Source organism: Streptomyces sp. NPDC046900, from assembly GCF_040644975.1.
GTDB lineage: Bacteria > Actinomycetota > Actinomycetes > Streptomycetales > Streptomycetaceae > Streptomyces.
The window spans coordinates 1-53,716 of record NZ_JBEYXD010000038.1 but is presented as its reverse complement, the minus strand read 5'-3'; the positions used below and the strand labels follow the sequence as shown (position 1 = coordinate 53,716).

The 53,716-nt window shown below is 70.9% G+C and carries 61 protein-coding genes and 1 pseudogene (1 of these 62 cut by a window edge); 33 read left to right on the top strand and 29 right to left on the bottom strand.

Features of this window, described 5'->3' with window-relative positions:
* Positions 1-621 carry the 5' portion of an FMN-binding negative transcriptional regulator gene (locus tag ABZ904_RS29965; protein WP_361826711.1) on the bottom strand. Its footprint begins 12 nt before the window's first position, so 621 of the gene's 633 nt are visible here — the first part of the coding sequence; the start codon lies at positions 619-621; its stop codon lies off the left edge, out of view.
* Positions 621-1,307: a pyridoxamine 5'-phosphate oxidase family protein gene (locus ABZ904_RS29960; RefSeq protein WP_359398292.1), complete on the bottom strand. Its 687-nt coding sequence runs from the start codon at positions 1,305-1,307 to the stop codon at positions 621-623. Before ABZ904_RS29960 ends, ABZ904_RS29965 begins: the two co-directional genes overlap by 1 nt.
* 36 nt (positions 1,308-1,343) lie before the next feature.
* On the opposite strand from ABZ904_RS29960, the gene ABZ904_RS29955 reads away from it, so the two are divergent.
* Entirely contained in the window at positions 1,344-2,675 is a 1,332-nt protein-coding gene (locus ABZ904_RS29955) for an aminotransferase class I/II-fold pyridoxal phosphate-dependent enzyme (protein WP_361826708.1), read from the top strand.
* Here ABZ904_RS29955 and ABZ904_RS29950 read toward each other — a convergent pair.
* Positions 2,672-3,763, bottom strand: coding sequence for a DMT family transporter (locus ABZ904_RS29950; protein ID WP_361826705.1), 1,092 nt, complete (start codon positions 3,761-3,763; stop codon positions 2,672-2,674). The genes ABZ904_RS29955 and ABZ904_RS29950 overlap by 4 nt on opposite strands.
* A gap of 74 nt (positions 3,764-3,837) precedes the next feature.
* On the opposite strand from ABZ904_RS29950, the gene ABZ904_RS29945 reads away from it, so the two are divergent.
* Positions 3,838-4,746, top strand: a complete 909-nt coding sequence (locus ABZ904_RS29945) for a LysR family transcriptional regulator (RefSeq protein ID WP_361826702.1) — start codon at positions 3,838-3,840, stop codon at positions 4,744-4,746.
* Between the two features lie 24 nt (positions 4,747-4,770).
* Here the strand turns inward: ABZ904_RS29945 and ABZ904_RS29940 are convergent, their stop codons facing one another.
* Positions 4,771-5,238, bottom strand: coding sequence for a pyridoxamine 5'-phosphate oxidase family protein (locus ABZ904_RS29940; protein ID WP_361826699.1), 468 nt, complete (start codon positions 5,236-5,238; stop codon positions 4,771-4,773).
* A gap of 135 nt (positions 5,239-5,373) precedes the next feature.
* Between ABZ904_RS29940 and ABZ904_RS29935 the strand changes: the two genes are divergently transcribed.
* Positions 5,374-6,024 (top strand): cysteine hydrolase, encoded by a 651-nt coding sequence (locus tag ABZ904_RS29935; protein ID WP_361000383.1) that lies wholly within the window; start codon positions 5,374-5,376, stop codon positions 6,022-6,024.
* Positions 6,025-6,037: 13 nt separating this feature from the next.
* Here the strand turns inward: ABZ904_RS29935 and ABZ904_RS29930 are convergent, their stop codons facing one another.
* Entirely contained in the window at positions 6,038-6,520 is a 483-nt protein-coding gene (locus tag ABZ904_RS29930) for a Rieske (2Fe-2S) protein (RefSeq protein ID WP_359398302.1), read from the bottom strand.
* A gap of 202 nt (positions 6,521-6,722) precedes the next feature.
* On the opposite strand from ABZ904_RS29930, the gene ABZ904_RS29925 reads away from it, so the two are divergent.
* The 7 genes from ABZ904_RS29925 to ABZ904_RS29895 all read left to right on the top strand — a co-directional run bounded on the left by ABZ904_RS29925 (position 6,723) and on the right by ABZ904_RS29895 (position 12,907).
* Positions 6,723-7,496, top strand: coding sequence for a HipA family kinase (locus ABZ904_RS29925; RefSeq protein ID WP_361000389.1), 774 nt, complete (start codon positions 6,723-6,725; stop codon positions 7,494-7,496).
* On the top strand, positions 7,493-7,876 hold the full coding sequence (locus ABZ904_RS29920) for a DUF3037 domain-containing protein (protein ID WP_359398306.1): 384 nt from the start codon (positions 7,493-7,495) through the stop codon (positions 7,874-7,876). Before ABZ904_RS29925 ends, ABZ904_RS29920 begins: the two co-directional genes overlap by 4 nt.
* 161 nt (positions 7,877-8,037) lie before the next feature.
* Complete coding sequence (fabG, locus tag ABZ904_RS29915; RefSeq protein WP_361000392.1) at positions 8,038-8,799, top strand: 3-oxoacyl-ACP reductase FabG; 762 nt, start codon at positions 8,038-8,040, stop codon at positions 8,797-8,799.
* An 18-nt stretch (positions 8,800-8,817) separates the two neighbouring features.
* Entirely contained in the window at positions 8,818-9,576 is a 759-nt protein-coding gene (locus ABZ904_RS29910) for an SDR family oxidoreductase (RefSeq protein ID WP_359398310.1), read from the top strand.
* A gap of 193 nt (positions 9,577-9,769) precedes the next feature.
* On the top strand, positions 9,770-11,347 hold the full coding sequence (locus ABZ904_RS29905) for an ABC transporter substrate-binding protein (protein ID WP_361000395.1): 1,578 nt from the start codon (positions 9,770-9,772) through the stop codon (positions 11,345-11,347).
* A 91-nt stretch (positions 11,348-11,438) separates the two neighbouring features.
* Positions 11,439-12,122 (top strand): uracil-DNA glycosylase, encoded by a 684-nt coding sequence (ung, locus tag ABZ904_RS29900; protein ID WP_359398314.1) that lies wholly within the window; start codon positions 11,439-11,441, stop codon positions 12,120-12,122.
* Between the two features lie 227 nt (positions 12,123-12,349).
* Complete coding sequence (locus ABZ904_RS29895) at positions 12,350-12,907, top strand: hypothetical protein (protein WP_361826692.1); 558 nt, start codon at positions 12,350-12,352, stop codon at positions 12,905-12,907.
* A gap of 285 nt (positions 12,908-13,192) precedes the next feature.
* Here ABZ904_RS29895 and ABZ904_RS29890 read toward each other — a convergent pair whose 3' ends face one another.
* The 3 genes from ABZ904_RS29890 to ABZ904_RS29880 all read right to left on the bottom strand — a co-directional run bounded on the left by ABZ904_RS29890 (position 13,193) and on the right by ABZ904_RS29880 (position 14,931).
* A complete protein-coding gene (locus ABZ904_RS29890; protein WP_359398317.1) occupies positions 13,193-13,657 on the bottom strand; it encodes a hypothetical protein in 465 nt (154 codons plus the stop codon).
* A 112-nt stretch (positions 13,658-13,769) separates the two neighbouring features.
* Positions 13,770-14,282 (bottom strand): DinB family protein, encoded by a 513-nt coding sequence (locus ABZ904_RS29885; RefSeq protein WP_359398319.1) that lies wholly within the window; start codon positions 14,280-14,282, stop codon positions 13,770-13,772.
* A gap of 58 nt (positions 14,283-14,340) precedes the next feature.
* Positions 14,341-14,931 (bottom strand): TetR family transcriptional regulator C-terminal domain-containing protein, encoded by a 591-nt coding sequence (locus ABZ904_RS29880; RefSeq protein WP_361000400.1) that lies wholly within the window; start codon positions 14,929-14,931, stop codon positions 14,341-14,343.
* A gap of 108 nt (positions 14,932-15,039) precedes the next feature.
* Between ABZ904_RS29880 and ABZ904_RS29875 the strand changes: the two genes are divergently transcribed.
* The gene (locus ABZ904_RS29875; RefSeq protein ID WP_361000403.1) at positions 15,040-16,224 is read left to right on the top strand and encodes an FAD-dependent monooxygenase; all 1,185 of its coding nucleotides are present in this window, start codon (positions 15,040-15,042) and stop codon (positions 16,222-16,224) included.
* A 41-nt stretch (positions 16,225-16,265) separates the two neighbouring features.
* Entirely contained in the window at positions 16,266-17,177 is a 912-nt protein-coding gene (locus tag ABZ904_RS29870) for a Gfo/Idh/MocA family oxidoreductase (RefSeq protein WP_361826687.1), read from the top strand.
* Here the strand turns inward: ABZ904_RS29870 and lnt are convergent.
* The 5 genes from lnt to ABZ904_RS29845 all read right to left on the bottom strand — a co-directional run bounded on the left by lnt (position 17,095) and on the right by ABZ904_RS29845 (position 22,176).
* Positions 17,095-18,669 carry an apolipoprotein N-acyltransferase gene (gene lnt, locus ABZ904_RS29865; RefSeq protein WP_361826684.1) on the bottom strand — a complete coding sequence of 525 codons (1,575 nt, stop codon included), beginning with the start codon at positions 18,667-18,669 and terminating at the stop codon, positions 17,095-17,097. The two genes, ABZ904_RS29870 and lnt, sit on opposite strands and share 83 nt — an antisense overlap.
* A 91-nt stretch (positions 18,670-18,760) precedes the next feature.
* The gene (locus ABZ904_RS29860; protein WP_359398329.1) at positions 18,761-19,258 is read right to left on the bottom strand and encodes a nuclear transport factor 2 family protein; all 498 of its coding nucleotides are present in this window, start codon (positions 19,256-19,258) and stop codon (positions 18,761-18,763) included.
* 145 nt (positions 19,259-19,403) lie between these two features.
* Complete coding sequence (locus ABZ904_RS29855; protein WP_361826681.1) at positions 19,404-20,147, bottom strand: hypothetical protein; 744 nt, start codon at positions 20,145-20,147, stop codon at positions 19,404-19,406.
* A 379-nt stretch (positions 20,148-20,526) separates the two neighbouring features.
* Positions 20,527-20,706, bottom strand: a complete 180-nt coding sequence (locus tag ABZ904_RS29850; RefSeq protein ID WP_361826678.1) for a hypothetical protein — start codon at positions 20,704-20,706, stop codon at positions 20,527-20,529.
* Between the two features lie 594 nt (positions 20,707-21,300).
* On the bottom strand, positions 21,301-22,176 hold the full coding sequence (locus ABZ904_RS29845; protein ID WP_361000416.1) for an undecaprenyl-diphosphate phosphatase: 876 nt from the start codon (positions 22,174-22,176) through the stop codon (positions 21,301-21,303).
* Positions 22,177-22,515: 339 nt separating this feature from the next.
* Here ABZ904_RS29845 and ABZ904_RS29840 point away from each other — a divergent pair, with 339 nt between their 5' ends.
* From ABZ904_RS29840 to ABZ904_RS29830, 3 genes are read left to right on the top strand one after another with little or no spacing between them, the layout of a single operon-like run.
* Positions 22,516-23,814 carry a Gfo/Idh/MocA family oxidoreductase gene (locus tag ABZ904_RS29840; protein ID WP_361826675.1) on the top strand — a complete coding sequence of 433 codons (1,299 nt, stop codon included), beginning with the start codon at positions 22,516-22,518 and terminating at the stop codon, positions 23,812-23,814.
* Positions 23,811-24,740, top strand: a complete 930-nt coding sequence (locus tag ABZ904_RS29835; protein ID WP_361826672.1) for a PmoA family protein — start codon at positions 23,811-23,813, stop codon at positions 24,738-24,740. The genes ABZ904_RS29840 and ABZ904_RS29835 overlap by 4 nt, the downstream gene beginning before the upstream one ends.
* A complete protein-coding gene (locus ABZ904_RS29830; protein WP_359398338.1) occupies positions 24,734-25,456 on the top strand; it encodes a cupin in 723 nt (240 codons plus the stop codon). The genes ABZ904_RS29835 and ABZ904_RS29830 overlap by 7 nt, the downstream gene beginning before the upstream one ends.
* Before the next feature lie 10 nt (positions 25,457-25,466).
* On the opposite strand, the gene ABZ904_RS29825 is transcribed toward ABZ904_RS29830, so the two are convergent.
* A complete protein-coding gene (locus ABZ904_RS29825) occupies positions 25,467-25,937 on the bottom strand; it encodes a helix-turn-helix domain-containing protein (RefSeq protein ID WP_359398340.1) in 471 nt (156 codons plus the stop codon).
* A 115-nt stretch (positions 25,938-26,052) separates the two neighbouring features.
* Between ABZ904_RS29825 and ABZ904_RS29820 the strand changes: the two genes are divergently transcribed.
* Positions 26,053-27,222 (top strand): thiolase family protein, encoded by a 1,170-nt coding sequence (locus ABZ904_RS29820; protein ID WP_361826667.1) that lies wholly within the window; start codon positions 26,053-26,055, stop codon positions 27,220-27,222.
* Positions 27,223-27,225: 3 nt separating this feature from the next.
* On the opposite strand, the gene ABZ904_RS29815 is transcribed toward ABZ904_RS29820, so the two are convergent.
* Positions 27,226-28,056, bottom strand: coding sequence for a TVP38/TMEM64 family protein (locus ABZ904_RS29815; RefSeq protein ID WP_361826664.1), 831 nt, complete (start codon positions 28,054-28,056; stop codon positions 27,226-27,228).
* 49 nt (positions 28,057-28,105) lie between these two features.
* Between ABZ904_RS29815 and ABZ904_RS29810 the strand changes: the two genes are divergently transcribed.
* The 3 genes from ABZ904_RS29810 (at position 28,106) to ABZ904_RS29800 (ending at position 31,298) form a co-directional block, all read left to right on the top strand.
* Positions 28,106-28,834: a DNA alkylation repair protein gene (locus ABZ904_RS29810; RefSeq protein WP_359398346.1), complete on the top strand. Its 729-nt coding sequence runs from the start codon at positions 28,106-28,108 to the stop codon at positions 28,832-28,834.
* Positions 28,835-29,150: 316 nt separating this feature from the next.
* The gene (gene tuf, locus ABZ904_RS29805) at positions 29,151-30,338 is read left to right on the top strand and encodes an elongation factor Tu (protein ID WP_361826661.1); all 1,188 of its coding nucleotides are present in this window, start codon (positions 29,151-29,153) and stop codon (positions 30,336-30,338) included.
* Between the two features lie 114 nt (positions 30,339-30,452).
* A complete protein-coding gene (locus tag ABZ904_RS29800; protein WP_359398351.1) occupies positions 30,453-31,298 on the top strand; it encodes a fused MFS/spermidine synthase in 846 nt (281 codons plus the stop codon).
* 58 nt (positions 31,299-31,356) lie between these two features.
* Here the strand turns inward: ABZ904_RS29800 and ABZ904_RS29795 are convergent, their stop codons facing one another.
* Positions 31,357-32,364, bottom strand: coding sequence for a hypothetical protein (locus ABZ904_RS29795; protein ID WP_359398353.1), 1,008 nt, complete (start codon positions 32,362-32,364; stop codon positions 31,357-31,359).
* Positions 32,365-32,665: 301 nt separating this feature from the next.
* Between ABZ904_RS29795 and ABZ904_RS29790 the strand changes: the two genes are divergently transcribed.
* Entirely contained in the window at positions 32,666-33,118 is a 453-nt protein-coding gene (locus tag ABZ904_RS29790) for a DUF4442 domain-containing protein (RefSeq protein ID WP_361826657.1), read from the top strand.
* Positions 33,119-33,185: 67 nt separating this feature from the next.
* On the opposite strand, the gene ABZ904_RS29785 is transcribed toward ABZ904_RS29790, so the two are convergent.
* Positions 33,186-33,485, bottom strand: coding sequence for a hypothetical protein (locus tag ABZ904_RS29785; RefSeq protein ID WP_359398357.1), 300 nt, complete (start codon positions 33,483-33,485; stop codon positions 33,186-33,188).
* A gap of 33 nt (positions 33,486-33,518) precedes the next feature.
* Here ABZ904_RS29785 and ABZ904_RS29780 point away from each other — a divergent pair, with 33 nt between their 5' ends.
* The 3 genes from ABZ904_RS29780 (at position 33,519) to ABZ904_RS29770 (ending at position 35,397) form a co-directional block, all read left to right on the top strand.
* Complete coding sequence (locus ABZ904_RS29780) at positions 33,519-33,905, top strand: hypothetical protein (RefSeq protein ID WP_359398359.1); 387 nt, start codon at positions 33,519-33,521, stop codon at positions 33,903-33,905.
* Positions 33,906-34,170: 265 nt separating this feature from the next.
* On the top strand, positions 34,171-34,548 hold the full coding sequence (locus ABZ904_RS29775; RefSeq protein ID WP_361826653.1) for a hypothetical protein: 378 nt from the start codon (positions 34,171-34,173) through the stop codon (positions 34,546-34,548).
* Positions 34,549-34,746: 198 nt separating this feature from the next.
* Positions 34,747-35,397: a DedA family protein gene (locus ABZ904_RS29770; RefSeq protein WP_359398363.1), complete on the top strand. Its 651-nt coding sequence runs from the start codon at positions 34,747-34,749 to the stop codon at positions 35,395-35,397.
* 2 nt (positions 35,398-35,399) lie between these two features.
* Here ABZ904_RS29770 and ABZ904_RS29765 read toward each other — a convergent pair whose 3' ends face one another.
* A complete protein-coding gene (locus ABZ904_RS29765; protein ID WP_361003050.1) occupies positions 35,400-35,933 on the bottom strand; it encodes a gamma carbonic anhydrase family protein in 534 nt (177 codons plus the stop codon).
* A 106-nt stretch (positions 35,934-36,039) separates the two neighbouring features.
* On the opposite strand from ABZ904_RS29765, the gene ABZ904_RS29760 reads away from it, so the two are divergent.
* A complete protein-coding gene (locus ABZ904_RS29760) occupies positions 36,040-36,804 on the top strand; it encodes an acyltransferase (protein ID WP_361003073.1) in 765 nt (254 codons plus the stop codon).
* A 1-nt stretch (position 36,805) separates the two neighbouring features.
* Here the strand turns inward: ABZ904_RS29760 and ABZ904_RS29755 are convergent, their stop codons facing one another.
* On the bottom strand, positions 36,806-37,663 hold the full coding sequence (locus ABZ904_RS29755; RefSeq protein ID WP_359398369.1) for a DMT family transporter: 858 nt from the start codon (positions 37,661-37,663) through the stop codon (positions 36,806-36,808).
* 93 nt (positions 37,664-37,756) lie between these two features.
* Between ABZ904_RS29755 and ABZ904_RS29750 the strand changes: the two genes are divergently transcribed.
* Together ABZ904_RS29750 and ABZ904_RS29745 are read left to right on the top strand one after the other, a co-directional pair.
* Complete coding sequence (locus tag ABZ904_RS29750) at positions 37,757-38,329, top strand: XRE family transcriptional regulator (protein ID WP_359398371.1); 573 nt, start codon at positions 37,757-37,759, stop codon at positions 38,327-38,329.
* Positions 38,330-38,372: 43 nt separating this feature from the next.
* Positions 38,373-38,927: a YbaK/EbsC family protein gene (locus tag ABZ904_RS29745; RefSeq protein WP_359398373.1), complete on the top strand. Its 555-nt coding sequence runs from the start codon at positions 38,373-38,375 to the stop codon at positions 38,925-38,927.
* Between the two features lie 669 nt (positions 38,928-39,596).
* On the opposite strand, the gene ABZ904_RS29740 is transcribed toward ABZ904_RS29745, so the two are convergent.
* Complete coding sequence (locus tag ABZ904_RS29740; RefSeq protein ID WP_359398405.1) at positions 39,597-40,640, bottom strand: cation diffusion facilitator family transporter; 1,044 nt, start codon at positions 40,638-40,640, stop codon at positions 39,597-39,599.
* Positions 40,641-40,793: 153 nt separating this feature from the next.
* Here ABZ904_RS29740 and ABZ904_RS29735 point away from each other — a divergent pair, with 153 nt between their 5' ends.
* Entirely contained in the window at positions 40,794-41,183 is a 390-nt protein-coding gene (locus ABZ904_RS29735; RefSeq protein ID WP_361826647.1) for a metalloregulator ArsR/SmtB family transcription factor, read from the top strand.
* A gap of 278 nt (positions 41,184-41,461) precedes the next feature.
* On the opposite strand, the gene ppk2 is transcribed toward ABZ904_RS29735, so the two are convergent.
* The 4 genes from ppk2 to ABZ904_RS29715 form a co-directional block, all read right to left on the bottom strand.
* Positions 41,462-42,349, bottom strand: a complete 888-nt coding sequence (ppk2, locus tag ABZ904_RS29730; RefSeq protein WP_359398377.1) for a polyphosphate kinase 2 — start codon at positions 42,347-42,349, stop codon at positions 41,462-41,464.
* A gap of 22 nt (positions 42,350-42,371) precedes the next feature.
* Positions 42,372-42,605 carry a hypothetical protein gene (locus tag ABZ904_RS29725; RefSeq protein WP_361003057.1) on the bottom strand — a complete coding sequence of 78 codons (234 nt, stop codon included), beginning with the start codon at positions 42,603-42,605 and terminating at the stop codon, positions 42,372-42,374.
* A 19-nt stretch (positions 42,606-42,624) separates the two neighbouring features.
* A complete protein-coding gene (locus ABZ904_RS29720) occupies positions 42,625-43,779 on the bottom strand; it encodes an inorganic phosphate transporter (protein ID WP_361826643.1) in 1,155 nt (384 codons plus the stop codon).
* A 257-nt stretch (positions 43,780-44,036) separates the two neighbouring features.
* Positions 44,037-44,594 carry an NAD(P)H-dependent oxidoreductase gene (locus tag ABZ904_RS29715; RefSeq protein ID WP_359398383.1) on the bottom strand — a complete coding sequence of 186 codons (558 nt, stop codon included), beginning with the start codon at positions 44,592-44,594 and terminating at the stop codon, positions 44,037-44,039.
* Positions 44,595-44,742: 148 nt separating this feature from the next.
* Between ABZ904_RS29715 and ABZ904_RS29710 the strand changes: the two genes are divergently transcribed.
* The 6 genes from ABZ904_RS29710 to ABZ904_RS29685 all read left to right on the top strand — a co-directional run bounded on the left by ABZ904_RS29710 (position 44,743) and on the right by ABZ904_RS29685 (position 49,382).
* Positions 44,743-45,399 carry a TetR/AcrR family transcriptional regulator gene (locus ABZ904_RS29710; RefSeq protein WP_361003064.1) on the top strand — a complete coding sequence of 219 codons (657 nt, stop codon included), beginning with the start codon at positions 44,743-44,745 and terminating at the stop codon, positions 45,397-45,399.
* Positions 45,400-45,429: 30 nt separating this feature from the next.
* On the top strand, positions 45,430-45,981 hold the full coding sequence (locus tag ABZ904_RS29705; protein ID WP_359398387.1) for a DinB family protein: 552 nt from the start codon (positions 45,430-45,432) through the stop codon (positions 45,979-45,981).
* Between the two features lie 184 nt (positions 45,982-46,165).
* A complete protein-coding gene (locus ABZ904_RS29700) occupies positions 46,166-47,179 on the top strand; it encodes a cation diffusion facilitator family transporter (RefSeq protein ID WP_359398389.1) in 1,014 nt (337 codons plus the stop codon).
* A 76-nt stretch (positions 47,180-47,255) separates the two neighbouring features.
* On the top strand, positions 47,256-47,711 hold the full coding sequence (locus ABZ904_RS29695; protein WP_359398391.1) for a MarR family transcriptional regulator: 456 nt from the start codon (positions 47,256-47,258) through the stop codon (positions 47,709-47,711).
* Complete coding sequence (locus ABZ904_RS29690; RefSeq protein ID WP_359398393.1) at positions 47,708-48,562, top strand: ATP-binding cassette domain-containing protein; 855 nt, start codon at positions 47,708-47,710, stop codon at positions 48,560-48,562. Before ABZ904_RS29695 ends, ABZ904_RS29690 begins: the two co-directional genes overlap by 4 nt.
* A complete protein-coding gene (locus tag ABZ904_RS29685; protein ID WP_359398395.1) occupies positions 48,522-49,382 on the top strand; it encodes an ABC transporter permease in 861 nt (286 codons plus the stop codon). Before ABZ904_RS29690 ends, ABZ904_RS29685 begins: the two co-directional genes overlap by 41 nt.
* An 8-nt stretch (positions 49,383-49,390) precedes the next feature.
* Here ABZ904_RS29685 and ABZ904_RS29680 read toward each other — a convergent pair whose 3' ends face one another.
* The 5 genes and pseudogenes from ABZ904_RS29680 to ABZ904_RS29660 form a co-directional block, all read right to left on the bottom strand.
* Positions 49,391-49,573, bottom strand: coding sequence for a hypothetical protein (locus ABZ904_RS29680; RefSeq protein WP_359398397.1), 183 nt, complete (start codon positions 49,571-49,573; stop codon positions 49,391-49,393).
* Positions 49,574-50,063: 490 nt separating this feature from the next.
* Positions 50,064-50,471, bottom strand: coding sequence for a CoA-binding protein (locus ABZ904_RS29675; protein WP_359398407.1), 408 nt, complete (start codon positions 50,469-50,471; stop codon positions 50,064-50,066).
* Between the two features lie 270 nt (positions 50,472-50,741).
* A pseudogene (locus ABZ904_RS29670) lies at positions 50,742-50,924 on the bottom strand (TetR family transcriptional regulator); the annotation flags it as partial.
* 607 nt (positions 50,925-51,531) lie between these two features.
* Entirely contained in the window at positions 51,532-52,419 is an 888-nt protein-coding gene (locus ABZ904_RS29665; protein ID WP_361826636.1) for an alpha/beta hydrolase, read from the bottom strand.
* 222 nt (positions 52,420-52,641) lie between these two features.
* Positions 52,642-53,631 carry a cytochrome d ubiquinol oxidase subunit II gene (locus tag ABZ904_RS29660; protein WP_361826633.1) on the bottom strand — a complete coding sequence of 330 codons (990 nt, stop codon included), beginning with the start codon at positions 53,629-53,631 and terminating at the stop codon, positions 52,642-52,644.
* Positions 53,632-53,716: the final 85 nt, after the last annotated feature.

The window sequence follows — 53,716 nt, the reverse complement described above, 5'->3', positions numbered from 1 at the left end:
CCTGCGCAGCAGATGCTCGCGCGCGACCTCGTCGCGCGGCCCGTTCCGCATCGACAGTCCGGCGGCGATGCGGTCCTGGATCTCTTCGGGTTTCCGTCCGGCGTACTTGAACTTCGCCCGGACACCCGTCACTTCGAGCCGCAGGCCGCGGATGCCGGACAGCAGGCGGCCGTAGGGCGCCTCACCCACCGCCGCCCGGGCGGACCCGCCTTCCGGCTGGAAGTGGTGCGTCTGACGGTTCAGCAGCTCCGCCTTCTCGGCGGGATCGTCCACGGCACGGGCGGTGCAGCGCAGTTGGACCGCTGCATAGAAGCTGGTGGGCACACCGTTCTCGGACGGGCCGTCCGGCGGTGCCTGCCAGGGGCCGGGCACGAACACATAGTCGTCGACCACGCTCAGCAGCACCTCCGGGTTCGCCTCCAGGGCGGGCCACAGCGGGTTCGGACGGGCCAGATGGGCCACCGCCTCGCCGCGGTCCACGTCGTAGGCGAAATGCAGTGGCTGGACGTACGGCGGTTCGCCCGCCGGACCGTTCACCGCGAGCTGTCCGAAGTCGCGGCCGACCAGCCAACGCTGCCACTCGGCGTCGTCCTGCGGTGCGTCCCAGGGGTGGATCAGCATCACAGCACCGCCAGGTAGTCGGGAAGGCCGGTGTCGGGCGCGAGGTCGGGGTCGGGAACCGGGGCGCCGTACTCGGTGCGGACCGGGACCACGCCGGCCCAGTGGGGGAGCGAGAGGTCCTCGGGTTCGTCGCTGACACCGCCGGTGCGCACCTTGGCGGAGACCGCGTCCAGGTCGAGGCGGATCACGGCGGTGGCCGCCAGCTCCTTCTTGTTGGCGGGCCGTGAGTCGCGCGAGCGGCCGGGTGTGACCTGGTCGACCACCGCGTCCAGGGCGATCCGCTTCTCCTCCGGGTCGTCGACCTGGTAGGCGACGCCGTGCACCACCACGGACCGGTAGTTGATCGAGTGGTGGAAGGCCGAGCGGGCCAGGACCAGGCCGTCGACGTGCGTCACCGTCAGGCACACGGCGAGCCCCGGGTCGGCCTCGCCCGTCATCCGCAGGGGACGCGAGCCCGTCGAGCCGTGGACGTAGAGACGTTCACCGATGCGGCCGTACAGCGTGGGCAGGACGACCGGTGCACCGTCACGCACGAAGCCGAGGTGGCACACATAGCCCCCGTCGAGTATCGCGTGCACCAGCTCCTTGTCGTACGACGCCCGGTGCGCGGAGCGCGTGGGGACGGTGCGATCGGTGGGTGCATAGGCGGTGGCGCGCGACGACGCCGGCTCGTGGGTCCCGTGCATTTGCGCTCCCTCTTGCACTAGTGCAAAATATGCTTTGTGCTAGGAGGATATCCGATCGAAGGGCGGGGCGCAGTCGAGATCGCGGCCAGCGTCGAGCGTGCGGTGGGTACGGGAAAGCTGGAGCCGGGTCAACTCCTGCCGCCCATGCGGGAGTTGGCGGTCGAGCTGGGCGTGAATCCCAATACGGTCGCGGCCGCGTACCGCATCCTGCGTGAACGGGCGGTCATCGAGACCGCCGGGCGCCGGGGGAGCCGGGTGCGGCCCGCGCCCGCCACGACGGGCCGGGACCACATCCGGGTGGACGTGCCCGCGGGTGTGCGCGACGTGTCCAGCGGCAATCCGGATCCGGCGCTGCTGCCACCGCTGGCCCCGGCGTTCGCGGCGGCCGCGGCGCAGGGCGACACGGAGCCGGTGCTCTACGGGGATGTCGCCGTGGAACCGGATCTCGCACGTGTCGCCCGGTCGGCCTTCGACGCCGACGGAGTGCCGGACGGGCCGCTCGCCGTGGTCTCCGGTTCCCTCGACGGCGTGGAGCGGGTGCTCGCGGCCCACCTCAAGCCGGGCGACAGCGTCGCCGTGGAGGATCCCGGGTGGGGCAGGACCCTCGACCTCATCCCGGCGCTCGGCCTGCGCACGGTTCCGGTCGGCGTCGACGACGAAGGGCCGCTTCCCGGCGGCGTACGCGAAGCGCTGGAGGCCGGGGCGCGTGCCCTGATCGTCACGGACCGGGCCCAGAACCCGACCGGGGCCGCGGTGAGCGCCACCCGCGCGCGTGCCCTGCGTTCCGTGCTGCGCGAGTTCCCGCAGACGCTGCTGATCGAGGACGACCACGGTCACGGGATCGTCGACGTCCCGCTTCACCCCATCGCCGGTGCCACCCGGCACTGGGCGTTCGTGCGCTCGGTCGCCAAGGCGTACGGGCCGGATCTGCGGCTCGCCGTGCTCACCGGGGACGACGTCACCCTCGACCGGGTGCGCGGGCGGCAGCGGCTCGGGCCGGGGTGGGTGAGCCTGATCCTGCAGCGGGCCGTGGTGCGGCTGTGGGCCGACGGTTCCCTCGACGCCCGCGCGGTGGCGGCGGAGTACGGCCGACGTCGCGACGCGCTGATCGGCGGGCTCGCGGAACGCGGTGTCGCTTCCCGGGGGCGCAGCGGGTTGAACGTGTGGGTGCCCGTGCCGGACGAGACGGGCGCGGTCGCGCGGCTGCTGCATGCGGGATGGGCCGTCGCCCCCGGCGCCCGCTACCGGATGAGCGCGCCGCCCGGTATGCGGATCACCGTCTCGACGCTGACACCGGACGAGACCGAGTCCCTGGCGGAAGCGGTGGCCGCCGCCCTGGGCCCCGCCCCCGCCCGGAGCTACGTCTAGCGGTCCGTCGCTCCGGGGCCGCTCTCCATCCGGCTGACGTCCGGTTCCGGCGCGATCCTGCCCGGTGCCACGTCCGGTCCCGGCCGGGCCGCTTCCGTGCGCTCGGTCTTGGGCCTGGCCTGCGTCGGTGCCGTTCCCGTGCGCTGGATCTTGGGCCTGGCCTGGGTCAGGGCCGCTCCCGCCAGGACGATCAGCGCCCCGATCGGTGTCGACCAGGTCAGCGACTCGCCGAGGATCGCGACGCCCGCCGCGGTGGCGATGACCGGGATGAAGTATGTGACCATCTGCGCCGTCGTCGGCCCCACCTCGGCGACGAGACCGTACTGGAGGAGGACGGCGAGTCCGGTGCCGAGAGCGCCGAGCGCCGCGACCGCGAGGAGCGGGACGAGCGGGAAGCGGCTCGGCATGCTGGTGAACAGCGGGGTGACCAGGGCCAGTTGGAAGGTGGCCAGGAGCAACTGCGCGCCGGTCAACGACAGATGGGACGGGCCGGCGCCCGCGAGGGTGCGGCGTACGTATATCCAGCCGACGGGGTAGCTGAGCGAGGCCAGCAGGGCCATCGCCGTGCCCGTCATGTCAAGGCCGTGGAAGCCCTGCCAAGCGCCGAGCACCGTCAGGACGCCCAGGAAGCCGATGCCGAGTCCTGCGACCCGGCGGCGCGTGGGCCGGTCCTCGGAGAGCGCGACCAGGGACAGCACCATGCCCCACAGAGGCGAGGTCGCGTTGCAGATCCCCGCGAGCGTGGACGGGATCGTCAGCTCCGAGTAGGCGAACAGCGAGAACGGCAGCGCTTTGAGCAGGAACGCGGCGACGGCGAGATGGCCCCAGGTGCGGGCGCCGCGCGGGAGGCGCTCACGCTTCACGGCCATCGCCGCCGCGAGCACCGCCGTGCCGAAAACCAGACGCCCCAGCGTGACCTGGAAGGGGGCGTAGGCCTCGGTGCCCACCTTGATGAACAGGAAGCTGAAGCCCCAGATCAGCGAGAGCACACCGAAGCGGATCCGCCAGTCCAGGGCAGCCCGGCGGTGCGGGGTGACGGTGGGAGCGGTGGGAGCGGTTTCGGACGGTCGGGCGGCGACGGTGCTCATGACCGTAACAATGGCGCAGACAACCTCTTAGAACAATCGAGAATTCGCTGCCGATACCTCGTAGCATTGCTTATGTGTTGAACCTGGAGCGCCTGCGCACCCTCGACGCCCTCGCCCGGCACGGCTCGGTCAGCGGTGCGGCGGAGGGACTGCATGTGACGACGTCGGCCGTCTCCCAGCAGATGTCCAAGCTGGAGCGGGAGGTGGGGCAACAGCTCCTTGCCAAGAACGGCCGGGGGGTGCGGCTCACGGACGCCGGCCGGCTGCTCGCCGATCACGCGTCACGCATCCTGTCGCAGGTCGAACTGGCCCAGGCCGATCTGGAGGCGCAGCGCGGGCAGGTGGCCGGCGAACTGCGGCTGGCGGCTTTCCCGACCGCCGCGCGCGGTCTCTTCCCGACCGCCTTGGCCGAGCTGCGCGCCGGGCACCCCGCGTTGCGGCTGCGCTCCTGTGAGCTCGAACCCGAGGCCGGAGTCGCCGGGGTGGTGCGCGGCGACCTCGATCTCGCGGTGGTCCTCGACTGGTACAACAAGCCGATGGCGCTTCCGGAAGGCCTGGTGAAGGCGGCCATCCTCGATGATCCGGCGGATGTGGCGATGCCCGTGGGGCACCGGCTCGCGGATCGGACGGAGGTGGATCTCGGGGAGTTCGCGGACGACGAGTGGATCACCTGGGGAGAGGGCGAGTTCTGCCATGAGTGGCTGATGTTCACCCTGCGCTCCAAGGGCGTCGAGCCATGCATCGGCCACCGTGCCGCCGAGACGCACACCCAGCTGGGACTGGTGGCCGCCGGTCTGGGCGTGTGCATCGCGCCCCTGCTCGGGCGAAATCCGATGCCTGCCGGGGTCGTGACCGTGCCGTTGCGGCAGCGGGTGCGACGGCACGTCTACGTGGTGTGGCGGGCGGACGCCGACCGCCGCCCGTCGATCCGGGCGGCGGTGGAGGCGCTGCGGGTGGCAGGACGGGCCGTGGCGGCCGGGTGAGCTGGGCCAAGCCCGCCGGCGGGCTCAACGCAAGCCGAGTTTGCGGAAGTCCCAGGTGACGATCTTCTGCGGCGTCAACCGGATCCATGCGTGTCGCCCGTCGTACGGCATCTCCTCGAGGCCGAAATTCTTCCGCGCGAACAGGGTCTCCGGTGCGTCGAGCTCGGCGCACAGCTCCCCGGTGCGGGGGATCTCGCCCACGAACTTCGCCACGCCCGCCAGCTCGGCACCCCTGAGCTGCTCGTACTCCTCACCCGTGTCGATCACGATGGCGATCCGTGGATCCCGGTGCAGATCGGCCCAGCGCTTGCTGCGCACGACGGAGTACAGCCACAGCGAGGTGCCGTCCCAGGCGAACCACAGCGCGCTCACGTGCGGGGCGCCGTCGGCCGACACGGTCGCCACCCGGCAGGTGCGCTGGGTGGCGAGGAATTCGTCCAGCTCACCGGGTGTCATCATGATCTTCCGGCCCCGGCGCTGAGTGTCGGTCATGGGTCCCCCTCTTCTTCTCCCACGTCGTGCCAGAGAGATCCTCTGACATCACGTCAGAAAAGAATGAGGTGTCTTCCTTCCACCCGCAATGGCCGCTACCCTCGCCGCTCCCGGCCGTCGACGACAAGGGGAGCCATGCCGTCGTACGAAGTGCTCAGCGAACTCCTCGATCCCCGGACCACGGTGCTGCTCACCGTCGAGTGCCAGCACGGCGTCGTGGGCCCTGACAGCGCGCTGCCCGAACTCGCCGCGGAGGCGCGTTCCTCGGGCGCTCTCGCCCATGTGGCCCGGCTGGTCGCCGCCGCGCACCAAGCCGGGGTGCAGGTGATCCACGCGATCGCCGAGCGCCGCCCGGACGGCCGGGGCGCGAACCGCAACGCCCGCCTCTTCCGCGCGGCCGAGCGGCTCCCGGTGCAGCAGCTGTCCGGCACCACTGCGGTACGTGTGGCGGCACCCATCGAGGTGACGGAAGAGGACCTCGTCGTACGCCGGCTGCACGGCCTGTCGCCGCTGGCGGGCACGGAGGTCGACGCGCTGCTGCGCAATCTGGGCTGCCGCACCCTGGTCGTCACCGGCGTCTCCGCCAACGTCGCGATCCCCAACGCGGTGTTCGACGCGGTCAACCGCGGCTACAGCGCCGTCGTGCCCGCCGACGCCATCGCGGGGGTGCCCTCGGACTACACCCCCGCGATGATCCGCAACACTCTCGCGCTGGTCGCCACGATCGTGACCACCGACGAGGTGCTGGCGTGCCTGGGGCCGCGGCGCCGGGCGGCGGGGGCCTGAGCGGGCGCCGGGATCAGGCGAGCTTGATCTCGTCTCCGGACACGGTGATGTTGGCGGCGGGCAGCGGCTGCGTCGCCGGACCCTTCTTCACGCTGCCGTCGGCCACGGAGAACTCGCTGTTGTGGCAGGGGCAGGTGATCACGCCGTTCGAGATGTCCTTCACCGCACAGCCCTGGTGGGTGCACTTGGACGAGAACGCCTGGAACTTGCCCGCCGTCGGCTGGGTCACCACCACGCCCTTGTCGTCGAAGACCTTGCCGCCGCCCTCGGGGATGTCCGACGTCTTCGCGAGGACCGTGCCGCCGGAACCAGTCGCGGCGTTCTCGCCGCCGCCCGTGCTGCCGCTGCTCGCGGTGCTGCTGTCCTGGGTGCTCGTCGACGCCTTGTCCGAGCCCCCGCACGCGGTCAGCGCGACGGCGAGCCCCGTCGCGCCGACGGCTGCCACGACCGTGCGGCGGGCCGGTGCCGGTACGGACTGGAGCGATTCGCTGGTCATGCTGACGTTTCCCTTCCATGGGTGATTCGTACTTACGGACGGTGGTACGGCCTGGGGGCAACAGCTGTTCAGATACTCTCGAGATCTTGACCGCTTCGAGATGAGCCGGGCGTCAGACACGGCTGTCGTTCCGCTGTCAGGGGGGACTCAGAACCCGAAAGGGGGTCTCCGCGGCGCTCCGACGCGCCAGTAGCCTGGGGCGATGCTCAAGGAAGTCATCGCGACCCGCTACATCACTCCGATGCGCGAGGGCGGTTCGCTGCCGGGGCTCGTCGAGGGCGACGATCTCGGGACGTACGTCATGAAGTTCACCGGCGCCGGGCAGGGCCGCAAGACGCTCGTCGCCGAGGTCGTCAGCGGCGAACTCGCCCGCCGGCTCGGGCTGCGGGTCCCCGGCCTCGTGACCATCGGCCTCGACCCGGTGCTGGGGCTCGGGGAGCCCGACCAGGAGGTGCAGGAACTGCTCAAGGCGAGCGGCGGGCGCAACCTCGGCATGGACTTCCTCAGCCGCGCGATCGGCTTCGACCCGCTGGCCTTCGCGGTCGGCCCCGAGGAGGCCGGGCGCATCGTCTGGTTCGACGCGCTCGTGAACAACGTCGACCGCTCCTGGCGCAACCCCAATCTGCTGATGTGGCAAGGCGACCTGTGGCTCATCGACCATGGCGCCACCATGATCTGGCACCACAACTGGCCGGGCGCCGAGGCATCGGCCGCGCGGTCCTACGACGCCTCCGACCACGCCCTCGCCCCCTTCGCACCGGACGTCGCGGGCGCCGCCGCCGAGCTCGCGCCGCTCGTCACCGAGGAGCTGCTCGCCGAAGTGACCGCGGAGATCCCGGAGGAATGGCTGACCGGCGAGCCCGGCTTCGACACCGCAGACGCGCTGCGCCGGGCGTATGCGCGGCCGCTGCTGGCCCGCGCGGCCGACATCCACGAACGCATCCAGGGCATCGGGACCACCAAGGGGGACAAGTGAGCGAGCGGGACGTCTTCGAGTACGCGCTGCTGCGGGTCGTGCCGCGGATCGAGCGGGGCGAGTGCATCAACGCCGGCGTGCTCGTGTACTGCCGCGCGAAGTCGTTCGTCGGCGCCCGGACGCATCTGGACGAGGGAAAGCTGCTGGCGCTCGACCCGGACGCGGACGTGGCCGGAGTACGTGCCGCGCTCGGCGCCGTCGAGGGTGTGTGCGCGGGGGGCGCGGCGGCCGGGCAAGCTGCCCTTGACGACGCGGGACGGCGTTTCCGCTGGCTGATCGCGCCCCGCTCGACAGTCGTCCAGCCCGGGCCCGTGCACACCGGGCTGACCGCGGACCCGGCGGCCGAGGCGGAGCGATTGCTCGACCTCCTGGTGCGGTAATGGATCACATGCACCGGGTCGGCCGTTGACACCGAGTGCCAGGACTTCTAGCGTCACGTCTGCTGAAGGTACTAAGCGGTCGCTCACCAGCGGGGCGTACCGTGGGAGTCGCAGACTTTCCGAAGGTGTTCCAGGCTTTCCTAGGACGAGGAGAACCAGCAATGTCCACCAGTGAGCAGCGGGTCGCTGTCGTCACCGGCGGTGCGCGCGGCATCGGCGCCGCCACCGCCGTACGACTGGCCGCCGAGGGCCGTGCCGTCGCGGTGATCGACCTCGATGAGGCCGCGTGCAAGGACACCGTGGAGAAGATCGGCGCCGCCGGTGGCAAGGCCATCGCCGTCGGCTGCGACGTCTCGGACGAGGCGCAGGTCGAGGCGGCCGTCGCGCGTATCGCCGAGGAACTGGGCGCGCCGACGATCCTCGTGAACAACGCGGGCGTGCTCCGCGACAACCTGCTGTTCAAGATGAGCGTGTCGGACTGGGACACCGTCATGAACGTGCACCTGCGCGGTGCGTTCCTGATGTCGCGTGCCGTGCAGAAGCACATGGTGGACGCGGGCTTCGGCCGTATCGTCAACCTCTCTTCGTCCTCCGCGCTCGGCAACCGGGGACAGGTGAACTACTCCGCCGCCAAGGCCGGTCTGCAGGGCTTCACCAAGACCCTGGCCAAGGAGCTCGGCAAGTTCGGCGTCACCGCCAACGCCGTCGCGCCCGGCTTCATCGCCACCGAGATGACCAAGGCCACCGCCGAGCGCGTCGGTATGGGCTTCGAGGACTTCAAGGCCGCGGCCGCCACCCAGATCCCCGTCGCGCGCGTCGGGGAGCCGGACGACATCGCCAACGCCATCGCCTTCTTCACCGGTGACGCGGCCGGATTCGTCTCCGGCCAGGTGCTGTACGTCGCCGGTGGACCGCTCGACTAGCGCCGGGAGTACCGAGACATGACTGCACTGCCCGAACTCAGCGGGAAGGTCGCCCTCGTCACGGGCGCCAGCCGCGGTATCGGCTACGGCGTCGCCGAGGCGTTCGTCGCCCGCGGCGACCGCGTCTGCATCACCGGACGCAACGAGGACGCTCTGAAGGAGGCCGTCGAGAAGCTCGGCGCCGACCGCGTCATCGGTGTCGCCGGCAAGGCGCACGACGAGAACCACCAGGCCCTCGCCGTGGAACGCACCATGGAGGTCTTCGGCCGGGTCGACTTCCTGGTCAACAACGCCGGGACGAATCCGGTGTTCGGACCGATCGCCGACCTCGACCTGAACGTGGCGCGCAAGGTGTTCGAGACGAACGTCGTCTCCGCGCTCGGTTTCGCCCAGCGGACCTGGCACGCCTGGCAGAAGGAGAACGGGGGCGCGACCGTCAACATCGCCTCGGTGGCCGGTCTCTCCGCCTCCCCGTTCATCGGCGCGTACGGCATCAGCAAGGCCGCCATGATCAACCTGACCCTTCAGCTCGCGCACGAGTTCGCACCGCTGGTCCGGGTCAACGCGATCGCGCCGGCCGTCGTCAAGACGAAGTTCGCCCAGGCGCTGTACGAGGGCCGGGAGGCGGAGGCCGCCGCGGCCTACCCGCTCGGCCGGCTCGGCGTGCCCTCCGACATCGGCGGCGCGGCCGCGTTCCTGACGTCGGACCAGTCCGACTGGATCACCGGTCAGACCCTCGTCGTCGACGGCGGCATCTTCCTGAACTCCGGGGTCTGATGAGGTGAGCCCCGACACGGGCGCCGTATGGACAGAAACGGCGCCCGTGTCGAGCCGCGTACGACACAAAGACGGATGACAACGTCGTCATATACACGCTGATCACATGCACTGCGCGAACCAGGTCCGGCCGGCCTGGTGCTGCGGTATGGTCTGCCGCCGACCACTGGTAGGCAGACCGAGGAGTGTGCGCGTGTTCAACCGGAACCGTTGTCTTCGTCGGCTGGCGGCGATCACGTCCATATCCCTGGTGGCCGGCTGCAGTGCGTTCTCCTCGGGGTCCGCCGACGACAGGGGGCCCATCGTCGTCGGTACCACCAGCTCACCGAGCACCCTGGATCCGGCCGCCTCCTGGGACAACTCCTGGGAGCTGTTCCGCAACGTGTACCAGACCCTGCTGAACTACCCCGACGGCGCGACCGAGCCGGGACCCGACGCCGCGGAGAATTGCACGTTCACGGCCGGAAACCTGGCGTACCGCTGCATTCTGCGCGAAGGCCTGACGTTCTCCAACGGGGACAAGCTCGACGCCCGGGCCGTGAAGTACTCGATCGACCGGATCAAGCGCATCAACGTGTCGGGCGGCCCGGCCGGGCTGCTGGGCAGCCTCGGGCGGGTCGAGACGAAGGGCGACCGCGAGGTCGTCTTCCACCTCAACGAGCCCGACGCCACCTTCCCGTTCGTCCTGACCACCCCGGCCATGTCGATCGTCGACCCGGCCGAGTACCCGGCCACGCGGATACGCGAGGACGGCAAGGTCACCGGGTCCGGGCCGTACACACTGCGGTCCTACCAGGAGGGCAAGGAGGCCCGGCTCGCGCGGAACCCCCACTACACCGGCTACGCCGACCGGAAGAACGACGCGGTGACCATTCGGTACTTCCAGGACTCCGCCAGCATGGTGGGCGCCCTCAGGAGCCGGAAGATCGACCTCACCTACCGCGGACTCGGAGCCTCCGACATCGTCTCGCTCCAGGGTCACGGCTCCGACAACGGCATCCAGCTCCTGGAGAACCCGGGTATCGAGATCAGCTACCTGGTCTTCAACCCCAAGGACCCGTGGGCCGGCAAGGCCGCCGTCCGCAAGGCCGTGGCCCAGGTCGTGGACCGGGGCGCGATCGCCCACAACGTCTACAAGGACACCGTCGAACCCCTCTACTCGATGATCCCGGCGGGACTGACCGGGCACACCACGGGGTTCTTCGACGACTTCGGCGATCCCAGCACGGCGAAGGCCCGCAAGCTCCTCACCGGCGCGGGCATCAAGCAGCGCGTCCCGTTGACCCTCTGGTACGCCACCGACCGCTACGGCTCAGAGACCGGTCCGGAGTTCCAGGAGCTCAAACGTCAGCTGGAGGACTCCGGTCTGTTCCGGGTCACCCTCAAGAACCGCCCCTGGAAGACGTACGTGGGGGGCTACCAGAAGGGCGAGTACCCGGTGTTCGGGCGCGGGTGGTTCCCCGACTTCCCGGACCCCGACAACTACATCACGCCCTTCGTGGGCCGGCAGAACGCGCTCGGCACCCCCTACCCGTCGCCGGAGATCACCGACGTGCTGCTGCCGCGGTCCCGGCGCGAGAGCGACCGCGGCAAGGTGGTCGAGGATTTCGAGCGGGCCCAGCGGATCCTGGTGAACGACGCCCGGCTGGTGCCCCTCTGGCAGGGCAAGCAGTTCGTGGCGGCGAGCGAGGAGATCTCCGGCGGGGAGCGCGCCCTGGACCCGTCCACGATCATGATGATGTGGGAGCTGTCCCGCAAGACCAGCTGGTAGGCCCGCCCCGGGCCGGGGTCCGGATCCCGTTGTCAGTGGTCACCTGTAGGTTCTGAGGCCTGGAAGTGACCGCACATCGGAGGAAGTTGACGTGACCGACATCGCCATGCTGCCGGAGTCCTGGCGGGGCGTTCTGGGCGACGAACTGCAGCAGCCCTACTTCAAGGAACTCGTGGAGTTCGTCGAGGGCGAGCGCGCCAAGGGTCCTGTCTACCCTCCGCGCGAGGAGGTCTTCGCCGCCCTCGACGCGACTCCGTACGACAAGGTGAAGGTCCTCGTCCTCGGCCAGGACCCCTACCACGGGGAGGGCCAGGGACACGGCCTGTGCTTCTCCGTGCGGCCCGGCGTGAAGATCCCGCCCTCCCTGCGGAACATCTACAAGGAGATGCACGAGGAGCTCGGCACGCCGGTCCCGGACAACGGCTATCTGATGCCGTGGGCCGAGCAGGGGGTGCTGCTGCTGAACGCGGTGCTGACGGTGCGCTCCGGCGAGGCGAACTCCCACAAGGGCAAGGGATGGGAGAAGTTCACGGACGCGGTGATCCGTGCGGTCGCCGGGCGGCCGGACCCGGCGGTGTTCGTGCTGTGGGGCAACTACGCGCAGAAGAAGCTGCCGTTGATCGACGAGAGCCGGCATGTCGTCGTCAAGGGCGCGCACCCCTCGCCGCTGTCCGCGAAGAAGTTCTTCGGCTCGCGTCCGTTCACGCAGATCGACGAGGCGGTGGCCCGGCAGGGGCACGAGCCGATCGACTGGACCATTCCCGACCTGGGATGAGCCCGGGGCGGGTTCGGGCCCGGCTCGGACCCGCCCATCGCCACTGTCCGCCGCCACCGCTCGTGGCGCCCGCGTCACCGCCTTGGCCCAGCGGCCGTACGGAGCCGCCTGACCGCGATTGCCGGTGCGGGCGGTTAGCGTCGTGGATGGGAGTCCCCCTGGCTCATGGGGATCCCCCCGCTCGGGCCGAGCCCCGAGCGGGGGAGGCGACGAGCGTGGAGGACGCGGTGGCGAAGCGACAGGCGGAGATGGAGCCGGATCCCGTCATGACCCGGATCGGACAGGTCGTCATGCTGCACCACGGCGGCGACCGCGAGGAGGCGCGGGACCGTTTCCTGCGCCTGTGGGCCGAGCTCGGCGAGGACGGCGACCCGCTGCACCGCTGCACGCTGGCGCACTACCTGGCGGACACGCAGGACGACCCCTCGGACGAACTCGCCTGGGACCTTCGGGCGCTGTCGGCCGCCGAGGAACTCACCGACGGGCGCCTCGCCGACCACGACGGGGCGCTCGCGGTACACGCCTTCTACCCCTCGCTCCATCTGAACCTGGCCGCCGACTATGTGAAGCTCGGGCGCTCCGAGGCCGCCCGCGTCCATCTGGGCCGGGCCCGAGGTGCGGTCGGCGCCCTCGGGGACGGCCTGTACGGCGACGGCGTCAGGGCGGCGATCGCACGACTGGAGCGACGGCTCGCGGAGGAGTGGCCGACCGGGGGCACACCGGAGCCCGGCCCCCTGGACGGCCCCGGCGGGGAGACGCTGGGGCCGCAGCGACGGCGGCCTTGAAGCCCGCGCTGTCGAAGGTTCTTGCCGGGGCGGGGTGACGTCGGCCGCCGGGGTCGCGCTTTCGGGGTGCCGGGGCAGGCCGGGGGCGTGTCTTGGGGATGGTGGGCCATGCCGGGACGGTGGTTGCAGGGTGCGCGGCCGGGCCACGAAGCCGGGGGCGACGTAGCAGCGCCAGTGCGCGTCCACCGCCGGCACGGATACCGGCTTCGGGGTGCCGGGCCAGTTCCGGACCGTGGTGCGGCTCGAGGTCGCAGGGGAGCCTCGTCGCCGGTGTGAGCCGCGGGTTCACCGCCCGTAGGTGCCGGCGCAGATCTTCGCCTCGGGGCTGTCCGCTTGCCACCCTCCGTACCTGTGGCCCAGGTCGCACACGTCTCCGTTCCCGGGGAACACCTGGGAGGCGGCGGGCGGCACCTCGATGCGCCCGGCGTGGCGGCTCCACCTGGGGCGCGGGCCCGGGTACGGGTGGTGCGGCGCGGCCGGAGGCACCGCACCGGCGTCCGGGCGCCGTCCGCGGTGCGGGGCGGGAGCGGTCGGCGAGGGGCGGCCGGAGGGCCCGACCATCTCCAGCGCCTCCCGTGCCGGCGCCTGGACGACCTGGGGCTCCGTGCTCCCGTCGGGGCGCGGTGCCGAGGGGTTCGAGGGCGCGTGCGGCGGGCCCGGAACGGGCTGACGCTGGACGGTCACACAGCCGGTGAGGGCCGAGACGGCCACGGTGACCAGGAGCGTTGCGGTCGTCGTCGTTCGATGCACCCGCGCCACTCTGCTGGGTCCGGGCCGCTTTGGGGGAGCGGACAGGCGGAGGATGCCCCTCATGGGTGATCTCCAGCCCCGTACGGAGGGCCCGGACCCGTCCAGGGTGACGTCAGTCCCCGGTGGACCCGTCGATCCGCTCACGGATCAGGTCGGCGTGGCCGTTGTGGCGCGCGTACTCCTCGATCATGTGGGTGTAGATCCAGCGCAGATTGAAGGGTTCGTCGGTGAACGTGCTCCGGCCCTTGGAGAGGTCGTCCAGGCCGAAGCCGGCGGAGTGCCGCCGGGCGATCTCGATCTCGGCCTGCCACGTGGTGAGCGCGTCCTCCCAGGTGTCGGCCTCGGTGAGATGGAACTCCCCGTCCCGGTCCTCGTCGCTGTAGTAGATCGGTCCGGGCTCCTCACCGGCGAGCACCTTGCGGAACCAGCCGCGCTCGACCTCCGCCATGTGCCGCACGAGTCCCATCAGGGAGAGTTCGGACGGTTGCACCGAGGCGGTCCTGAGCTGGGCATCGGTGAGCCCCTCGCACTTCCATGCGAGCGTCTGGCGGTGGTAGTCGAGCCAGCCCTCCAGCATGGTGCGTTCGTCGGCGTTCTGGGCGGGTTCACGGCGCTCAAGGGTCATACCCGGCATCCTCACCCAGCCCCGGTCACCGCCGCCAGACGTTTGACGCGGCGGCCCGTCAGCCGTGGAGCATCCCGTCGAGCAGTTCCCGCAGGCCGGTGCGCACCTCGTCCAGGGTGGGCACCGCCGCGGTGAAGGACCCGGCCACGCACGAGAACATCAGCCCGTCCAGCCAGGCGACCAGCGACAGCGCGTGGCGCGCCGGGTCGGCCGAACCCGCGGCCGTGACAAGGGCGGTGAGCTGATCCCGGAAGCGGGCGCCCGCCACGTCGAAGTACCGGCGCAGCTCGGGCCGTCGCGTGGCCTCAAGGGCCAGTTCGTAGCGGGCGAGAGTCAGTGCGCGATTGCGGGTCAGGGACCGGTGGGTGGCGAGAGCCAGCCCGTCCACGAGGGGGCCGAGTCCGCTCCCGGGACCGGGCATCTCGTGCGCCGCGAGAACCCGGGCCTCACGGTCGGCGAGGCGTCGCACCGCGAGTTCCAGGAGCGCCAGGCGGGTCCGCGCGAGGTTCGAGGTCGAGCCCTGGGGGAGTCCCGCCGACTCGTCGACCGCCCGGTGCGTCAGCCCGCGCATCCCGCGCTCGGCGAGCAGGGCGAGCGCGGTGTCGGCGACGTGGTCGGCGCGTGCGGCGCCCATGGCATGTGCGGACATGGAGGTCAACCTATCTGTCTGACTACACCCGTAGTACAGTCGACGCATTCGTACACTACATATGTAGTGGCGTCCGGAGAGTCGCCCCAGCACTGCTCAGGAGGAGCCATGGCACAGTCGTCGCACGCCGTCGTCATCGGCGGCGGCATCGGGGGTCTCACCGCGGCGGTGGCGCTGCATCTGCGCGGGTTGCGGGTCACGGTGCTGGAACGGGCCCGTTCCCTGGAGCCGGTCGGCGCCGGCATCTCCCTCGCCCCCAACGCCCTGCGCGCCCTGGATGTCATCGGCCTCGGCGACGAGATCCGGGACCTGGCCGCCTGGCAGGGCGACGGCGGACTGCGCACCCCGCGCGGACGCTGGCTCTCGCGCACGAACGCCTCGGCCGCGGCCGAACGCTTCGGCGGCCCGCTCGTCCTGCTGCACCGGGCCACGCTCATCAACAGCCTGGCCGCCCGCATCCCGGCCGGCGCCATCCGCACGACCGCCGCCGCGTCGGTCGCCGACCCGGGCGACAGCGGCCGGCCGGCCCGTGTCACCACCCCGGACGGCGAACTGGAGGCGGACCTGGTCGTGGCCGCCGACGGCATCCACTCCGGTGTACGCCGGACGCTCTTCCCGCACCACCCGGGGCCGGTCTACTCCGGATTCACCACCTGGCGGGTGGTGATCCCGGTGCCCGGCGTCGAGTTCGCCTCGCACGAGACGTGGAGCCGGGGCGCCCTGTGGGGCACGCATCCGCTCAAGGACGGCCAGGTCTACGCGTACGCCGCAGCCGTCGTGCCCGCCGGGCGGCGCGCGCCGGACGACGAGAAGGCCGAACTCCTGCGGCGTTTCGGCGACTGGCACGACCCGATTCCCGCCGTCCTCGCCGCGGCCCGGCCCGAGGACGTGCTGCGCCACGACGTCCACCACATCGCCGAGCCGCTGCCCGCCTACCACCGCGGCCGGGTCGCCCTGCTCGGCGACGCGGCGCACGCCATGCCACCGATGCTCGGCCAGGGCGGCAACCAGGCCGTCGAGGACGCGATCGTGCTCGCCCACTGCACCGACGACCTGGCCGCCTTCAGCGCCGCACGGCTGCCTAGAACCACCGCCATCACCCGGCAGTCCGTGCGGGTGGCCCGGCTCGACCTGATGACCAACGGCGCCGGGATCGCCCTCCGCAACGCCTCCATCGCCGTGCTCTCGAAGGCCGCTCCCGCCCTGTTGTTGCGCGGCTTCGACGGCATCGCCGGCTGGCGGCCGCCGGCGGACACCGGGCCCGAGCGGAACCGGGAGGCGGCAAGGCCGTAAGCTTCCGGACAGGACCAGGTCGGCGATCCCAGGAGAGGCCCGTGAAGGTCGGCTGCATCGGACTCGGCGACATCGCGCTGAAGGCCTATCTGCCGGTGCTGGGGCTGCAACCGGGGCTCGAACTGCACCTCCAGACCCGGACCCCCGCGACGCTCCACCGGGTTGCCGACAGTCTGCATCTTCCGCTGGAGCAGCGGCACGTGGACTTGGACGCGCTGCTCGCGCAGGACCCCGACGCGGCCTTCGTGCACGCGCCCACCGCCGCCCATGCCGAGATCGTCACGCGGCTGCTGGAGGCGGGCGTGCCGACGTACGTCGACAAGCCGATCGCCTACGAACTCGCCGACTCCGAAAGGCTGGTGCACCTCGCGGAGCAGCGGAACGTGACCCTGGCGGTCGGCTTCAACCGGCGCCACGCACCCGCGTACGCGCAGTGCGCCGACCACCCCCGCGAGCTGATCCTGATGCAGAAGAACCGCGTCGGACTGCCCGAGGAACCCCGCATGATGATCCTCGACGACTTCATCCACGTCGTGGACACCCTGCGGTTCCTGGTGCCGGGCCCGGTGGACGATGTGACGGTGCGCGGCCGGGTCGAGGACGGGCTGCTGCACCATGTGGTGCTCCAGCTCTCCGGTGACGGATTCACCGCGCTCGGTGTGATGAACCGGCTGAGCGGTTCGGCGGAGGAGATCCTGGAGGTCTCCGGGCAGGACACCAAGCGGCAGGTGCTGAACCTGGCCGAGATCGTCGACCACAAGGGCCAGCCCACCGTGCGCAGGCGCGGGGACTGGGTGCCGGTGGCCCGGCAGCGGGGCATCGAGCAGGCCGCGCTGGCCTTCCTGGACGCGGTCCGCACGGGCGAGGTGCTCAGCGCCCGTGACGCACTGGCCACTCACGAACTGTGCGAGCGGGTCGTTGCCGCGGTGCAGGAGCGCCCCGTCGCGCTCTGAGCGCCCGGAACCCCTCCGTCGCGCACAGCCCGGCCAGGACCAGCAGGGCCCCGTGCAGCGGCCAGTCGCCGAAGCGGACGTACGGGGTGACGCCATGGCTGAGCGGGACGGCGAAGACCTCTGTGGCACTCCGGTCGGTGCCGAGCCAGGAGCCGACGCGCTCGCCGCTCGGACCGTAGACCGCGGAGACGCCGGTCAGCGTGGCGTGCACCATCGGGCGGCCGGTCTCCGCGGCGCGCAGCGCGGCCAGCGAGGCGTGCTGCTCCGGCGCCCAGCTGTGCTGGAACGTGGAGGTCGAGGACTGGGCGAGCAGCACTTCGGCGCCGTCCAGCGCGAGATGGCGGCTCATGTCGGGGAACGCCGACTCGAAGCAGACCATGGGGCCGACGCGCAGTCCGTGCCCGACGTTCATCACCACCTGTTCGGAACCGCGCCTGCGGTCCTCGGCGGCTGCCCTGCCGACGGAGGTGGCCCAGCCGAGCACGGAGCGCGCGGGTATGTACTCGCCGAACGGGACGAGCCGCATCTTGTCGTAGCGGTCACCGGTCGGGCCGTCCGGGCCGACCAGCACGGAGCTCTTGTATATGCCGGGGTGGTCGGAGCGGCGCGCGTCGACGTTGACCAGGATGTCGGCCTTCACCAGCCGGGACAGGTCCGCGATCCGGGTGGCCAGATCGGGCCGCCGCGCGAGGTCGAACCCCACACTGCTCTCGCCCCAGACGACCAGGTTCACGTGGCTGCCGGCCAGCTCGCGGGTCAGCTGCTCCTCGCGGGCGAAGCGCCTCATACCGCTGTCCGCCCCGCCGACGATCCCGGGCTGCACGACCGCGATGCGCATCTGGCCGTCGAGGTCCGGGCGTGGCGACCAGACCCAGGCGGCCGATGTCGCGACGGCCGCGGCCACGAGCCCGGTCACGGCCGTGACGCGCGCCGCGCGCACCGAGACGAGCACGGCGACGGCGACGTTGACGCCCACCACCAGAAAGCTCAGCAGCCACACCCCGCCGACCGAGGCGAGCCGCAGTGCGGGTGCCACCTGCCACTGGCTCGATCCGAGCAGCCCCCAGGGGCCGCCGAGGGCCTGCCAGGAGCGTATGAGCTCGACCGTCAGCCAGCCGGAGGGCAGCACGACAAGGGCCGCGGCGACTCGCCTCGCTGTGGGCACCCCGGCAAGAAAGCGCCGTACCAGCCAGCCCCAAGGGGCCCACAGAGCGCCCAGGAGGGCGGCGATGACGAAGGTGAAGACGTTCAGATTCGGCAGCAGCCAGTGGTGCACGGCGAACATGAAGCCGAAGCCGCCGAGCCAGCCGTCGTAGAGGGCCTGTTTTCCGGTCGGGGCGGTGCGCAGCAGCAGAATCCACGGGACCAGACAGACGTACGCGAACCACCACCAGGACGGTGCCGGGAAGGCGAGCACCGGCAGAGCACCGGCGAGCGCAGCGGCGACACCCCGTCTCCAGCGGGAGGCGAGCCAGTCGCTGGGCATGGTCATTCGGCGTGTCCCTCCCCAGAGCATGTCTCCAGTGTGCGCGCCGCGGACGATCTCCGACAGGGGGCGTGGAGGTGTGCGGGGAGGGGCTCGCTCAGGCGCCGGTCTCCTCCTGGTGAGGGCCGGGGTGGGGGAGCGGTGTGCGACGCCATTTCTCCTGGACGACCACTTCGCGCAGCCGCCAGCCCTCGCCCGTGCGCAGGAAGGCGAACGTGTACCGGCCGCCGCAGACGAAGTCCGGCTCGGCGGGGCCGCCGTCCCGTCCCGCGAGCCGCATGGGGTTGACGTAGTCGGCCTGGACCCCGGCGGTGTCGCCGACGTCCTGTTCCCGCACGCCGAACCGCAGCCGCCGGTTGACGATCAGGTGCTGGCGCATCGGAAACAGCCGCATGGTCCCCGCCAGCCAGTCCGCGACCTGCCCGGCGTCTCCCTCGATGCCGCCGGCGGAGCGGTAGTCGGCGCGGCCGTCCGCGGTGAACAGTTCTCGGTAGGAGTGCCAGTCACCGTCGTCCACGGCCACCGCGTACTCGGTGACGAGTCCGTCGAGCGCCAGCCGGTCCATCAGGGTGGCGAGCTCCACACGCTGGGTCATCGGCTCAGTGTTGGGGACGGGGGGCGTGCAGCCAAGGGGTGTGCGGAGGGTTTAGGGACGACGGTGACCACGTCGCCCGGTGAACGATGCCGGGAGCGCCGGCCCGATTCCGGCGGGCCGGCGCTCCCGGTGCTGGTGGGGCCCCTCACCAATCGCCCTGGTCGATCACCCGGAAGCTGCCGACCGTGGCATTCTCGAGGAACGCGCCGCCGGCGAAGGGGAAGCCGCCGTCGGAGAGCCCTTCCCCGTACCCGCCGTCCTGGTTGTTGTTGGTCACCACGCCGAACGTCCTGCCGTAGGGGCCGACCGTGGCGACCGGGCCGCCGTTGTCGCACGTGAAGCCGCGGAAGACCTCGACAGTCTTGTCGCTGTCGTTGTCGACGCTGAAACTGGTGGAGCCCAGTCCGCTGGCCGCGACGATGCAGCCGGCCGAGAAGGCGGGGTACTCCCGCTCGTTGAAGTAGATCCGTCCGACCCTCTTGTGGTCGCCGCCACGGTCGCCACGGTCACCGCGGTCGCCACCGTTGTCGCGGTTGCCACCGTTGTCGCGGTCGCTACCGTTGTTGCGGCCGCCCCCGTTACCGCGGTCCTCGTTTCCGTAGTTCCCGCTGTTCCCGCTGTTTCCGGTGTTTCCGCTGTTTCCGCTGTTTCCGCTGTTCCCGCCCGAACTGTCGCCGTTGGGAGCGGTCGCGGGGGCAGCGACGGCCTCGAGAGGAGCAGCCATCTGGACGGACGGTCTCTTGACCGCCTTGTGGGCAGCCGGGGCCGCGCGCTTGGCGGACGGCGCGGCCTCGACGGATTCGTTGGTCGAGGCGTAAGTGATGCCGGTCGTGACCAGGACCGCCGCGCTCACGGCGGCGGCGGTCACGGCGAGAGTACGCGTGCGCATATCAGTTCTTTCTGTCGCAGAGACGCCGGCCGGGCAGCCGATCTGTGATGAAAGTACTGATAGCCTCTTTTAGTTTCATGTCGGACATGTCTGACGAGTGAAGCAGGAGGGCCGGGCGGGTACAAAGGAGGCGCTCACGGCGTGTCGTTGCGCGCTTCTCCATTTCTGTCGTGCTGTCAGAACGCGTGCCGGAACCGGATTCGACCGTGCCGCGGCACCGTTGCCGGCCGAGTGGCCGCCTCTCGCGGACGGGATGTCTGTGCCGTCCGCGATCGTGCGCGCTCGCTCGGCAGGGGGACACATCGCTTGGCGGGTACCAGTGCCGCGACGTGCGTGCGTCTTGCGGCCGACGGGCGCGAGCCGGCCGACCCTCGCGCGGTCAGGCCGCTTCGATCACCTTGCCGTGCATCGCCGCCGCCCACTCCACGACCAACAGCTCGTACTCCGCGCGCTCCTGGGCCGACAGGGAACCGCCCGCACGCAGCCACAGCGCGCGAATCCGCGCGTTCAAATCCTCGGCAGACCGTGCGGAACCAGGGCTCAGTGAGTCGGAGGGCATACCGACAACCCTAGGGGCACGGACTGACAGCGCGCTACCGACCGGCTACGCGACCGGTATGTGGTTGGTCACGGTCGTTTCCGCGGAGGCAAGTTGGGGATTTCTGTCGCCGCCTCAGATGAGCCCACGGGCGGCAGTCCGGCCGAAGGTGGGCGCCTGGGTGTGCGGACGCGGCGGACTGATCCGCAGAAGTCGTTGCACTGGCCCGGGAATCCACCAGTTGAGGTGGTCGGAGGAGGAGACGAGGGAGAGGAGGCCTGGGCGCCACCGCCGAGTCGCGCCCAGGCCGTCCCGCGCGAGCGGGGGCAGACTCACGACGAGGAGTGGGCCTGTCCCTGCACGTCGGCGCCCGCGGGCCTCCCCCCGGAGTGCGGGCGCCTCGACCCCGCCTGGGGTCACTCTCTCCAGCGGGCGGTGCGACGGGAGTGTCACGGGTGACGACGGGTGGCCACAAGATCGGCACCTTTGTAGAGGCGCCGATGCGTGGCCATCACGCGAAAGCGCAGAGACCGCACGTCAACGCGCGGCACGCCGCAGTCGCTGTACATCGCGCGGCAGGCCGTCGCGTCGCCCACGATGACGCACTGGATCCGGTCAGCCCGCGGACTCGGCCGCGTGCGGGCTCAGAATTCCCGCGCTGACCAGGGCGATGATGAGCACTCCCAGCGCGATCCGGTACCAGACGAACGGCATGAAGCTCTTGCTCGAGATGAACTTCATGAACCAGGCGATGACCACGTAGCCCGAGACGAACGCGATGACCGTCGCGAACAACGTGGGCCCCCAGCTCACATGTCCCGCCTCCGCGGCGTCCTTGAGTTCGAAGGCGCCGGACGCGAGTACGGCCGGGATGGCGAGCAGGAAGGAGTAGCGTGCCGCGGCCTCGCGCCGGTAGCCGAGGAAGAGGCCACCGCTGATCGTCGCTCCGGAGCGGGAGACGCCGGGGATCAGGGCCATCGCCTGGCAGGCGCCGTAGATCAGGCCGTCCTTGATGTTCAGGTCCTGGAGCGACTTGCGCTGCTTGGGCGCCCGGTGCCGGCCGCCGGTCTCGTCGCGTGCCGCGAGGCGGTCCGCGGTGCCGAGGATCAGGCCCATGACGATCAGCATCGTCGCCGTGACCCGCAGATCGCGGAACGGTCCCTCGATCTGTTCCTTGAGAGTCACGCCGAGCACGCCGATGGGTATCGACCCGACGATCACCAGCCAGCCCATCTTCGCGTCCTGGCTGCGCCGCATCGCGCTGTCGAACAAGGAGCGGAACCAGGCCGAGACGATGTTCGCGATGTCCTTGCGGAAGTAGATCAGCACCGCCGCCTCCGTGCCGATCTGGGTGATCGCGGTGAAGGCCGCCCCTGGGTCCTCCCAGCCCGCGAACGCCGCGGTCAGCCGCAGATGTGCGCTGGAGGAGACGGGAAGGAATTCGGTCAGCCCCTGGACGAGCCCGAGGACGAGGGATTCAAACCAAGACATGAAGTGAAGGGGTCCAAGCGCTGATCGTGGTGACGGCGACGGGTACACCCGGGGCGCGGCTGCCGTGGCGCAGCCGACGATCAAGTGTTCCCGGCAGCGTAGCGCCCCGGGATGACTCGCCCTTCACCGGGGCTTTGCCAATGCTTGGGGCAGTCGGGGTGTCACCGCACGGGCCTGGACCGTGCCCGCCTGCCGCCGACGGCCGGTTCGCGGTGTTGACCGCCTTGTTGAACGGTGCTTTCGTTGCAGCTCGGGGAAAGCGCTTGCCGCGAGTCCTCGGAAGACATCACGCGTTGGCCAACGTCTGACATCACGTCCGATGGAGCGCTGATCACGGTCATGCCCACAGCCCGCAACGCGTCCGCAGCCGACCAGCTCACCAGCCCGGGGACCACCCCGGTTCCGCATCCCGGCGACGCTGCGCGCCGGGCCACCGGTCCGGAACGGAACCCGGAGCCGAGCCCGGACCGCCCGGCGCCGGGCCCGTTCGCCGGCCGCCGTATCCGGGCCGCTCTGGTGGGAGCCGGTGTGATCGCCCGCGGCTCGCACCTGCCCGCGCTCGCCCGACTGGCCGAGGAGGGTGAGGTCGCGGTGGTCGCCGCCGTCGACATCGACGCCGTCGTGGCCGAGCGGCTATGCGCGGACGGCGGCATTCCGCACCCGTACACCGACCTGGAGCTCATGCTCGAGGAGCAGCGGCCCGATCTGGTCGGCATCTGCACTCCGCCCACCCTGCACCGGGAGCAGGCCGTCGCCGCACTGCGGGCCGGTGCCTGGGTGTGGTGCGAGAAGCCGCCGGTGGCGACGCTGGCGGACTTCGACGCCGTCGAGGCGGCGGAGGGCACCGAGGACGGCCCGTACGCGGCGATCGTGTTCCAGCACCGCTTCGGGTCCGGCGCCCGGCACGTCAGGCGGCTGCTCGCGGAGGGGGCCATGGGCCGTCCGCTGGTGGCGCACTGCCAGACCACCTGGTACCGCAACGCCGCCTACTACGCCGTCCCGTGGCGGGGGCGCTGGCAGACCGAGGGCGGCGGACCCGCGATGGGCCACGGCATCCACCAGATGGACCTCCTGCTCGACCTGCTCGGACCCTGGAGCGAGGTGCGGGCGATGGCCGGGCGTCTGGTGCACGCCGTGGAGACCGAGGACGTCTCCACGGCGCTCGTACGGTTCGAGAGCGGCGCGCTCGCCACGGTCGTGAACAGCGTGCTCAGCCCGGACGAGGTCAGCCGCATCCGCATCGACTGTGAGCGGGCCACCGTGGAACTGACGCATCTGTACAGCCACTGCAACGACGACTGGCGCATCACCCCCGCCCCCGGCGTCCCCGAGGAAGAGGTGGCCGCATGGCGGGACTTCGGTGCGGACGTGCCGAGCTCGCACCTGGCGCAACTGCGCGAGCTGGTCGCGAGCATGCGCGCCGGCGAACGGCCGCGCAGCAGCGGTGCCGACGGTCGCACCAGCCTGGAACTGATCACCGCGCTGTACAAGTCCGCCTTCACCGACGCCACCGTCCGCGCCGGGGACATCGGCCCGGGCGACCCGTACTACACGGCCCTGCACGGAGGCACGCCCGGCTGGGCGCCCGTCGTGACCGAGGCGTCGGCGACTTCGCCGAGCAAGGAAGTGCCCGCATGACCGCGACCCTGCGCATCACGCACGCGCACGGCGACCGCATCGGGGTCACCGAACCGGTCACAGGCGTCGAGCTGTTCAGCTACGTCTACCGGCCCGAGGCGGCCTGGGAGGCCCCCAAGCCGTATCTTCACCCGATCCGGACCCTGGCCGACGACGTCGTCACGGACTACCGGCCGAACGACCACCGCTGGCACAAGGGCCTGCAGCTGACCGCCTCCCATCTGTCCGGGCAGAACCTGTGGGGCGGCAACACCTACGTGCACGGCGAGGGATATCTCGCGCTGCCGGAGTGCGTCGGCTCGATGGCGCACGTCGGCTTCGACGAGGTCGGCGCGGACGGCGGCCGTGCGGTCATCGCCGAGCGGCTCACCTGGCACCCGTACAGCGGCGAGCTGTGGGCCGACGAGGAGCGCCGTATCGAGGTGCACGACGTCGACACGGCGACCCGGGCCTGGGCACTGACCTGGACCTCCGCGATCACCAACCGCCGCCCCGAGCCGCTCCTGTTCGGCAGCCCGACCACGGCGGGGCGGGAGCTGGCCGGCTACACCGGGCTGTTCTGGCGCGGACCGCGGGCCTTCCGGGACGGACGGGTCCTCGGGCCGGACTCCGAGGGGCTCAGGATGATGGGCCGGCCGGCGTCCTGGCTCGCGTACACGGGGGAGCACGACGGCACCGACGGGCACGCCACGCTCGTCTTCGCGCACGCCCCCGAGAACGACCACCTCGGAGAACGGGGCACCCACCCCGCCCACTGGTTCGTCCGCAACGAACCCTTCGCGGCCGTGGCCCCGTCCTGGGCGTTCTACGAGGAGCTGGAGCTGGCCCCGGGCGACACCCTGCGGCGCCGCTACCGCGTTGTGGTGGCGGACGGCGCGTGGGAGCGTGAAGAGGTCGTCAAGTACCTCGAGGAGCACCCGTGGTGAGCGCCGGGGAGTTCACGGGCCTGCCGGGCGCGGTGGCCGTCTCGCACCTCACCGTCTACGACTGGCCCGCCGCAGACGGCGTGTGCGGTGGCACGCCCCATCTGCATCTGACCTGTTCGGAGGCGTACGTCGTCACCGGCGGGCGAGGCGCGGTGCAGACGCTGACGACGACCGGGTACCAGGTCACCCCCCTGACGCCCGGAACGGTCGCCTGGTTCACACCCGGGACCGTCCACCGGCTGGTCAACGAGGACGACCTGCGCATCACCGTGCTGATGCAGAACAGCGGGCTCCCGGAGGCGGGCGACGCCGTGCTCACCCTGCCGCCCGAGTACCTCACCGACCCGCAGACGTACGCCGCCGCGACCGCGATCCCGGCCGGTGCGCCGGAGGAGGAGCAGGAGCGGATCTCCCGGGCACGCCGCGATCTCGCCCTGGAGGGCTACCGGGCGCTGCGCGACGCACCGGGGCCGGAGGCGCTGGCCGCGTTCCACCGGGCCGCCGCGGCGCTCGTACGGCCGCGCCTGGCCGAGTGGCGCGAACGGTGGCTGCACGGTGCCGGGGCGGCCGCCGCGGCCACGGGCGAGCAACTGGACCGCCTGGAGCGCGGTGACGTCTCCCACCTCGCCGGAGCGGTCGTCCAGGCGCAGCAGCCGTCCGCCCACGGCAAGTTCGGGATGTGTGGACGGCTGAACACGTACAAAGAGACGTTCTAGTCGCGGGCGGCTAGGCGGCGGCCGGCCCCGACACCGTCCAGCCCGGTGCCTGCGGGTGCGGCGTCTGGCTCCCGTGACGGACCTCCTCGCCGCAGGCGGAGCAGGTGACGACCGGGACGAGCTCGTTGCCGCAGGCGTGCTCGATCACCATGGGGCGATCGTCCTCCTTCCGGAGATGACGGTCGCCCCACGCCATGAGCGTCATCAGGACCGGCTCCAGCTCCAGGCCGGCCGGCGTGGGCCGGTACTCGAAGCGCTGCGGGCGCTCGCTGTACATCCGCTTCGTGAGGATCCCGGCGTCCACCAGCCGCTTCAGACGTGCGGCCAGGATGTCGCGGGGGGCGCCGATGTTGCGCACGAGCTGGTCGAAGCGCCCGTTGCCGAGGCACGCCTCACGCAGGACGAGCAGGGAGTACTTCTCGCCGACGAGCGCCAGAGCGTCGGCGATCGAGCAGGGGCGCGGGTCTTTGGGGGCGGCCATAAGCCCAGTCTAGGTGAGGGTTTGTTTTTCCAACTCTCGGCGTTATGGTGGAACCAGATTTGCTACTCACCGGTAATCACCGCACCGGCACAGGCCGGGCAAGGAGGACCGCGCCATGCGCGACGCCGTGATCGTCGAAGCCGTACGTACCCCGGTGGGCAAGGGCAAGCCGAACGGCGCCCTCGCCCATGTCCATCCCGTGGAACTCCTGGCCCACACCCTGCGCACCTTGGTCGAACGCTCCGGCATCGACCCCGCGCTCATCGACGACGTCATCGGCGGCACCGTCGACCAGGTCGGCGAGCAGGCCATGAACACCACCCGGTACGCGGTCCTGTCGGCGGGCTTCCCGGAGACGGTGCCCGCGACCACCGTCGACCGCCAGTGCGGGTCCTCGCAGCAGGCCGTGCACTTCGCGGCCCAGGGCGTGCTCTCGGGCGCGTACGACATCGTCGTGGCCTGCGGCGTGGAGTCCATGAGCCGGGTGCCGATGTGGTCGAACGTGCCCCCCGGCAAGGACCCCTTCGGCCCGGGCGTCGCCGCGCGCTACCCGGACGGCCTGGTCCCGCAGGGCATCAGCGCGGAGCTGATCGCCGCCAAGTGGTCGATCACCCGCGAGCAGATGGACGCCTTCGCCGTCTCCTCGCACCGGAAGGCGGCGGCGGCCTGGGACGCGGGCCTGTTCGACGCCGAGACGGCCCCGCTCGAGGACCTCACGCGCGACGAGTGCGTCCGGCCGTCCAGCACCCCGGAGATCCTCGCCGGGCTCAAGCCCGCGTACTACGACCCCGGATTCGCCGAGCGGTTCCCGCAGATCGAGTGGAACATCACCGCCGGCAACGCGAGCCCCATCAACGACGGTGCATCGGCCGTGCTGATCACCTCCAGCGAGACCGCGGCGCGCCTCGGACTGCGCCCGATCGCCCGGCTGCACAGCTTCGCCGTGACCGGCTCCGACCCCGTGCTGATGCTCACCGGAGTCATCCCCGCTACCGAGAAGGTGCTGCGCAAGGCCGGTCTGGCCGTGGACGACATCGACCTCTTCGAGGTGAACGAGGCCTTCTCCAGCGTCGTGCTGGCCTGGCAGCAGGAGACGGGCGCCGACCTCGCGAAGGTCAACGTCAACGGTGGGGCCATCGCCATCGGCCACCCGCTGGGCGCCAGCGGCACGCGTCTGACGACCACCCTCGTGCACGCGCTGCGCGCGCGGGGCGCGCGCTACGGCCTGCAGACGATGTGCGAGGCGGGCGGCCTCGCCAACGCGATGATCCTGGAAACTCTCTGATCCTCAGTGGCCGCGCAGGTGGTGGCGCTTGCGCCAGGCCACGAACGCGCCGATCAGCGTCGGCACCGCGATGGAAGCCACCGCGATCAGAAAGATCGGCGAAGTGGGCCTGGCGGCCCGGGCGCCGGCGACGACGTAGGCGGCGGTGTTCGGTATCGAGCCGAGCGCCGTCGCCAGCAGATAGTGCCCCCACCGCATCCGGGAGACGGCCGCGCAGTAGTTGACCGCCCAGAAGGGCAGCCCCGGGAACAGCCGGGCCGCCAGCATCGAGCGGAATCCGTGCCGGCTGAGCAGCCCGTCCGCGGCCTTCAGCACGCGGCCGCGCAGCAGCGGTCGCAGGGCGTCCTGCCCGAGCATCCGGCCGAGGCCGAAGGAGATTCCGGCCGCGAGCACGGTGCCCGCGACAGCGGCCCCCGTGCCCAGCGCGGAGCCGAACAGCGCGCCCGCCGCGAGGCTCAGCAGCGGGCGCGGTACGAACGCCGTCGCGCACAGCCCGTACGCCACAGCGAACAGGACGGCAGCGGCGGCGCCCCCGAACTGGTGCGGCCAGCCGTGCGTCAGCAGCTTCTGCGGCTGGAACAGCAGCACGCAGGACCCGGCAGCGGCGAGCAGGCCCAGCAGCAGGCACAGCCGCGACCAGGGCGAGAGCAGCGCTCTTGTGCCGCGGGCGGCGAAGCCGAGGGGTACGACGACGGCAGCGGCCTGCCCCGCGGCCGCGTCCGCGGCGACCAGGGGCGGGACCGTTGTGTCGAGTTCCGCGGCGGCGAATTCCGTGGCGGCGGCCTGGGCTGCGGCCGTGGCGGTGCCCCCAGAGCGGGTGGTGGCATCGGGCATTCCGCGACACTAACCGACCGATGTGTGCGAAGGCCGTATGGTTCGTCTCATGGGCGTCACAGATTCCGGAATTCACCGCGGACAGGTGGCGTCGCCGAACAGCGTTCTCGCCGACGCGGTGTTGGAGCGGCTCACCGATGTGTATGCTGCCGCCGCGGATCCGGAGCGGGCTGCCGCGATGAGTGCCTACATGAAGGACGTCGCGCCCTTTCTCGGCCTGCCCACGCCCGTCCGCCGGACCCTCTCCCGCAGCGTCCTGGAGGGCATCCCCCGTCCCGACGAGGCCGACTGCACCGCGCTCGCGCTGCGCTGCTGGGCGCTTCCGGAACGCGAGTACCACTACTTCGCCGTCGACTTCCTGCGCGGCAACGTGCGCCGGCTGTCCCCCGGATTCCTGCCCGTGGCACGCCATCTGATCTCCACGGTCCCCTGGTGGGACACGGTCGACGCACTCGCCTCGCATGTGGTGGGAGGTCTTGTGACCGCCGCTCCCGAGCTGCGCAGCGACATGGACGCGTGGATCGAGGACGACCACCTGTGGATCGCCCGCACAGCCCTCCTGCACCAGATGCGCCACAAGGAGGCGACCGACACCCGCCGCCTCTTCGCGTACTGCGTACGGCAGTCCGGCCACCCCGACTTCTTCATCAGGAAGGCGATCGGGTGGGCCCTGAGGGAGTACGCGAAGACCGACCCGGAGGCCGTGCGGGAGTTCGTGGACCGGGAGCGCTCGCGGCTCTCCCCCCTGTCGGTGCGGGAAGCACTCAAGAACCTCTGATCCCGTCCTGCCCCGGGCGTCCCGCCGAACTCGCCCTCCGGGAAAACCATTCGACGCGGGCCGGTCCTTCGACGACGATCTACAACATGTTCCGGTACGCCTTCGTCCTCGCAGCATCCGCAGTCGCGGATGCGCCGAAGGCTGCCGTCCCGATCCTCGTGGCCACAGTCGACGGCGCCCGAAGCTGACCCTCCCCGGATCGTCCGGCGGACCCCGCAGGGGGAGGGTCGGCACGTCCTTGGGGTCCCCGTCCCGGCCGTCCACGCGACACCGGGGCCATCACTCGGCATCACCGAAGAGGCTTCGAGGTACAGCCATGCCCAAGACGGCATACGTGCGCACCAAACCGCATCTGAACATCGGCACGATGGGGCACGTCGACCACGGCAAGACCACCCTGACCGCCGCCATCACCAAGGTCCTCGCCGACCGCGGCGCCGGCGGCACCCGTTACGTACCCTTCGACCGGATCGACCGGGCCCCGGAGGAGGCGGCGCGTGGCATCACCATCAACATCGCGCACGTCGAGTACGAGACGGACACTCGGCACTACGCGCACGTGGACATGCCGGGCCATGCCGACTACGTCAAGAACATGGTCACCGGCGCCGCACAGCTCGACGGGGCGATCCTTGTCGTCTCCGCACTCGACGGGATCATGCCGCAGACGGCCGAACACGTTCTGCTCGCCCGGCAGGTGGGCGTCGACCACATCGTCGTCGCCCTGAACAAGGCCGACGCCGTCGACGACGGCGAGGACACCATGCTGACCGACCTCGTCGAGTTGGAGGTCCGCGAACTGCTCACCGCGCAGGGCTATCCCGGCGACTCCGTACCGGTCGTACGTGTCTCCGGGCTCAAGGCCCTTCAGGGCGACCCCCGTTGGACGGCGGCGATCGACGCGCTGCTCGACGCGGTGGACACCTATGTCCCCATGCCGGAGCGGTACCTGGACGCGCCGTTCCTGCTGCCGGTGGAGAACGTGCTCACCATCACCGGCCGCGGCACGGTCGTCACGGGCGCCGTGGAGCGCGGCACGGTCCGTGTGGGCGACCGGGTCGAGGTGCTCGGCGCGGGCGTGGAGACCGTGGTCACCGGTCTGGAGACCTTCGGCAGGCCCATGGACGAGGCGCAGGCCGGCGACAATGTGGCGCTGCTGCTGCGTGGGGTGCCGCGCGACGCGGTGCGCCGCGGGCACATCGTCGCGGCGCCCGGCAGCGTCGCTCCTAGCCGCCGCTTCTCGGCGCGGGTGTACGTCCTGTCCACCCGGGAGGGCGGTCGTACGACCCCGGTGTCGACCGGTTACCGGCCGCAGTTCTACATCCGCACCGCGGATGTGGTCGGGGACGTCGACCTCGGTGAGACGGCCGTCGCCCGGCCCGGCGACACGGTCACCATGACCGTGGAACTGGGCCGCGCCATCCCGCTGGAGCCCGGCCTCGGCTTCGCGATCCGCGAGGGCGGCCGGACGGTCGGCGCCGGGACGGTGACAGCCGTGGAGTGAGGGGCGTGTGAGCTCCAGGGGGAACCGCGGACCGGACGGGTCCGCGGTTCCCCCGCCCGCTGCACAGGGGTGGGGGAGCGGCGCCGGCCTCCGCAGGCCCGGCACAATGGCACCGTGAGCGACTCCATACCCGTGACCCGCACCGTCGACCACGGCACCGCCAAGCTGATGCCCGACGTGGACCGGGAGCGGGCCTGGCTGCTGACGGTGGACGAAGCGCCGCAGTCGTACGTCGATCTGGACGAACCGACGCATCTGGAGTTCGAGTACACGCGCCGACTCGGTCATGCACTGGACACGCTGGCGGAGCCGGGCCGGCCGCTGGACGTGCTGCACCTCGGCGGAGGCGCGCTCACCCTGCCCCGCTATGTCGCCGCGACGCGGCCGGGCTCACGGCAGGACGTCGTCGAGGCCGACCGGGGACTGCTGGACCTGGTCGTGGAGCACCTGCCCCTGCCCGGCGACGCCGGCATCACGCTGCACGCGGCGGACGCCCGCGGCTGGCTGGAGACCGCCGCACCGGACTCCGCCGATGTCGTGATCGCGGACGTCTTCGGCGGCTCCCGCATCCCCGCGCACCTCACCACGGTGGCGTACGCACGCGCCGCGGACCGGGTGCTGCGCCCGGGCGGTATCTATCTGGCCAATCTGGCCGACGCCGCGCCCTTCGCCTTCCTCCGGTCCCAACTCGCCACCTTCGCCGCGGTCTTCGAGGAGCTCGCGGTCATCGCGGAGCCGGGCGTGCTGCGCGGCCGCCGCTTCGGCAACGCCGTGCTGATCGCGGCCCACCGGCCGTTCGACGTGGCACCGTTGGCACGCCGAACCGCCGCGGACGCGTTCCCCGCCCGGGTCGAACACGGCGCGGGGCTAAGGGACTTCATAGGCGGCGCCGAGCCGGTGCACGACGAGAACGCGGTCCCCTCCCCGGAACCGCCCGACGGGGCCTTCACCATCGGCTGACCGACCGCCGTCGGCCCGCAGGGTGCCACGGTCGCCGTGGCACCCGGTGCGCGCGGGCTCAGGACGCCGTCGGGTCGCCGTGCAGGCGTACCGTGCTGAGGATCTTCGCGATCGTGGCGTCCGGGATCTCGTCCTTCACGCCCGTGGCGCCGTACAGGCTCCACGCGACGAAGTCTCCCGCGGAGTTCTTGAAACCGAACGTGACGGCCTTGCCGTCGGATGCGCACTTCCCCTTCTGGGGCGTGTTCTTGGACCGGGCCCAGGCGATGCTGCCCTTGATACCGGACGCCGTCGTGTACGCCTTGGCCTTCTTGTCGTACGTGACGCTCTTCTTGTCCGGCTGCGTGTAGCCGCCGTACACCCACCAGGCCACCTGGTTCACGGCGGCCTCATCCGTGGTCTTCGCGCCGTTCGCGCCCTTGGTGCCCGCCGCGGCCAGCGCCTTGTCGTCCGGCCGCCCGTCCTTGTCGTCGTCGGAGGTGCACCACTTCTCCTTGAGGAACGCGGGTGCGGACATGGTGATCAGAGGCTTGCCGTCGGCCTTGGCGCTGTCGTCCTCGAAACCGATCAGCAGCCCCGGCGACTTGACGTCCCAGTCCGGCGGTACGTCAAAGGCCGTGCCCCACTTGGGGTTGACGACGACCTTCCAGCCGGCGACGGTCGGCTTCTCGGTCTCGGTGCCGCGGGGGTTCTCCGACGCGGGCGCCGAAGGCGTCGTGCTCTGCGAGGCGCTGAGTGACGGCTTGGTGTTGCCCCCGGCGTTGTCGTCCTTGCCGTCGTTGCCGAGGACCAGGAATCCGGTCAGCCCCGCGGCCACGACCACGGCCGTGGCCGCACCGATCGCGACGTACTTGGTCCGGTTCCCGCCGCCTCCGCCGCTCGGCGGCTTCGGCGCCCCCATGGGCGAGGGCGTCCCCCACTGCTGCGCACCGGGCTGCTGATACGGGTTCGGCTGCTGGTATCCCGGCTGCTGGTACGGGTTCGGCTGCTGGTACCCCGGCTGCTGATAGGGGTTCTGGTGCTGCGGGTTCTGCTCGCCCCCGGGCGGCTGCTGTCCTGGCCACATGGACGGTAACCCTAGTGCGGCCTGTGCCACGTTTGGGTCACCGCCCATCGTCAGACCCGTACCGCAAGCGGGAGTTGAGGAATCCGGCCCCGGACCCGGAACGGATCAGGGCGACTTGGGCAACCGCGTCGGCGGGGCGGCACACCGGGGCGTGGTGGCCGGTACCCACACGTCGGTCTTCCGTACCGGTCCGGAATTCCGACGGTGGAGAAAGCGCCTGGCCCGAGGCGCTTCACCCGGGCCTGGAGCGGGGAAAACAGCGGGGTGGCCAGGATTACTACTCGTCGGTAACCTCGTCCCCATGACAATCAACAGCGCCTCGATGGGCGAGATGCTTGCCGCCACGGTCCCCATGGTGCGCACCCTGAACCTGGAGTTCGTCGAGGTGACCCCGGAGCGTGCCGTGCTCCGGCTTCCGGACCAGCCGGACTACCACAATCACCTCGGCGGTCCCCATGCGGGCGCCATGTTCACCTTGGCCGAATCCGCCAGTGGCGCCATCGTTCTCTCAGCCTTCGGCGACCAGCTCTCCCGAGCGGTGCCGCTCGCGGTGCGGGCTGAGATCGGCTACAAGAAGCTGGCCATGGGCCCGGTGACGGCCACGGCGACCCTGGGGCGCCCGGCGGCCGAGGTCATCACGGAACTCGACGCGGGCACGCGGCCGGAATTCCCGGTGAGCATCTCCGTCCAGCGCGAGGACGGGGCTGTCACGGGCGAGATGACGGTTGTCTGGACGCTGCGGCCGAACGGCTGAGGGTTTCAGCTGGAGGAACCGCGCTCCCTGGCTTCGCTGCTCTGAGGGCAGGGAGCGCTCAGGGAGATCATTGACGAAGCGCCCGCGAACCAGGCATCCATCGCCGTCCGACCCCGGCATCATGTGCGCATAGATCTTGAGCGTGATCCATGATCGACGGGTCCGAGTGCCCCAGCCACTTCGGCACCGCCACCACCGACTCCCGGGCGCCCAACTGCACCGAGGCGAACGTGTGGCGCACGGCGTGGAAGCCGTCGTCCGGCTGCAACTGCAGGTAGATGCCGACGGTCTCGTTCTCGACGACCTGCTCGTCCAGCCGACGCAGGATCGCGTGGAGACGCTCGGGATCAGGGGGCAGTTCGGGCATGGGGCCGAGTCCCAGGGCGGTATCGGGTCTGCCATGCTGAGCGCGACGAAGGAGGAGATCGTGGACGAGCCGCGCATCACCCTGTTCAGCGCCGACCTGCTCTCGAAGTGGGGTTTCCACGACGGCAGCGACCCCGACGAGTGGATCGACTACTGCGACAACAACGGTCTCGACTGGGCCAAGCTGGACTTCCCGCTCGTCGAGGTCGTCCGCCGCTTCCTTCTGCCGAAGCTGGAGCAGAACGTCACGGTCGTGGAGATCGAGACGAGCCACAACCCGATTCGCGTGGAGACGATCGACGGAGTCGACGTCAGCGAGTACTGGTGGCTGGAGAGCGAGTCAGGCCCGAAGCTCACCCCGGAGTACGTCGACGTGCCGCTCTCGGAGGTGGCACGGATCGCGCAGGAGCTGGCCGCGTGACCAGCCCGAGCGAGTCCACTTCACCCTGACCGGGGAAGGGCCGAGCCATCGGGGTGCTGCCGACGGGTGAGTGGCGCAGCCTTCGGTGCGGCCGTCTTGAGTTGCAGGCTGAGTAGAGGCGATCCGGCCGACTCGCCGCTGCCGGCGATGACCGGTATCAACTGTGCAGAGCAGACGGGGTCGGTCGCATCCGGGGGCCGACCCCGCTGCAGAGCCTGACCCTCGAGGTGTCAACCCCACCACCATCCGTGAGAGCGTCGTGCCCGTGACCGAGGCCTGGGTGATCGCTGACGGCAGCACCGCCCCCGTGGCGTCCGAGGCGGTACTGGCGGCTCTGCGGTCGAGGATCGGCAAAGGGCGGCTTGAGACGTGGCTGACCAGTTCGTACGGCCGATCGCTGGCCTTCGTGACGAACACCGAGCGCGCGATGGTGATGCTCCTCGACGGCGAAGGCGATCCAGGCGAGCACGCTGTGCATCCAGGGGCCCCCGGGTCGAGTGAGGGGTTCGTCCTCGCCAACGGGCAACATGACGAGTACCCGGACGAGGACACCGTGCCGATCGACGACGCGTTCAGGATCGTGGAGCACATCGTCGGCAAGGGATCCTGGCCTCCGTACGCCCGATGGGTGTCCGATCGCTGACCGGCAGGCTGCCGCCGGGCCAAGACAAGCCAGACAAGGACGGCGGCGACGGCGAGCTCGCTGCGCAGGCGCTGACGCAGCCGGAACGGCCTTCCGCGAGGCGTCGTCGGGGGCGGCCGAACCGGTAGGCTTCCCGGGGGTCGGCCCGAGCGGGCGTGCCCACGGAGAACGCGGACGCGAATCGGAGAGGAACCGACTGTGCACGTCCAGGAATGGCTCGACACGGTGCCCGCGGTCGCCGTCTACGCCGTGGTGGCGCTGGTCATCGGCGTGGAGAGTCTGGGTATTCCGCTGCCGGGCGAGATCGTCCTGGTGTCGGCCGCGCTGCTGTCCTCCCAGCACAGCGGCATCAATCCCGTGATCCTGGGCGCCTGCGCGAGCCTCGGCGCCGTGGTCGGCGACTCCATCGGCTACGCCATCGGGCGCAAGGGCGGACGGCCGCTGCTCGCCTGGCTCGGGAACAAGTTCCCCCGGCACTTCAGCGAGGGCCATGTCGCGACCGCCGAGCGCTCTTTCGAGAAGTGGGGCATGTGGGCGGTCTTCTTCGGCCGCTTCATCGCCCTGCTGCGGATCTTCGCCGGTCCGCTCGCCGGTGTCCTGCGCATGCCCTACTGGAAGTTCCTGATCGCCAACCTCCTCGGCGGCGTGGTCTGGGCCGGTGGTACCACCGCGGTCATCTACTACGTCGGAGTGGTCGCCGAGTCCTGGCTCAAGAAGTTCTCGTGGGTGGGTCTCGTGGCGGCGCTGCTCATCGGTCTCGCCTCGATGCTGATCGTGAGGCGCAAGGCGAAGAAGGCGACGCAGGAGAGGGAGGCGGCCGAACGGGAAGCCGTCCCGGCCGCCGAGTGAGGTCAGGGCTTCTCGTGCACGTCTCGGTGCGCCCTTGCCAGTTCCGCGTACATCGTGCCGTTCAGCGTGACGACTTCGCGCTCCTCGGGCGTCAGTTCACGCTTGACCTTCGCGGGTACGCCCGCCACGAGTGAGCCCGGGGGTACGCGCATGCCCTGCGGCACCAGAGCCTGCGCCGCGACCAGCGAACCCGCGCCGATCACCGCGCCGTTGAGCACCGTGGCGCCCATCCCGACCAGGCAGTCGTCCTCGACGGTGGCGCCGTGCACCACGGCGTTGTGCCCGATGGAGACTCGCTCGCCGACGGTCACCGGGAAGCCCGGGTCGGCGTGCAGCGTGCAGTTGTCCTGCACATTGCTGCTCGCACCGATGGTGATCCGCTCGACGTCGCCACGCAGTACCGCGCCGTACCAGACGCTGGCGCCCGCGTGCAGCGTGACGTCTCCTATCACCACGGACGTGGGTGAGACGAACGCCTCCTGATCCACCTTGGGGTCCTTGCCGCCGATGCCCGTGATCAGGGCCTTGTGCGTCATCGCCGTCTCCTCGTGGTCGGTTCACCGGCACGGTACGCCATCGGTGGGGTGAAGATCACAGCCGTCCCTACTCATGAGTACCCCCGACGCCGACTACGGTGTGCGGGTGCCCAGAAGCAAGAACACGTTCTCGTCATGGCGCCGCGGCCTCGCGCAGCGCGCCGTCCACGCGGGCTGGGCCTGGGCTCAGCGCCGGGGGGCCGTGACCGCGGAGCAGCCCGGGCGGTTCCGCTTCGGCGCGATGGGCGTGGGCACCAGGCTCGCCTTTCCGCTCGGCACCGTGTTCGGCGAACCCTGGATCCATCTCGGCGCGCACTGCATCATCGGCGAGCAGGTCACCCTGACCGCAGGGCTGATGCCCGATCTCGATCTCGGCCCCCACCCGATCCTGCGCATCGGCGACGGCGTCGTCCTGGGCCGCGGCAGCCATGTCATCGCCGACACCGAGGTCACCATCGGCAGCGACTGCTACTTCGGTCCGTACGTCTATGTGACCTCCACCAACCACTCGTACGACGATCCGCACCAGCCCATCGGCAAGCAGTGGCCGCGGATGGAGCCGGTGGAGATCGGCCCGGGGTGCTGGATCGGGACGGGCGCGGTGATCCTGCCGGGCGCCCGGATCGGACGGAACGTGGTGGTGGCGGCCGGGGCGGTCGTACGCGGAGCCGTACCCGACCATGCGGTGGTGGCCGGGGCCCCGGCACGGGTCGTGCGGCGCTGGACCCCCGATGCCGGCTGGCAGCCGCCGCTGCGGACTCCCGCTCCGGTGCCCCTACCCGACGGGGTCACCCCCGAGCAGTTGCAGGCGCTGTCGCAACTGGACGAGGGGGACATCGCCCGGCTCGCGGAGCTGGAGGCCGAGTCCTGACTCAGCCGGTGGCCAGCAGCACCGTGCCGACCAGCGCGAGGCCCGCGCCGGCCGCCTGAACGGCGCGCAGCCGCTCACTGAGGAAGCCTCGCGCGGCGAGCGCCGTGACCACCGGGTAGAGCGAGGCGAGGACCGCGGCCACGGTCACGGGGCCGTGCTGGGCGGCGAGCGCGTAGGTGCCGTTGGCGGCGACGTCGGCGAGACCGACGAACGCGAGCGCGGGCAGGGAGCCCCATGGGAAGCCCTCGCCCGGGAGCGCGGCGGCACCACGCCGCACGGAGGCGTACAGGGCGGCGCCGCCCACGGCCACATTGGTGAGGCGCTGGACGAACAGCGCCGGCAGCAGCCCGGTGACCGTGGTCGACGCCTCCGCGATCAGGGCGAACACCGTGCCGAAGCCGAGTGCCGCGACCAGCGTGAGCAGGACCGCGCGCCGCTGCACCGGCGCGCCCCTGAGCTGGGGCCCGCCCGCGAGCACGACCCCGGCCATGGCGACCGCGATGCCGGCGGCCTGCAGCAGCCCCGGACGCTCGCCGAGGACGAGCCCGACGCCGACGGGAACGGCCACGCTCAGGGTGGCGAGCGGTGAGACGACTCCCATCGGGCCCAGAGCGAGCGCCTGGTAGAAGGAGAGCAGGGCGATCGGCCCGACCAGGCCCGCGGTGAGCGCGAACCAGAGCCGGGGTCCCGCCTCGCCGAAGCCGCCGGTCGCCACCACGAGCGCGCCGAGGACGGTCGCGGCGACGGCCTGGGAGACGACGACCACGGTCAGCGCCGGAATCCGCCGGGTCAGCAGCCCGCCGCCGAAGTCGGCCAGGCCCCACAGGAGGCTCGTGGCCAGGGCGAAGAGTGCTGTCATGGACCGCCTCGCAGTACAGTTCAGTGAACGATCAGGTGCACCACACCATAGTTCATTGAATTAAACTCTGTCATACACAATATTGGACGGAAAGTGTCGGACCTCGACCTGCTGACTCAGTCCCTGGCGCGCAACGTCAAGCGCTGGCGTACCGAGCGGGGCTTCACGCTGGAGGCGCTCGCCGCCCGCGCCGGAGTCAGCCGCGGCATGCTCATCCAGATCGAGCAGGCGCGTACCAACCCGAGCATCGGCACCGTCGTGAAGATCGCCGACGCACTCGGCGTCAGCATCACCACGCTGCTCGACTACGAGCAGGGCCCCAAGGTCCGCATCGTCCCGGCCGAGCAGGCCGTGCGCCTCTGGCACACCGACGCGGGCAGCTACAACCGCCTTCTCGCGGGCACCGAGGCGCCCGGACCGCTGGAGATGTGGGACTGGCACCTGATGCCCGGCGACCACAGCGCCTCGGACCCGCATCCCTCCGGAACGGTGGAACTCGTCCATGTCACCGCCGGCGAACTGTCCCTCACGGTCGACGGCGTCCTCTACGTCGTCCCCACGGGTGCCAGCGCCTCCTTCGAGGCCAACACCCCGCACGTCTACGGCAACGACGGCGACGGCCCGACGGAGATGGTGATGGCGATCTCGGTGCCGCCCGTGCGCTGAGACGCCGGTACGGCCATGGGCGTACGGCTGTTAGCGTGCGCCCATGCGCGCACCCATCGGAGACTTCGACAACGCCCGGCCCGCCCCCGACTGCCTCGACGAGCTCGCCCGCCCGGTGGCGGACGCCCTGCGTACTTGGGCCGGCAGCGTGCCCGCCGAGCGGATCGTCTACGTCGACACCGAGCCCGAGTGGGCCGACACCGCGGTCTTCCTGGAGCACTACGGCAAGGACCTGCTCGACACGTCCGCCAACTGCGTGGTGGTCGCGGGCAAGCGCGGCAGCGAGACGACCCTGGCCGCCTGCATGGTCCTCTCCACCACCCGCGCCGACGTGAACGGCGTCGTCCGCCGTCAACTGGGCGCGCGCAAGGCGTCCTTCGCGCCGATGGAGACGGCGACGGGGGAGAGCGGGATGGAGTACGGCGGCATCACGCCGATCGGACTGCCTGGCACCTGGCCGGTGCTGGTGGACTCGGCGGTCGCCGACCTGCCGTACGTGCTGGTCGGCAGCGGTAGGCGCCGCGGCAAGCTGCTGGTGCCGGGCAAGGCGCTCGCCGAACTGGCGAACGCGGTGGTGCTGGAGGGGCTCGGCGTCTGACGGCCCTCCGGGCCGGCGCCCCCGGGTGTGAGCGCTGAGCCTGGGAGGACAGGGCCCGCCCGGCCTGGCGGAGGGGCCGCGACGCCCCGGGCCGGGTCTCAGGTGTGAGCGCCCCGCCTGGACAGGCTCGTCGGCCCCGGGAAGGGGCCCCTGGTGTGAGCGCCCGGCCCGTGCAATCCCGGGACGGGGCCGCCCCCTTGGGGCAGGGCAGCCCGGGAAGGGCCGCTGGTGTGAGCGCCCGGCCCGGGACAGGACGCGTACAACCCCGGGACGGTGCCGCCTCCCTTGGGGCAGGGACCGAGCAGCCCCGGGCCGGGTCTCAGGTGTGAGCGCCCGGCCCGGGACAGGTCGCGTACAACCCCGGGACGGGGCCGCCCCCTTGGGGCAGGGCAGCCCGGGAAGGGCCGCTGGTGTGAGCGCCCGGCCCGGGAGAGGGCCCGCGCGGCCCCGGGACAGGACCGCCCCGTTCGGGGCAGGGCAGTCAACGTAGCCCGGACAGGCCCGCCCGCCCCGGGAAGGGGCCCATGGTGTGAGTGCCTGGCCTGACTCATGCCCCTGGCGTGAGCGCTCCGCGCGAAGCCAGTACCCCCGATGTGAGCGCCCGGCGCGTGACGGGGCCCGCGCACCCCGGGACTGGGCCCACCCCGCCCGAGGCGGGCCCCCCGGGCGTCAGCCCACAGCGCGGTCGTGATGCGCCAGAGCCAGATGCGGATCCGTTTCGCCCGGTGCCGGGGCCGGATCGGCGTGGACCAGGGCCGCGGTGAGCTTCGGGACCGCGTGCAGCAGGGCGTGTTCGGCCTCGACCGCGATGGCGTGCGCGCGGCGCACGCTGACCTCGCCGTCGACCACGACCGCCACTTCGGCGCGCAGACGGTGCCCGATCCAGCGCAGCCGCAACTCGCCCACCTCACGTACGCCCGGCACTGCCCGCAGCGCCAGCTCGGCCCGGTCCACCAGCGCCGGGTCGACGGCGTCCAGCACCCGCCGGAACACCTCGCGGGCCGCGTCCCGCAGCACCACCGCGCTCGCCGCGGTGATCGCCAGGCCCACGACCGGGTCGGCGAGCTGCCACCCGAGCGCCGCCCCGCCCGCGCCGAGGAGCACCGCGAGCGAGGTGAACCCGTCCGTGCGCGCATGCAGCCCGTCGGCCACGAGAGCGGCCGAGCCGATCTCACGGCCCACCCGGGTGCGGTGCCGGGCGACCCACTCGTTGCCGACGAATCCGATGACCGCCGCCGCGGCCACGGCCGGGATGTGCTGTACCGGGCGTGGGTCCAGCAGCCGGTCGACCGCGGCCCAGGCGGCGAACGCGGCGGAGGCGGCGATGGTCAGCACGATCACGATTCCGGCGAGGTCCTCGGCACGGCCGTACCCGTAGGTGAAACGGCGCGTGGCCGCACGCCGGCCCAGGACGAAGGCGACGCCGAGCGGTACGGCGGTCAGGGCGTCGGCGGCGTTGTGCACCGTGTCGCCGAGCAGCGCGACCGATCCGGACAACACGACGACGGCCGCCTGGGCCAGTGCCGTCCCCCCGAGTACGGCCAGCGAGACCCACAGCGCCCGCATGCCCCGGGCGGAGGACTCCAGCGCGGAGTCGAGCTTGTCGGCGGTCTCGTGGGAGTGGGGGACAAAGAGGTGCCGGAGGCTGGGCAAGGGCCCGTGGCGGTGCGGGTGGTCGTGGCCGCGACCGTGGTCGTGAGGGTGGCGATGCAGACGGGCGTGATCGTGACCGGCCGCTATGTCGTGCTCGTGCCCCGCAGGCTCGTGTCCCGCATGCCCGTGCCCCGCGTGTTCGTGTCCCATCCGAAGGCCCCTTCCGCCGCGCGGCAGTGGACGCGTCCGCCCCCACAGGGCCATTATGTGCTTATGAGCGCACGCATGCACCTATCACCTGCGGATGATGCGCAGCCGCGCACGGATGGCGCGGCCGGCGACCATCCCCGCACCCCTGGCGAGGAGCAGTTCGCGCTCGCCGCCGAGTTGCTCGCCCTGCTCGGCGACCGAACCCGTCTCGCCCTCCTGCACGCCCTGACCAGTGGGGAGGCGGATGTCTCCACGCTCACAGAAGCGTGCGGCGCGGCCCGGCCGGCGGTGAGTCAGCATCTGGCGCGGCTGCGGCTCGCAGGACTGGTCCAGACGCGCAAGGAGGGCCGCAGGGTGATCTACTGGCTGCGCGACGGCCATCTGCGCAGAGTCGTGGACGAGGCTCTCAGCCTCGCCGACCACCGGCTCACCGACCGTCCGGCGCACGACTGACGGGTGCGCACGGCGCCGTGGCCGCAGGACGTGCGTGACGCCGTACCCGAACCCCCGGCTGCCGAATGCCGCATGCCGAAGGACGCGTCGCCCGGGCTGGGTGCGAGCCGGGTGAGTGACGTCAGGGCGCCCGCGTCGGGCGCCCTGACGCGACACCGGCCGTCGGCGGGCGGCAGTGCGTGCTCCTGCCGAGTGAGGCCCAGACGCGAAGTCGCACCGAGGCCGGGCGCGGCCGCACAGCCTCCCGTTCGGGCGGATGCCCCTGGCCCGGGGCCCGTTCAGTGGCTGTTGTCGTCCTCGCCCGCCTCCAGCAGGTTGGCCGCCGCACCAACGATGCTGGGATCGGGGCTGCCGACGACGTCCTTGTCCTTGTCGCCGTAGTCGAAGCGGGCCAGGACGCTGCGCATCGCCTCCACCCGCGCCCGCTTCTTGTCGTTGCTCTTCACCACGGTCCACGGCGCGTAACCGGTGTCCGTCTCGCGGAACATGGTGACCTTGGCGGCGGTGTAGTCGTCCCAGCGGTCCAGGGAGGCAAGGTCCATCGGGCTGAGCTTCCACTGCCGTACGGGGTCGACCTGACGGATCGTGAAACGGGTGCGCTGCTCGCTCTGCGAGACGGAGAACCAGAACTTCACGAGGTTCACGCCGTCGTCCACCAGCATCCGCTCGAACAGCGGCGCCTGGCGCATGAAGCGGTGGTACTCGTCGTCCGTGCAGAAGCCCATCACTCGTTCGACTCCGGCCCGGTTGTACCAGGACCGGTCGAACATCACTATCTCGCCCTCGGTCGGCAGGTGTTCGACGTAACGCTGGAAGTACCACTGCCCGCGCTCGCGCTCGGTCGGCTTCTCCAGAGCCACCACCCGGGCGCCGCGCGGGTTGAGGTGCTCGGTGAAACGTTTGATCGTCCCGCCCTTGCCGGCCGCGTCGCGGCCCTCGAAGACGATCACGAGACGGCGGCCGGACTCCTTGATCCAGCTCTGCAGCTTCAGCAGTTCGATCTGCTGGAGCCGCTTGTGCCACTCGTACTCCTTGCGCTCCATCCGCTGGTCGTACGGGTAGTTCTCCCGCCACGTGTCCACCGGGCTGCCGTCGGGGCGAAGCAACACCGGATCGTCGTGGTCGGTGTAGTCGACCCGCAGGCCTTCCGTCACCAAAGGTGTCATCACGTCCTCCCTGCCTGCTCTCTCAGTGGAACTGCGGCACGATCAGATAGATTCCGTATGCGACCGCGGCGGCGCAGGCCAGAAAGCAGAGCCCGGCCTGGGCGATGCCGAGGGCATGAGTGCCGCCGTCCCGCTCGCGGGCGGTCTCGACCTGTGCGAGGCCGAGCACGCCGAGCGCGAAGACGACGACCACACCGACGGTAACTCCGATGCTGACCGCGGTGACCTCGCCGAGGGCGGTCCAGTCAAGGTGCATGTCTCGTATCCTTCCTGGCTCAGGCGGCGGTGCCGACGCTCGAGGGGGCGGTGGCGCGGACGGTGACCTCGTGGCTGTCGTTCACGTTGTGGGCGTGTACCGGGTTGCGGCGCGAGGCGACGACGATGAACGCGGCGACGGCGGCGGCGACGAGGGCGATCACCACGGTTCCGGCGTTCCCGCCGTGCTTCACCACGGCGGCGGACACTCCTCCGACCAGCGCCGCCGACGGGAGGGTGATCAACCATGCGATCACCATGCGGCCCGCGGTGCCCCAGCGCACTTCGGCGAGCCGTCGCCCGAGTCCCGCGCCGAGGATGCCGCCGGAGCAGACCTGTGTGGTGGACAGGGCGAAACCGAGGTGGGCCGAGGTGAGGATGACGGTGGTGGACGCTGCCTCGGCGGCGAAGCCCTGCGGCGACTGGATGTCCGTGAGCCCCTTGCCCATCGTGCGGATGATCCGCCAGCCACCCAGATAGGTGCCGAGCCCGATGGCCAGGCCGGCCGTCGCGATCACCCACACGGGAGGACCGGCGTCGTGTCCCAGTGCTCCCGCGGAGATCAGCGTGAGCGTGATCACGCCCATCGTCTTCTGCGCGTCGTTGGTGCCGTGCGCGAGGGAGACGAGCGAGGCGGAGGCGATCTGCCCGAGGCGGAAGCCCTTGGTCACCGACTCCTTGCGGCCCCGGGCCGTGATCTTGTAGGCGAGGTAGGTGGCCAGCAGCGCCGCGAGACCGGCGACGACGGGCGAGGCGAACGCCGGGACCAGCACCTTCTCGACAACCTTGGCAAAGTGCACGCCGTTGCTGCCGGCGCCCACCCATACGGCGCCGATCAGACCACCGAACAGCGCGTGCGAGGAACTCGACGGCAGTCCGACGAGCCAGGTGAGCAGATTCCACAGGATCGCGCCCACCAGCCCGGCGAAGATCATCCCCGGTGTCACCAGGGTGTCGTCCACGATGCCGCCCGAGATGGTCTTCGCCACCTCGGTGGACAGAAAGGCGCCGACGATGTTCAGCACGCCGCTGATCAGGACCGCGGTTCTCGGCTTGAGGGCGCCGGTGGCGATGGAGGTGGCCATCGCGTTGGCGGTGTCATGGAATCCGTTCGTGAAGTCGAAGGCCAGTGCCGTGACGATGACGGCGGCCATGAGGAACGTGATGTGGTCCATTCCCCGATCTAAGCAACCCGAGACATGCTGACGGAGAATCACAAGCGAAGCGGAACCGTGTGTCTGATGGGCGAACAGGCACCGGATGCACAGCCGGTCAAGGGTGTAGGGAAGCCCCTGCGGGGTACGCGGCCGACTCACGGTGGCACGGTGCGGTCCCGGTGGAATGCGGAGACGGCCGTGGGCCAGAACCCCCCTAGGGTTCTGGCCCACGGCCGGTCACGCACGGGGCGCCGACGAGCCGGATCCCCCAGAGGTCAGGCGGCGGCGGGGGCGGCCTGCGAGAGCTGGTCGATGACCTTGGTCAGGCCCTCGACGACCTCGGCGTCGTCGGCGGGGTGGATCTCGGCGAAGCGGGTCACGGAGCCGGGGATGGACAGCTTGGCCTCCTCGACGACGGTGCCACCGGCGATGCCCACGGCCTTGCGGGCCTCGTCCTGCGCCCACACACCGCCGTACTGGCCGAAGGCCGTGCCGACCACCGCGACCGGCTTGCCGATCATGGCGCCGGCGCCGTACGGGCGGGACAGCCAGTCGATCGCGTTCTTCAGAACGGCCGGGATGGTGCCGTTGTACTCGGGCGAGAACAGCAGCAGGGCGTCGGCCTGGTTGGCGGCGGCACGCAGCGTGGCCGCGGCGGCGGGCACGTTGCCCTCGACGTCGATGTCCTCGTTGTAGAAGGGCACCTCGGCCAGACCCTCCTGGAGCACCACCTCCACGCCCTCGGGGGCGTGCTTGACGGCGGCCTCGGCGAGCTGGCGGTTGTGGGAACCGGCGCGAAGGCTGCCGACGAGGGCGAGGATGCGTACGGACATGGCGTTAACTCCCAGAATCTACGATCAGCACGAACGGAACGGCTGATTCCGTTGAATGTTGTACCACTTTAACCGGACCCCGGTCCACTTTCTATCACGTCAAACGGACCAGGGTCCGATTGTCTTCCCGGGGCGCTAGGCTGATCTCATGACCGAGCCGCTTCCGCACTTCCCCGCGCCGCCGGACGACCGGGGCCCCGCGGACCTCAGCCTCATGCCGAGCGGTGAGCGCGCCCAACTGCGCGCCGACGCCGCGCGCAACCGCACCCGCCTGCTGGAAGTGGCCGCCCGCCTGGCCGCCGAGCGCGGCATCGCGAACGTGACCATGGAGGCCATCGCCTGTGGCGCGGGGGTCGGAAAGGGCACGGTCTTCCGTCGGTTCGGCGACCGTACCGGCCTGCTGGTGGCGTTGCTCAGCCATCAGGAGGAGCAGTTCCAGGCGGCCCTGATCTCAGGACCGTCGCCGGTCGGTCCGGGGGCGCCCGCGGTGGAGCGCCTGCACGCCTTCGGCTCGGCCCTCATGCGCCACGAGCAGGCACACCGGGATCTGTATCTGGCCGCCCACGCGGAGCCGGGCCGCATTCGTACGAGTCCGCCGTACCAGTTCCGGCTGGCCCACGTCTGCATGCTGCTGCACGAGGCGCGCGCCGACGGCGACATAGACCTCGTCGCGCACACCCTGCTCGCCTACCTGGAGACGGTGTTCGTCGACCACCTGGTCACCGGCCGCGGGATGTCCATGGAGCGTCTCGAGGTCGGCTGGTACGACCTGGTCGACCGGTTCACCGGCCGATGTAGCGGCTGACGTCCCTTCGGGCGCCCGAAGATGGTGGCCATGACCCCTCCCAGCAGAAGAGCCGAGATGTTCGTCGCCGCCGGGCCGGATCCCCGTCCCCTCGGCCCCGCCACGGGCGGCGAACGGACCCTCCTACGCGATTTCCTCGCCGCCCAGCGCACCACGTTGGAACTCAAGTGCCGGGGTCTGCAAACGCGGTTGTCGCAGCGCTCCGTGGCGCCGTCCACCCTCTCGCTGCTCGGCCTGGTCCGGCACCTCGCCGACGTCGAACGCCGGTGGTTCCGGTGCGCCTTGGCCGGTCAGGACGCACCGCCCCGGTTCTCCTCGCCCGCCGACCCCGACGGGGACTTCACCGGGGCGATCCCCGACCCGGAGGTGGTCCTTCACGCCTGGGAGGCCTGGCGTGCCGAGGTCGCCTTCGCCGAAGTCTTCGCCGCCGACGCGCCGCACCTCGACGTCGAGGGCCATGACTCCTGGCGTGGCACGGTCTCGCTCCGCTGGGTACTCATCCACATGATCGAGGAGTACGCCCGTCACAACGGGCACGCGGATCTGCTGCGGGAGTGCATCGACGGGGCGGTCGGCGTGTGAGGAGCGCCCATGCGGGCGTGTGCGGATCGCCTATCCGGGGTGTGTCTCGGGGCTAGGACGTTTGTGCAGGTCAGCGGCTTATTATCGGACATGACAATGGTCACCGATGCAGCCTTTGCCGAAGGGCCCCGCGATGCGTTTCACTTCGATCGGGGCATCCGAAGCAAGGGAGAAGGCGGACCAGATGAGCGACCACGGCCATGGGCACGGCGCGGGAGGCCACGCCGGACACTCCCACGGTGTGTCCGCGGACGCCGACCGCCGCTGGCTGGCCCTCGCGCTGACCCTGATCACCGTGTTCATGGCGGCCGAGGTCGTCGTCGGTGTCCTCGCCGGCTCCCTGGCCCTGATCTCCGACGCGGCCCATATGCTCACCGACGCCGCGTCCATCGTGCTCGCCCTCGTTGCGATGCGGCTCGCCGCTCGTCCTGCCCGCGGCGGTTTCACCTATGGGCTCAAGCGCGCGGAGATCCTCTCCGCCCAGGCGAACGGCCTCACGCTGCTCCTGCTGAGCGTCTGGCTGGCGTACGAGGCCATACGGCGCCTCATCGCCCCACCGGCGGTCGCCGGAGGAGCGATGCTGGTCACCGCCCTCGTCGGCATCGTCGTGAACGTGGCCGCGGCCTGGTGCATCTCGAAGGCCAACCGCACCTCACTGAACGTCGAGGGTGCGTACCAGCACATCCTGAACGACCTGTTCGCCTTCATCGGCACCGCGGTCGCCGGTCTGGTCGTCGTCCTGACGGGCTTCCAGCGCGCCGACGCGGTCGCCACGCTCGTGGTCGTGGTGCTGATGGTGAAGGCCGCGTACGGGCTGCTGCGAGACTCCGGTCGCATCTTCCTGGAGGCGGCGCCCGCCGACGTGGACCCGGACGCGCTCGGCGACCGGCTCGTCGCCCGGGCCGATGTCGTCGAGGTGCACGACCTGCACGTCTGGGAGATCACCTCCGGCCAGGCCGCGCTGTCCGCGCATGTCCTGGTCGAGCCCGGCCGCGACTGCCACGCCGTCCGCCGCGATCTCGAGGACGTCCTGCGGCACGACTACGGCATCACCCACACCACCCTCCAGGTCGACCATGCCCCCGAGCAGGTCCTCCAGTTGGCGCTGCCGGGCGACCGGAAGAGGGCGGACGACGCGGATGCCCACTGCGAGGCCCCGCACGGCCCGGTGCACCGAGAGGAGCCGCACCACCACTGACGGGCACTGCCGTGCCCGTCCCGTTTTGACCGTCTCTTTTCCCGATTACCTCTGATGCAGAGGTAATCTTGCGGGTGTGGGATCGGAAGACTTCACCGACGATTTGTCGGACGCGCTCGTCGGCGTGCAGCGGCTGATCCGGCGGCGGCTGCGCCGCGGGATCAGTGCGCCGCGGCTGCGCGGTGCCGAGGTGGAGCTGTTGCGCCTCGTCGCGACGCGGCCGGGCATCGGGGTGTCGGACGCCGCGAGGGAGCTGTATCTGGCGGGAAACTCCGTCTCGACGCTCGTAAATCAGTTGGTGCGGGACGGCTATCTGGTCCGCGAGACGGACCCCGCCGACCGGCGGGCCGCGAGACTGCTGCCCACGGAGGCCGCGGAGGCGCGGCTGAGGGATTGGCGGGAGCGGCGCACGGCACTCGTGCGCCGCCAGGTGGCCCGCCTCGACGAGGTGGATCGCAAGGCGCTGGAAGCGGCCCTTCCGGCCCTGCGCAAGCTGGCGGAGAACCTGCACGAGGAGGCCGAGGAGATATGACGCGCAGCGCAACGGACGGCGAGGCCCCGAAGGTCGACGCGGTCACCTGTGCCGGACTCCGCTACTCCTTCGGGGAGACCACCGCGGTCGACGGGCTCGACCTCTCCGTCGGCGACGGCGAGGTGTTCGGACTGCTCGGCCCGAACGGAGCCGGCAAGACCACGGCGATCCGCTGTCTCACCACCCTGCTCCCGGTCCCGGCGGGCATGGTCCGCGTCTTCGGTCACGACGTGACCCGTGAGCGCATGGACGTACGGCGCCTGCTGGGCTACGTGCCGCAGCAGCTCTCCGCCGACTCCGGCCTCACCGGCCGGGAGAACGTCGCCCTGTTCGCCCGCGTGTTTGACGTGTCCCGGCGTGAGCGGACCCGGCGCGTGGAGCAGGCGCTCGCGGCCGTCGACCTGACCGCCGCCGCCGACCGGCTGGCGAAGACGTACTCCGGCGGCATGGTCCGCCGGCTCGAACTCGCCCAGGCACTGGTGAGCGCGCCCCGGCTGCTGATCCTCGACGAGCCGACGATCGGCCTGGACCCGATCGCCCGGACCAACGTGTGGGACCACATCAACGCCGTGCGGGCCGCCACCGGCATGACCGTCCTCGTCACCACCCACTACATGGACGAGGCCGACCAGTACTGCGACCGGGTCGCTCTCATGCACCGCGGTCGCGTCCGTGCCCTCGGCACGCCCGACGAGCTGAGGAGCGGCCTTCGGGAGCGGCTCGGCACCGATGGCCCGCTGCCGACGCTGGAGGACGTCTTCCGGGACGTCGCCGGCAGCGGACTCGACGACCAGTCAGGAGACTTCCGCGATGTCCGAAGCACCCGCCGCACCGCGTCCCGTGTCGGCTGATCCCGCCCGCGAGGTGGAGCTCGACCTGCTGCTGGCCCCGCCGCGGGCCCGGACCGGCTGGAAGGTGCTCCCGGCCCGGGTCGGCGCGATGTGCGCGGTCGAGCTGCAGAAACTGCGCCACGACCGCACCGAGCTGTACACGCGCGCCATCCAGCCGGCGCTGTGGCTGCTGATCTTCGGCGAGACCTTCACCCGGCTCAGGGCGATCCCCACCGGCGGTATCCCGTACCTGGACTACCTGGCCCCCGGCATCATCGCCCAGTCCGCGATGTTCATCGCCATCTTCTACGGCATCATGATCATCTGGGAGCGGGACGCCGGGATCCTCACCAAGCTCCTGGTCACACCGACCCCGCGGGCGGCGCTCATCACCGGCAAGGCGTTCGCGGCCGGGGTCAAGGCGCTGATCCAGGCGGTCGTGGTCGTCCTGATCGCGGCGGTCCTCGGCGTGGCGATGACCTGGAACCCGCTGCGACTGCTGGGCGTCGCGGTGGCCGTCGTCCTGGGCTCGGCCTTCTTCTCCTGCCTGTCCATGACGATCGCGGGCATCGTGCTCACCCGCGACCGTCTGATGGGCATCGGCCAGGCGATCACCATGCCGCTGTTCTTCGGCTCCAACGCCCTCTACCCGGTGTCCGTCATGCCCGGCTGGCTGCAGGCCATCAGCAAGGTCAACCCCCTCAGCTACCAGGTCGACGCGCTGCGCGGACTCCTCCTCGGCACACCCTCCCACCTGCTCGCCGACTTCGGCGTCCTGGCGCTGGCCGCGGCCCTGGGCATCACCTCGGCCTCGTCGCTGCTGGGGCGGCTGGCCCGCTGAGCCCGCGGTCACCGCTTCTTCCAGAACGCCATCAGATCGGCCAGGGCCCTGATGATCTCGGGACGCTCCGCCGCCTCCGCCTGGCGCAGGCTGATGAGGAGTGACAGCAGGATCATGACCACGAAGAGGCCGACCGCATAGAGGAAGAGCTGCGGAGCGGCGACGGCCACTTGCTCCAGCACGGTCCACATGGTGCCTCCCGGACGGTCCCGTCCGCCGCCTCCGAGAGGCTTCGCCCTGACGCGAAGACCTCAGCGGAGGCAGGCGGACGCCTGTCATCACCCAGCACCCGCCGACTGCGAACCCCGGTGGCGTGGTGCGGGAGGGAAGGCACGTCCTCACCGAGGAAGCCTTCCTGTACCCGGTCGGCATGGTGTGGCGCTCGTACCTCGAGCGGCTCGGCGCCACGACCGCGTCGTCCTGCTCCGTGAGTTCGGCGGGGACGGCGTCATCGAGTCCGGCGAGTCGGCGCCCTGCGCGGCCCCGTCTCGTCGACGCTGGCGGTGTGGGGCAGGCCCCTCGACACCGCCTGACCAGTAGCTTCGCAAGATCGACCATAGTCGCGAGGACAACCTGGCCCCGTCTGACCCGCACATCCGTTCACTCGTTGGGTCCTCACGGCCCGGCCATACGGGTGGCCCGGCGCCGGCCCGCGGGCCGGCGCGGCGGCCGGGGCACGGACTAGCGCAGGGACGGAATCTCGATCGCCGGGCAGCGGTCCATGACCATGTCGAGACCCGCGTCGCGCGTCCGCTCGTACGCCGCCTCGTCGAGTACGCCGAGCTGGAACCAGACGGCCTTGGCGCCCTTGGCCACGGCTTCATCGGCGACCGCGCCGGCGAGATCGCTGTTCACGAAGACATCGACGACATCGACGTCGAACGGAATGGCGTCGAGAGACGGGTAACCCTGTTCCCCGTGCACCGTCTCGGCCTTCGGGTGAACCGGGACGATCCGCTTGCCGAAGCGCTGAAGGACCTGGGCGACTCGGTAGGCGGCGCGCTGCTCGTTCGAGGAGAGACCGACGATCGCCCAGGTGTCACCGAGTTCGGTCAGGATCTTTCGGACTGTCTCCGTCTCACTGTGCATGCTCTGCCTCCGCTGGGTTGGTGTTCGCCGCAGACGGAAACGACCTTCGACTGTGTGCCATTCCCGGCGGCTCCCGGACAGTGAGGAGAGCGGGAGGAAGGTGAGCAAGAGGGGGAGGGGATCCACTGCTCTTCTCACCGAGGTCCGATCCCTCCCGACGTGTCGACGGACCCTGCGAGGTCCGGGTTCAGGCAGCATGCGCACTGCGGGAGACGGGAGCGACCCTGATCGGAGTGCGGCAGGGCACTTACCGGCCAGCAGCGCGGCGGCCAGTCCCGCCCTGTCGCCGAAGCGACGGAACAAGGTGGCCTTGCCGACCCCTGCGGCGGCCGCCACTTCGTCCAGGGAGACGTCGTCCGCACCGCGCTCGGCGAACAGCCGGGCGGCGGCCGCGAGTATCGCCGCACGGTTGCGCGCGGCGTCCGCGCGCTCTTTGGGCGCCGGGGCCGGCATCGGCGCGGAGGCGGAGAGGCCGGGCGGGTCCTGTTCATGTCTCATGTGCGGTTTTCTGACCAAAGCTGTTGTCCGGGCACGGCGGGTTCAAGGGCGCCGCGGAGTGGCGGCTCATGGTGAGCGGAGCAGCTCGCGCCGCCTCCCCGCCCCGCCTGCCGACGAGGCGGCCGCCACGAGCGGCGAGACGTTCGCGAGCTGCTCGCCGTGCGCGTAGCGGCCCTGGCGCCCGGCGGAAGGACGGGCCGCCGCGGGAGGCCGCTGGGGTAGTGCAGGCCCAGCCCAGGTGCTCTGGTTCGTCGCGGAGCCGAGAAGGGGCCGGCGGGATGCGCGTCGGCACGAGGCCCGGTACGCATCTCGCCCCACCGGGAACTCCGTACGGCCTGCGCCGGAGCCGGACCTTGCGAAGGTCAGTCGCCGATACGGGGCGGGGTGGAGGTCCCGTGGACGCGGACGCGATGGCCGTCGCCGTTGACCGGTGCGGTGCCGCAGCGCTTCGACGAGAAGTCGCTGCGGCACCGCACCGGAGGCCGCACGGATCTCTGCCCGGGACGCTCGGCGAACGGGGCCGGGAAATCCGTTGGTTCCGCTCCATCAGCTCGTGAGGCTCTCACCTCACGGCATCGATGGCCGATTCGATGACCTCGGCGACCGGCTCCGGGTTGGAGATGAGTGTGAGGTGCGAACCGCCCTCGAAGGTAGTGACCTTCGAGCCTGCCCGTCGCGCCATCTTCATCTCGGACGCGGGAGTGATGATCCGGTCTCCGGTACTGATGAAGAACCAGGAGGGAATGGTCTTCCACGCCGCGTACTTGGAAGGGGTGTTGAGGGCGGCGGTCGAGGCGGCGCGTTGCGAGGCCCAGAGATCGGTGGCCTGTTGCACCGGCAGGTTGTTGGCGAAGTTCTTCAGGAAGACGTCCTTCTTGAGATAGAGATTGCTGGCTCCGGCCGGGGCGTTGGCGTAGGGCACCGAGTCGAACAGCGTGCTCGCCGGTGCGTTGAGGGCGGAAGTGGAACCGCTCAGGGACGCCGTGGTCTCCCCGACAGCCGGGGCGGCGGCGTCGACGAAGACGAGTGCCTTGACGTTCCCGGTCTGGGCAGCCGCATTGGTGATCACAGCGCCGCCGTACGAATGCCCGACCAGGACGACGGGTCCGGGGATGCTCTGCACGAAGTCGGCGACCGTGCGTGAGTCGGTGGTCAGGTTCTGCAGCGGGTTGGCGATGGCGCGGACGGTGTATCCCTTGCGCCGGAGGATGTCGATCTCACCGTTCCAGCTCGATGTCCCGGCCCAGGCGCCGTGCACCAGCACCACGGTGGGCTTGCTGCTCTTCGACGCCGGGCTTCCGGCGAGCTGGACGGTGGCCGTCCGGGCGATTGCCTGTCCGTTCCTGGCCTCGGTGCTGCAATTGATGGTCAGGGCGGTCCCTGCGACAGTGGCTGCCGATGCGCACAGTGCGATCCGTATGAGGCTTCTTCGTGATCCGAAGACATGCATGAACGGGCAGTCCTCCTTTGCTCTTCTGCTCCACCCGAGCGTGCGACTGCGAGGATGCGCTTGCATCGGAAGGCGTCGCCGAGCAATCCGTGGCCGGACATGAGATCGGCCTCTTCTGCGACACTAAGTGCCCGCTGGTGCACAGTGCTCGTTACGAGGGGTCCAATGGGTGATGTTCCGGTCCCCATCGGCGGAAACGGCCGTGGCGATCGTGGTGCGGGGTCAGCCGAGTTTGCGTCGTAGTTGCAGGCTGTACAGCACCAGGAGCGAGGGCGCGATCAGCCCTGCGGCGACGCAGGTCACCACGAACAGCACCCACAGGCTGGCTGCCGGAGCCGCTGCGTGCTGGATGGTCAGATGCGTGCCCAGCAGGTAGGGGTACTGGGCGACGCCCCAGCCCGCGACGACGGTGGCGATCGCGATGGCCGCCAGGGTCCGTACGACGGAAGGGCGGCCCCGGCGCAGCAGGAGCAGCGCGGCGAGGCCGCACACGCCGGAGACGGCGAGGAGGGGAGCGCCCACCGTGCGCAGCTGGTGGAACAGGCGCGGGGAGTCCGTGTGCAGGAGGAACACACCTGCCAGTGCCCCCAGACCCGCGGCGATGCCCGCGCCGAAGGCCCGGTAGCGGAACGCCTTTTCCAACGAGGTGTCTCCACGGCGCTGGGCCTGCCCGGTGAGGAACACGGCGGCGAGATAGGCGCAGACCGTGACCGCGAGTACTCCGCCGAGAATGGACGTCGGGTTGACCCAGCTGGTCAGCGCGTCACCGTGCCCCGCCGAGGGGACGCGTCCGGAGGCGATCCCGCCCGCGATGGTGCCGAAGAAGTACGGGGTCAGTACCGACGAACAGGCGAAGACGGCACCGCTGATCCGCTCGCCCCGGCTCCGGGTCAGCACATGACGGAAGGCGAAGCCCGCTCCTCTCGCGACGATGCCCAGTGCCGCCAGCCCGAGAGGGATGTACAGGGTGGTGGTGATCGCGGTGAAGGCCTGGGGAAAGCCCGTCCAGATCGTGACGAGGCAGAAGATCAGCCACGTGTGGTTGGCCTCCCACACCGGGCTGAGGGAGAGGTTGATCAGCTCGCGAGCGTGCCGTCCCCGGGCAGGCCCCCCGGCCGTCAGGTCCCAGAAGCCGGCCCCGTAGTCCGCCCCACCGAAGAGGGCATAGGCGATGACCCCGACGAACAGGATCGCGGCGATCAAGGTGCTCATTAGAGGACCATCCCTTCTGCAGCCCTCATGGGTGGGGTTGTGACCTCTCGGTCCCGGTGGGTGCATGGCCATGGGTGCGCGCCGT

What these genes read in the sequence shown, in the direction of transcription:
- ABZ904_RS29960 (WP_359398292.1), bottom strand. Translation starts at nt 1,307, where the DNA reads ATGCACGGGACCCACGAGCCGGCGTCGTCGCGCGCCACCGCCTATGCA.
- ABZ904_RS29950 (WP_361826705.1), bottom strand. Translation starts at nt 3,763, where the DNA reads ATGAGCACCGTCGCCGCCCGACCGTCCGAAACCGCTCCCACCGCTCCC.
- ABZ904_RS29940 (WP_361826699.1), bottom strand. Translation starts at nt 5,238, where the DNA reads ATGACCGACACTCAGCGCCGGGGCCGGAAGATCATGATGACACCCGGT.
- ABZ904_RS29935 (WP_361000383.1), top strand. Translation starts at nt 5,374, where the DNA reads ATGCCGTCGTACGAAGTGCTCAGCGAACTCCTCGATCCCCGGACCACG.
- ABZ904_RS29930 (WP_359398302.1), bottom strand. Translation starts at nt 6,520, where the DNA reads ATGACCAGCGAATCGCTCCAGTCCGTACCGGCACCGGCCCGCCGCACG.
- ABZ904_RS29925 (WP_361000389.1), top strand. Translation starts at nt 6,723, where the DNA reads ATGCTCAAGGAAGTCATCGCGACCCGCTACATCACTCCGATGCGCGAG.
- fabG (WP_361000392.1), top strand. Translation starts at nt 8,038, where the DNA reads ATGTCCACCAGTGAGCAGCGGGTCGCTGTCGTCACCGGCGGTGCGCGC.
- ABZ904_RS29910 (WP_359398310.1), top strand. Translation starts at nt 8,818, where the DNA reads ATGACTGCACTGCCCGAACTCAGCGGGAAGGTCGCCCTCGTCACGGGC.
- ABZ904_RS29885 (WP_359398319.1), bottom strand. Translation starts at nt 14,282, where the DNA reads ATGACCCTTGAGCGCCGTGAACCCGCCCAGAACGCCGACGAACGCACC.
- ABZ904_RS29880 (WP_361000400.1), bottom strand. Translation starts at nt 14,931, where the DNA reads ATGTCCGCACATGCCATGGGCGCCGCACGCGCCGACCACGTCGCCGAC.
- ABZ904_RS29875 (WP_361000403.1), top strand. Translation starts at nt 15,040, where the DNA reads ATGGCACAGTCGTCGCACGCCGTCGTCATCGGCGGCGGCATCGGGGGT.
- lnt (WP_361826684.1), bottom strand. Translation starts at nt 18,669, where the DNA reads ATGACCATGCCCAGCGACTGGCTCGCCTCCCGCTGGAGACGGGGTGTC.
- ABZ904_RS29860 (WP_359398329.1), bottom strand. Translation starts at nt 19,258, where the DNA reads ATGACCCAGCGTGTGGAGCTCGCCACCCTGATGGACCGGCTGGCGCTC.
- ABZ904_RS29855 (WP_361826681.1), bottom strand. Translation starts at nt 20,147, where the DNA reads ATGCGCACGCGTACTCTCGCCGTGACCGCCGCCGCCGTGAGCGCGGCG.
- ABZ904_RS29850 (WP_361826678.1), bottom strand. Translation starts at nt 20,706, where the DNA reads ATGCCCTCCGACTCACTGAGCCCTGGTTCCGCACGGTCTGCCGAGGAT.
- ABZ904_RS29845 (WP_361000416.1), bottom strand. Translation starts at nt 22,176, where the DNA reads ATGTCTTGGTTTGAATCCCTCGTCCTCGGGCTCGTCCAGGGGCTGACC.
- ABZ904_RS29840 (WP_361826675.1), top strand. Translation starts at nt 22,516, where the DNA reads ATGCCCACAGCCCGCAACGCGTCCGCAGCCGACCAGCTCACCAGCCCG.
- ABZ904_RS29835 (WP_361826672.1), top strand. Translation starts at nt 23,811, where the DNA reads ATGACCGCGACCCTGCGCATCACGCACGCGCACGGCGACCGCATCGGG.
- ABZ904_RS29825 (WP_359398340.1), bottom strand. Translation starts at nt 25,937, where the DNA reads ATGGCCGCCCCCAAAGACCCGCGCCCCTGCTCGATCGCCGACGCTCTG.
- ABZ904_RS29820 (WP_361826667.1), top strand. Translation starts at nt 26,053, where the DNA reads ATGCGCGACGCCGTGATCGTCGAAGCCGTACGTACCCCGGTGGGCAAG.
- ABZ904_RS29815 (WP_361826664.1), bottom strand. Translation starts at nt 28,056, where the DNA reads ATGCCCGATGCCACCACCCGCTCTGGGGGCACCGCCACGGCCGCAGCC.
- ABZ904_RS29810 (WP_359398346.1), top strand. Translation starts at nt 28,106, where the DNA reads ATGGGCGTCACAGATTCCGGAATTCACCGCGGACAGGTGGCGTCGCCG.
- tuf (WP_361826661.1), top strand. Translation starts at nt 29,151, where the DNA reads ATGCCCAAGACGGCATACGTGCGCACCAAACCGCATCTGAACATCGGC.
- ABZ904_RS29795 (WP_359398353.1), bottom strand. Translation starts at nt 32,364, where the DNA reads ATGTGGCCAGGACAGCAGCCGCCCGGGGGCGAGCAGAACCCGCAGCAC.
- ABZ904_RS29790 (WP_361826657.1), top strand. Translation starts at nt 32,666, where the DNA reads ATGACAATCAACAGCGCCTCGATGGGCGAGATGCTTGCCGCCACGGTC.
- ABZ904_RS29785 (WP_359398357.1), bottom strand. Translation starts at nt 33,485, where the DNA reads ATGCCCGAACTGCCCCCTGATCCCGAGCGTCTCCACGCGATCCTGCGT.
- ABZ904_RS29780 (WP_359398359.1), top strand. Translation starts at nt 33,519, where the DNA reads ATGCTGAGCGCGACGAAGGAGGAGATCGTGGACGAGCCGCGCATCACC.
- ABZ904_RS29765 (WP_361003050.1), bottom strand. Translation starts at nt 35,933, where the DNA reads ATGACGCACAAGGCCCTGATCACGGGCATCGGCGGCAAGGACCCCAAG.
- ABZ904_RS29755 (WP_359398369.1), bottom strand. Translation starts at nt 37,663, where the DNA reads ATGACAGCACTCTTCGCCCTGGCCACGAGCCTCCTGTGGGGCCTGGCC.
- ABZ904_RS29745 (WP_359398373.1), top strand. Translation starts at nt 38,373, where the DNA reads ATGCGCGCACCCATCGGAGACTTCGACAACGCCCGGCCCGCCCCCGAC.
- ABZ904_RS29735 (WP_361826647.1), top strand. Translation starts at nt 40,794, where the DNA reads ATGAGCGCACGCATGCACCTATCACCTGCGGATGATGCGCAGCCGCGC.
- ppk2 (WP_359398377.1), bottom strand. Translation starts at nt 42,349, where the DNA reads ATGACACCTTTGGTGACGGAAGGCCTGCGGGTCGACTACACCGACCAC.
- ABZ904_RS29725 (WP_361003057.1), bottom strand. Translation starts at nt 42,605, where the DNA reads ATGCACCTTGACTGGACCGCCCTCGGCGAGGTCACCGCGGTCAGCATC.
- ABZ904_RS29720 (WP_361826643.1), bottom strand. Translation starts at nt 43,779, where the DNA reads ATGGACCACATCACGTTCCTCATGGCCGCCGTCATCGTCACGGCACTG.
- ABZ904_RS29715 (WP_359398383.1), bottom strand. Translation starts at nt 44,594, where the DNA reads ATGTCCGTACGCATCCTCGCCCTCGTCGGCAGCCTTCGCGCCGGTTCC.
- ABZ904_RS29710 (WP_361003064.1), top strand. Translation starts at nt 44,743, where the DNA reads ATGACCGAGCCGCTTCCGCACTTCCCCGCGCCGCCGGACGACCGGGGC.
- ABZ904_RS29705 (WP_359398387.1), top strand. Translation starts at nt 45,430, where the DNA reads ATGACCCCTCCCAGCAGAAGAGCCGAGATGTTCGTCGCCGCCGGGCCG.
- ABZ904_RS29700 (WP_359398389.1), top strand. Translation starts at nt 46,166, where the DNA reads ATGAGCGACCACGGCCATGGGCACGGCGCGGGAGGCCACGCCGGACAC.
- ABZ904_RS29690 (WP_359398393.1), top strand. Translation starts at nt 47,708, where the DNA reads ATGACGCGCAGCGCAACGGACGGCGAGGCCCCGAAGGTCGACGCGGTC.
- ABZ904_RS29685 (WP_359398395.1), top strand. Translation starts at nt 48,522, where the DNA reads ATGTCCGAAGCACCCGCCGCACCGCGTCCCGTGTCGGCTGATCCCGCC.
- ABZ904_RS29680 (WP_359398397.1), bottom strand. Translation starts at nt 49,573, where the DNA reads ATGTGGACCGTGCTGGAGCAAGTGGCCGTCGCCGCTCCGCAGCTCTTC.
- ABZ904_RS29675 (WP_359398407.1), bottom strand. Translation starts at nt 50,471, where the DNA reads ATGCACAGTGAGACGGAGACAGTCCGAAAGATCCTGACCGAACTCGGT.
- ABZ904_RS29665 (WP_361826636.1), bottom strand. Translation starts at nt 52,419, where the DNA reads ATGCATGTCTTCGGATCACGAAGAAGCCTCATACGGATCGCACTGTGC.
- ABZ904_RS29660 (WP_361826633.1), bottom strand. Translation starts at nt 53,631, where the DNA reads ATGAGCACCTTGATCGCCGCGATCCTGTTCGTCGGGGTCATCGCCTAT.